General features: G+C 61.5%; 48 protein-coding genes (2 of these 48 only partly in view). 23 read left to right on the forward strand and 25 right to left on the reverse strand.

What is annotated here, in order from left to right; translation table 11 throughout:
- Positions 1–3,473: the 5' portion of an NAD-glutamate dehydrogenase gene (locus PSJE_RS03880; protein ID WP_090455035.1), read on the reverse strand. Its footprint begins 1,426 nt before the window's first position; 3,473 of the gene's 4,899 nt are visible here — the first part of the coding sequence; the start codon lies at positions 3,471–3,473; its stop codon lies off the left edge, out of view.
- A 503-nt stretch (positions 3,474–3,976) separates the two neighbouring features.
- Here PSJE_RS03880 and PSJE_RS03885 point away from each other — a divergent pair.
- From PSJE_RS03885 to PSJE_RS03930, 10 genes are all read left to right on the forward strand, one after another.
- Positions 3,977–4,330 carry a hypothetical protein gene (locus PSJE_RS03885; RefSeq protein ID WP_090455034.1) on the forward strand — a complete coding sequence of 118 codons (354 nt, stop codon included), beginning with the start codon at positions 3,977–3,979 and terminating at the stop codon, positions 4,328–4,330.
- A gap of 286 nt (positions 4,331–4,616) precedes the next feature.
- A complete protein-coding gene (locus PSJE_RS03890) occupies positions 4,617–5,576 on the forward strand; it encodes an AAA family ATPase (RefSeq protein ID WP_057715002.1) in 960 nt (319 codons plus the stop codon).
- Positions 5,577–5,581: 5 nt separating this feature from the next.
- The gene (locus tag PSJE_RS03895; RefSeq protein WP_057715003.1) at positions 5,582–6,526 is read left to right on the forward strand and encodes a DUF58 domain-containing protein; all 945 of its coding nucleotides are present in this window, start codon (positions 5,582–5,584) and stop codon (positions 6,524–6,526) included.
- Entirely contained in the window at positions 6,523–7,017 is a 495-nt protein-coding gene (locus tag PSJE_RS03900) for a DUF4381 domain-containing protein (protein ID WP_057715004.1), read from the forward strand. The genes PSJE_RS03895 and PSJE_RS03900 overlap by 4 nt, the downstream gene beginning before the upstream one ends.
- The gene (locus PSJE_RS03905) at positions 7,010–8,092 is read left to right on the forward strand and encodes a vWA domain-containing protein (protein WP_090455033.1); all 1,083 of its coding nucleotides are present in this window, start codon (positions 7,010–7,012) and stop codon (positions 8,090–8,092) included. Before PSJE_RS03900 ends, PSJE_RS03905 begins: the two co-directional genes overlap by 8 nt.
- Positions 8,089–9,822 (forward strand): VWA domain-containing protein, encoded by a 1,734-nt coding sequence (locus PSJE_RS03910; RefSeq protein ID WP_090455032.1) that lies wholly within the window; start codon positions 8,089–8,091, stop codon positions 9,820–9,822. The genes PSJE_RS03905 and PSJE_RS03910 overlap by 4 nt, the downstream gene beginning before the upstream one ends.
- Positions 9,819–11,468 carry a BatD family protein gene (locus PSJE_RS03915; RefSeq protein WP_090455031.1) on the forward strand — a complete coding sequence of 550 codons (1,650 nt, stop codon included), beginning with the start codon at positions 9,819–9,821 and terminating at the stop codon, positions 11,466–11,468. The genes PSJE_RS03910 and PSJE_RS03915 overlap by 4 nt, the downstream gene beginning before the upstream one ends.
- Positions 11,469–11,738: 270 nt before the next feature.
- Positions 11,739–12,983: an exonuclease SbcCD subunit D C-terminal domain-containing protein gene (locus PSJE_RS03920; protein WP_090455030.1), complete on the forward strand. Its 1,245-nt coding sequence runs from the start codon at positions 11,739–11,741 to the stop codon at positions 12,981–12,983.
- A complete protein-coding gene (locus tag PSJE_RS03925; RefSeq protein WP_090455029.1) occupies positions 12,980–16,621 on the forward strand; it encodes an AAA family ATPase in 3,642 nt (1,213 codons plus the stop codon). The genes PSJE_RS03920 and PSJE_RS03925 overlap by 4 nt, the downstream gene beginning before the upstream one ends.
- Entirely contained in the window at positions 16,618–17,214 is a 597-nt protein-coding gene (locus PSJE_RS03930) for a glutathione S-transferase (RefSeq protein WP_090455028.1), read from the forward strand. Before PSJE_RS03925 ends, PSJE_RS03930 begins: the two co-directional genes overlap by 4 nt.
- A 114-nt stretch (positions 17,215–17,328) precedes the next feature.
- Here PSJE_RS03930 and PSJE_RS03935 read toward each other — a convergent pair whose 3' ends face one another.
- The 9 genes from PSJE_RS03935 to PSJE_RS03970 all read right to left on the reverse strand — a co-directional run bounded on the left by PSJE_RS03935 (position 17,329) and on the right by PSJE_RS03970 (position 24,290).
- Positions 17,329–17,586, reverse strand: coding sequence for a hypothetical protein (locus tag PSJE_RS03935; RefSeq protein ID WP_090455027.1), 258 nt, complete (start codon positions 17,584–17,586; stop codon positions 17,329–17,331).
- On the reverse strand, positions 17,583–17,795 hold the full coding sequence (locus PSJE_RS03940) for a hypothetical protein (RefSeq protein WP_090455026.1): 213 nt from the start codon (positions 17,793–17,795) through the stop codon (positions 17,583–17,585). The genes PSJE_RS03935 and PSJE_RS03940 overlap by 4 nt, the downstream gene beginning before the upstream one ends.
- Positions 17,796–17,910: 115 nt before the next feature.
- Entirely contained in the window at positions 17,911–18,036 is a 126-nt protein-coding gene (locus tag PSJE_RS31900) for a hypothetical protein (protein WP_256353340.1), read from the reverse strand.
- 216 nt (positions 18,037–18,252) lie between these two features.
- Positions 18,253–18,432, reverse strand: coding sequence for a hypothetical protein (locus PSJE_RS03945; protein ID WP_057715012.1), 180 nt, complete (start codon positions 18,430–18,432; stop codon positions 18,253–18,255).
- Between the two features lie 156 nt (positions 18,433–18,588).
- Entirely contained in the window at positions 18,589–19,758 is a 1,170-nt protein-coding gene (locus tag PSJE_RS03950) for a lactonase family protein (RefSeq protein WP_090455025.1), read from the reverse strand.
- Entirely contained in the window at positions 19,751–20,089 is a 339-nt protein-coding gene (locus tag PSJE_RS03955; protein ID WP_057715014.1) for a DUF5629 family protein, read from the reverse strand. Before PSJE_RS03955 ends, PSJE_RS03950 begins: the two co-directional genes overlap by 8 nt.
- A gap of 134 nt (positions 20,090–20,223) precedes the next feature.
- On the reverse strand, positions 20,224–21,804 hold the full coding sequence (locus PSJE_RS03960; RefSeq protein WP_090455024.1) for an aldehyde dehydrogenase (NADP(+)): 1,581 nt from the start codon (positions 21,802–21,804) through the stop codon (positions 20,224–20,226).
- A gap of 10 nt (positions 21,805–21,814) precedes the next feature.
- Positions 21,815–22,807: an AraD1 family protein gene (gene araD1, locus PSJE_RS03965; protein ID WP_090455023.1), complete on the reverse strand. Its 993-nt coding sequence runs from the start codon at positions 22,805–22,807 to the stop codon at positions 21,815–21,817.
- A 160-nt stretch (positions 22,808–22,967) separates the two neighbouring features.
- Positions 22,968–24,290 carry an MFS transporter gene (locus PSJE_RS03970; RefSeq protein WP_090455022.1) on the reverse strand — a complete coding sequence of 441 codons (1,323 nt, stop codon included), beginning with the start codon at positions 24,288–24,290 and terminating at the stop codon, positions 22,968–22,970.
- Between the two features lie 194 nt (positions 24,291–24,484).
- Here PSJE_RS03970 and PSJE_RS03975 point away from each other — a divergent pair, with 194 nt between their 5' ends.
- Both PSJE_RS03975 and PSJE_RS03980 read left to right on the forward strand, forming a co-directional pair.
- Complete coding sequence (locus tag PSJE_RS03975) at positions 24,485–26,221, forward strand: IlvD/Edd family dehydratase (RefSeq protein ID WP_057715018.1); 1,737 nt, start codon at positions 24,485–24,487, stop codon at positions 26,219–26,221.
- Positions 26,222–26,395: 174 nt separating this feature from the next.
- Entirely contained in the window at positions 26,396–27,115 is a 720-nt protein-coding gene (locus tag PSJE_RS03980; RefSeq protein ID WP_032829613.1) for a FadR/GntR family transcriptional regulator, read from the forward strand.
- A 177-nt stretch (positions 27,116–27,292) separates the two neighbouring features.
- Here the strand turns inward: PSJE_RS03980 and PSJE_RS03985 are convergent, their stop codons facing one another.
- The 9 genes from PSJE_RS03985 to PSJE_RS04025 all read right to left on the reverse strand — a co-directional run bounded on the left by PSJE_RS03985 (position 27,293) and on the right by PSJE_RS04025 (position 38,527).
- Complete coding sequence (locus tag PSJE_RS03985; protein WP_090455020.1) at positions 27,293–29,677, reverse strand: efflux RND transporter permease subunit; 2,385 nt, start codon at positions 29,675–29,677, stop codon at positions 27,293–27,295.
- Between the two features lie 28 nt (positions 29,678–29,705).
- Positions 29,706–30,758, reverse strand: coding sequence for a WD40/YVTN/BNR-like repeat-containing protein (locus tag PSJE_RS03990; RefSeq protein WP_057715021.1), 1,053 nt, complete (start codon positions 30,756–30,758; stop codon positions 29,706–29,708).
- 609 nt (positions 30,759–31,367) lie between these two features.
- A complete protein-coding gene (locus PSJE_RS30270) occupies positions 31,368–31,547 on the reverse strand; it encodes a hypothetical protein (protein WP_169721035.1) in 180 nt (59 codons plus the stop codon).
- A 464-nt stretch (positions 31,548–32,011) separates the two neighbouring features.
- The gene (gene pepN, locus PSJE_RS04000; protein WP_090455018.1) at positions 32,012–34,669 is read right to left on the reverse strand and encodes an aminopeptidase N; all 2,658 of its coding nucleotides are present in this window, start codon (positions 34,667–34,669) and stop codon (positions 32,012–32,014) included.
- A 10-nt stretch (positions 34,670–34,679) separates the two neighbouring features.
- Positions 34,680–35,510, reverse strand: coding sequence for a DUF2797 domain-containing protein (locus tag PSJE_RS04005; RefSeq protein WP_090455017.1), 831 nt, complete (start codon positions 35,508–35,510; stop codon positions 34,680–34,682).
- Positions 35,507–35,767: a YeaC family protein gene (locus PSJE_RS04010; RefSeq protein ID WP_053158810.1), complete on the reverse strand. Its 261-nt coding sequence runs from the start codon at positions 35,765–35,767 to the stop codon at positions 35,507–35,509. Before PSJE_RS04010 ends, PSJE_RS04005 begins: the two co-directional genes overlap by 4 nt.
- A 32-nt stretch (positions 35,768–35,799) precedes the next feature.
- A complete protein-coding gene (locus PSJE_RS04015; RefSeq protein ID WP_090455016.1) occupies positions 35,800–36,669 on the reverse strand; it encodes a rhomboid family intramembrane serine protease in 870 nt (289 codons plus the stop codon).
- Complete coding sequence (locus PSJE_RS04020) at positions 36,666–37,640, reverse strand: metallophosphoesterase (protein WP_371318493.1); 975 nt, start codon at positions 37,638–37,640, stop codon at positions 36,666–36,668. Before PSJE_RS04020 ends, PSJE_RS04015 begins: the two co-directional genes overlap by 4 nt.
- The gene (locus tag PSJE_RS04025; protein ID WP_008016128.1) at positions 37,637–38,527 is read right to left on the reverse strand and encodes an NAD(+) kinase; all 891 of its coding nucleotides are present in this window, start codon (positions 38,525–38,527) and stop codon (positions 37,637–37,639) included. Before PSJE_RS04025 ends, PSJE_RS04020 begins: the two co-directional genes overlap by 4 nt.
- Positions 38,528–38,644: 117 nt before the next feature.
- On the opposite strand from PSJE_RS04025, the gene PSJE_RS04030 reads away from it, so the two are divergent.
- The gene (locus PSJE_RS04030; RefSeq protein ID WP_090455014.1) at positions 38,645–39,595 is read left to right on the forward strand and encodes a DUF1853 family protein; all 951 of its coding nucleotides are present in this window, start codon (positions 38,645–38,647) and stop codon (positions 39,593–39,595) included.
- Positions 39,596–39,784: 189 nt separating this feature from the next.
- Here PSJE_RS04030 and PSJE_RS04035 read toward each other — a convergent pair whose 3' ends face one another.
- Positions 39,785–40,345, reverse strand: coding sequence for an NADPH-dependent FMN reductase (locus tag PSJE_RS04035; RefSeq protein WP_057715027.1), 561 nt, complete (start codon positions 40,343–40,345; stop codon positions 39,785–39,787).
- 174 nt (positions 40,346–40,519) lie between these two features.
- Here PSJE_RS04035 and PSJE_RS04040 point away from each other — a divergent pair, with 174 nt between their 5' ends.
- On the forward strand, positions 40,520–40,747 hold the full coding sequence (locus PSJE_RS04040) for a hypothetical protein (RefSeq protein WP_057715028.1): 228 nt from the start codon (positions 40,520–40,522) through the stop codon (positions 40,745–40,747).
- Positions 40,748–40,835: 88 nt separating this feature from the next.
- The gene (locus PSJE_RS04045) at positions 40,836–41,729 is read left to right on the forward strand and encodes a LysR family transcriptional regulator (protein WP_090455013.1); all 894 of its coding nucleotides are present in this window, start codon (positions 40,836–40,838) and stop codon (positions 41,727–41,729) included.
- Here PSJE_RS04045 and PSJE_RS04050 read toward each other — a convergent pair.
- The 5 genes from PSJE_RS04050 to PSJE_RS04070 all read right to left on the reverse strand — a co-directional run bounded on the left by PSJE_RS04050 (position 41,695) and on the right by PSJE_RS04070 (position 46,996).
- Entirely contained in the window at positions 41,695–42,309 is a 615-nt protein-coding gene (locus PSJE_RS04050; protein WP_057715030.1) for a GNAT family N-acetyltransferase, read from the reverse strand. The genes PSJE_RS04045 and PSJE_RS04050 overlap by 35 nt on opposite strands.
- A gap of 14 nt (positions 42,310–42,323) precedes the next feature.
- On the reverse strand, positions 42,324–44,579 hold the full coding sequence (locus PSJE_RS04055) for an Orn/Lys/Arg family decarboxylase (protein WP_090455012.1): 2,256 nt from the start codon (positions 44,577–44,579) through the stop codon (positions 42,324–42,326).
- A gap of 141 nt (positions 44,580–44,720) precedes the next feature.
- Positions 44,721–45,479, reverse strand: a complete 759-nt coding sequence (gene dnaQ / locus PSJE_RS04060) for a DNA polymerase III subunit epsilon (protein WP_046037200.1) — start codon at positions 45,477–45,479, stop codon at positions 44,721–44,723.
- Between the two features lie 213 nt (positions 45,480–45,692).
- Positions 45,693–46,145: a ribonuclease HI gene (gene rnhA, locus PSJE_RS04065; RefSeq protein ID WP_007979123.1), complete on the reverse strand. Its 453-nt coding sequence runs from the start codon at positions 46,143–46,145 to the stop codon at positions 45,693–45,695.
- Between the two features lie 92 nt (positions 46,146–46,237).
- Positions 46,238–46,996, reverse strand: coding sequence for a class I SAM-dependent methyltransferase (locus tag PSJE_RS04070; RefSeq protein WP_007988453.1), 759 nt, complete (start codon positions 46,994–46,996; stop codon positions 46,238–46,240).
- A 65-nt stretch (positions 46,997–47,061) separates the two neighbouring features.
- Between PSJE_RS04070 and gloB the strand changes: the two genes are divergently transcribed.
- From gloB to fabI, 8 genes are all read left to right on the forward strand, one after another.
- Positions 47,062–47,829 carry a hydroxyacylglutathione hydrolase gene (gene gloB / locus PSJE_RS04075; protein WP_090455011.1) on the forward strand — a complete coding sequence of 256 codons (768 nt, stop codon included), beginning with the start codon at positions 47,062–47,064 and terminating at the stop codon, positions 47,827–47,829.
- A gap of 99 nt (positions 47,830–47,928) precedes the next feature.
- The gene (locus PSJE_RS04080) at positions 47,929–49,359 is read left to right on the forward strand and encodes a transglycosylase SLT domain-containing protein (protein WP_057715033.1); all 1,431 of its coding nucleotides are present in this window, start codon (positions 47,929–47,931) and stop codon (positions 49,357–49,359) included.
- A gap of 210 nt (positions 49,360–49,569) precedes the next feature.
- Positions 49,570–51,390: an extracellular solute-binding protein gene (locus PSJE_RS04085; RefSeq protein ID WP_408003804.1), complete on the forward strand. Its 1,821-nt coding sequence runs from the start codon at positions 49,570–49,572 to the stop codon at positions 51,388–51,390.
- On the forward strand, positions 51,387–53,228 hold the full coding sequence (locus tag PSJE_RS04090) for an extracellular solute-binding protein (protein WP_090455009.1): 1,842 nt from the start codon (positions 51,387–51,389) through the stop codon (positions 53,226–53,228). The genes PSJE_RS04085 and PSJE_RS04090 overlap by 4 nt, the downstream gene beginning before the upstream one ends.
- 4 nt (positions 53,229–53,232) lie before the next feature.
- A complete protein-coding gene (locus PSJE_RS04095) occupies positions 53,233–54,306 on the forward strand; it encodes a microcin C ABC transporter permease YejB (protein ID WP_057715036.1) in 1,074 nt (357 codons plus the stop codon).
- Between the two features lies 1 nt (position 54,307).
- The gene (locus tag PSJE_RS04100) at positions 54,308–55,327 is read left to right on the forward strand and encodes an ABC transporter permease (protein ID WP_007999322.1); all 1,020 of its coding nucleotides are present in this window, start codon (positions 54,308–54,310) and stop codon (positions 55,325–55,327) included.
- Position 55,328: 1 nt separating this feature from the next.
- On the forward strand, positions 55,329–56,939 hold the full coding sequence (locus PSJE_RS04105; protein ID WP_090455008.1) for an ABC transporter ATP-binding protein: 1,611 nt from the start codon (positions 55,329–55,331) through the stop codon (positions 56,937–56,939).
- A 19-nt stretch (positions 56,940–56,958) separates the two neighbouring features.
- Positions 56,959–57,671, forward strand: the 5' portion of a protein-coding gene (gene fabI / locus PSJE_RS04110; protein ID WP_057715039.1) for an enoyl-ACP reductase FabI. It continues 82 nt past the right edge of the window; only the first 713 of its 795 coding nucleotides appear in the window; it begins with the start codon at positions 56,959–56,961; its stop codon lies beyond the right edge, outside the window.

Here is a 57,671-nt window from a genome sequence, read left to right on the forward strand (position 1 = left end):
CCATTGAGGCCGAACTCGACGCGACCCAGTTGGGTCATGCCCAGGTTACCGCCCTCGCCCACGACTTTGCAGCGCAGTTCGTTGCCGTTCACCCGCAGTGCATCGTTGGCCTTGTCGCCGACATCGGCGTGGCTTTCGCTGCTGGCCTTGACGTAAGTACCGATACCGCCGTTCCACAACAGATCCACTGGAGCCTTGAGCAAGGCGTTGAGCAGCTCGGTCGGGGTCAGCTTGTCGGCCTGGATATCGAAGCGTTCCTGCATTTGCGGGGAAATCGCAATGCTCTTCGCGCTACGGGAGAAGATGCCGCCGCCTTCGGACATGAGGCTGGTGTCGTAGTCCGACCAAGCCGAACGTGGCAGGTCGAACAGGCGCTGACGCTCGGCGAAACTCGACGCCGGCTCAGGGTTCGGATCGATGAAAATGTGCAGGTGGTTGAACGCTGCGACCAGTTGCAGCTTGTCGGACATCAGCAAGCCGTTACCGAACACGTCACCGGCCATGTCGCCGACACCGACCACGGTGATGCTGTCTTCCTGGACATTGATGCCGCGCTCGCGGAAGTGGCGCTGTACGCCGACCCACGCGCCCTTGGCGGTGATGCCCATTTTCTTGTGGTCGTAACCGGCCGAACCGCCGGACGCAAACGCGTCACCCAACCAGAAACCGTAGTCGATGGCGATGCCGTTGGCGATGTCGGAGAAGGTCGCAGTGCCCTTGTCCGCCGCTACGACCAGGTACGGGTCATCGTCGTCATGACGCACGACGTTGGCCGGCGGCACCAGGGCGCCGTCCTTCAGGTTGTCGGTGATGTCCAACAGACCCGAAATGAAGATGCGGTAGCAGGCGATGCCCTCGGCCGCGATCTCGTCACGGCTGCCGCCCAGTGGCAGGCGACGCGGCAGGAAGCCGCCCTTCGCACCCACCGGCACGATCACCGAGTTCTTCACTTGCTGGGCTTTTACCAGGCCCAGGACTTCAGTACGGAAGTCTTCTTCACGGTCGGACCAGCGCAGGCCACCACGGGCCACGTTGCCGAAGCGCAGGTGCACGCCTTCGACGCGCGGCGAGTAAACGAAGATTTCGAACTTCGGTACAGGCTTGGGCAGCTCGGGAATCAAGTGCGGGTTGAACTTGAAGCTGAAGTACGACTTGTTATGGCCGTTGGCGTCAGTCTGGTAGAAGTTGGTGCGCAGGGTGGCCTTGATCAGGTCCAGGTAGCGACGCAGGATGCGGTCTTCGTTCAGTACCTGGACATCGTCCAGGGCGCTGAGGATCGCGTGTTCCAGGCGTTGCTGCTTGTCTCCCAGATCTTCGCCGGTCAGCTTGCGCGCCAGGTAGAAACGGGTCTTGAACAACCGGGTCAGCTCGTGAGCGATATCGGTGTGGTTGTTCAGGGTGCTGGCGATATAGCCCAGGTCGAAGCCCAGACGGATCTGCTTCATGTAGCGGGCGTAGGCACGCAGCAGCGCCACGTCGCGCCATGGCAGGCCGGCGGTCAGTACCAGACGGTTGAACCCGTCGTTCTCGGCATCGCCACGCACGATGTGGACGAATGCGTCCTGCAGCGTGTCGTTCAACTGCTGGATGTCGAGTTCCAGGCCTTCGGCGGCGGTGAACGCGAAATCGTGAATCCAGAACTCGCGGCCACTGTTGTGGCGCAGGCGATACGGGAACTCACCCAGCACGCGCAGGCCGAGGTTTTCCAGGATCGGCAGCACGTCGGACAGCGCCAGCGGGGTATCGGCGTGGTACAGCTTGCAGTGCAGCATGCGCTGGCCGGAAACCTGACCCAGCGGCTGGTAGAAGCTCATCACCAGCGGATTTTTTTCGTTGAGGCTCAGCAGGTGTTGCATGTCGACCACAGCCGAGTGGGCTGCGAAACGCTCGCGGTAACCGGCCGGGAAGCCTTTCGGGAAGTCGGCCAGCACGTTGGTGCCATGGGCTTCACCGAAGCTTTCAACGGTCAGGGCGGCGTAGTCGTCCTGCCAGCTGCGGCAGGCCTGCACCACTTCTTTTTCGAGCAACAGCGGGTCGATATCGAGGCGGTTCTTCGGGTCGACGCGCAGAATCAACTGCACGCGGGCCAGCACGGACTCGGAGAAGAAGGTCCAGAACTCGCAGTCCGAGGCTTTCAGGCGATCCATCAGCACCTGCTGGATCTTCTGGCGCACTTCGGTGGAATAGATGTCACGCGGCACGTAGGCCAGGCAGTAGCAGAAACGGCCGTACGGGTCTTTGCGCAGGAACACGCGAATCTTGTTGCGTTCCTGGATCTGCACGATCGACATCACGGTGCTGAACAGCTCGTCCACCGGGGTCTGGAACAGATCGTCGCGCGGCAGCACTTCGAGCACCTGCGCCAGTTCCTTGCCCAGGTGAGCCTTGGCCTGGAAGCCGGAACGGCGTTCGATTTCCTCGACCTTGCGGCGGATGTACGGGATCACCCGCACGCTCTCGCCATACACCGACGAGGTGTACAGGCCCATGAAACGGCATTCCTTGATGACCTTGCCGTCGGCGTCGATTTCGCGGATCGACACGTAGTCCGGGTAAGCCGGACGGTGTACACGGCTTGGGTGCGCGGCCTTGGCGAACGACAGCAGGGTCGGTTCGCGCAGGTAGTTCACGGCGTAGTCTTCGATGCGCAGGTCATCGTAGGTCAGGCCGGCACGCAGCAGCTTGGTCAGGCCGAGGAAGGAGTCCTTGTCGTAGACGATATGGCCGCCATCGGCTTCGTCGCTGACCACGAACTCTTCATAACCGAGGAAGGTGAAGTGGTTGCCCACCAGCCATTCCAGGAAGCTCTTGATTTCGTTCTTCTCGTCGCCATCGACGGCGAACTGGCTGTTGTCCAGCTTGGTCAGGATGTCCTGGACCTTGGCCTTCATCGGCTCGAAATCGCCGACGGCCACGCGGACTTCACCGAGCACCTGCTCCAGCTCTTTGCTCAGCACATTGAGCTCGGCGGTGTTGGCGCAGCGGTCGATCTCCAGGTACATCAGCGATTCTTGCTGAATGTCGTCGCCCTGGGTGCCTTTAGGCAGGATTTCCAGCAACTCGCCCTTGCTGCCACGACGCACGCTCAGCACGGTGGTTTGCAGGGTATGGATGCTGTAGCCGCGGCGGTTCAGCTCGGTACGCACCGAGTCCACCAGGAAAGGCAGGTCGTGGTGCAGCACTTCGACCGCGGTATGGGTCGACTGCCAGCCGTGGCGTTCGTAATCAGGGTTGTAAACGCGCACTTGCGGCTGCGCGTGATCAAAGCGCTCAAGCATGCGCCATGCAGAAAGGGTGCAGCCAGCAAGGTCGGACAACCGACGCTGGGTCAGCTCGTCAAGGGAAATGATGCCGAAGAATTGTTCAGAAAACAGCGCCACTTGTGGCAGTGCCTGTTCACTGATGTGCTGCGCCAGTGCCGCTTGCAGTTGGTGCTGGAAGTCGGCTTTGCTGGCTGCGGTGAAGAACGCCATCTGTGGTACTCCGCTTGGGCTTGTTATTGATGAAAGCGTCGCGTGCAAAACCCCTTTCGGGGTGGTCCGTCACCCGGTTCCTGATTCTCGGGCAGAGGAAACAGGGTGACAGGTGGGTGAAGCTGGACGAGACACTCAGGTCACATTCACCTTCCGTGAATGGGCATCTGCAAAAACGACTGGACTGCGTGCAGCGCAATGTCTTTACGGGTGCTCATCCGTTGCGCAGCTTAACGAGTGCGGCAAGGCCCGTGCTTGCGGTGCTGCGACATATTCGGTCAACGGTACGCTGCTCAACGCATGCGCATCGAACAACACTAGCATTCGCACAGGAAAATGACGGTTTTCTGTCCGGTTTTACGGGACATGCGTACCAGAAATGACCAGTAACACTCTGGCCGTCCACGACCCGGTCATTGACACTCGGACAAGCAGAAATGTGCGCGGGCTGGCAGAATCGCCCGTTATTGCGTTTACCACGCTCGTCGAACCAGGAATTTCCCATGAAAATGAAAACTGCCCTCTTGATCGTCAACCCTTGCGACGACGAAGAAGACAACATGGCCATGCTCTGCTGCCACAGCGACCAGGGCGAAATGTTCCTGATGAGCCGCTACCCGGATGAAGACGAGCTGGAAATCACCCTCGACGGCGAGCCTTCGACCCTGGATGGCGTGAAAGTCACCCTAAGCCCTTCCCTGCTGAAGATCGAAATTGCCGCGGCTGATGCCGATGCGCTCAACGGCGACGATGTACTGGAAATCACCTTTGATGCCGACATGGTGGATCTGGCCGAAGTGGAAGAAACCTTGCAGAACATTCTTGAAGGCACTGGCACCTTCATTAGCCAGCTCTGAATATCAGCGCCTGTTCCGACCTCATCGCGAGCAAGCTCGCTCCCACATTTGATTGCATGCCTCAGTGACGGCGTGGTCCCCTGTGGGAGCGAGCTTGCTCGCGATGGCGTCAGTAAGCCCGCCACAATACTGAAATGGAACGAACCTCCAACAATTTCACCCATCTTTTCCCGCACTTTGCGCAAAATGCCGTTAGTCGCCACCCCCCGCGATGGATTAAAGTAACGCCCCCAGCCCTGGCGCATTTCGAACGTCCTCGGCCACCCTTTTGCAGGAACAGTCATCGATGGAACATCGTGAAGCGCTGCTAGCGCTGCGAACCTTTCTTTCAACGCAGATTCTCGGCCAGGAAAAACTCATCGAGCGATTGCTCATCGCCCTGCTCGCCGACGGCCATATGCTGGTCGAGGGTGCTCCTGGCCTGGCCAAGACCAAAGCCATCAAAGAACTTGCCGAAGGCATCGAAGCGCAGTTCCACCGCATCCAGTTCACCCCTGACCTGTTGCCGGCCGACATTACCGGTACGGAAATCTACCGCCCGGAAACCGGCAGCTTCGTGTTCCAGCAAGGCCCGATCTTCCACAACCTGGTATTGGCGGACGAAATCAACCGCGCCCCGGCCAAGGTCCAGTCGGCCTTGCTCGAAGCCATGGGCGAGCGGCAAGTCAGTGTCGGGCGCAGCACCTACGAGCTGTCGCCGCTGTTCCTGGTGATGGCCACGCAGAACCCGATCGAGCAGGAAGGCACCTACCCGTTGCCGGAAGCCCAGCTTGACCGGTTCCTGATGCACGTGAAAATCGGCTTTCCCGATGCCACTGTCGAGCGCCGGATTCTGCAGCAAGCCCGTGGAGAAGCCCTGAACGGCGAAGCGAAGCCTGAGCGTCGGGTTACTCAACAGACGATTTTTGTCGCGCGCAAGGAAATCCTCGGTCTGTACATGGCCGACGCCGTGGAGGAGTACCTGGTACAACTGGTCATGGCCACCCGCACCCCGGCCAAATTCGATCCGGAGATGGCCGAGTGGATCGCCTACGGCGCCAGTCCCCGAGGTTCGATTGCCCTGGACCGCTGCGCCCGCGCCCACGCCTGGCTGGCCGGGCGTGATTTCGTCAGCCCGGAAGACATCCAGGCCGTGCTGTTCGACGTGCTGCGCCATCGCATCATTCTTTCCTTTGAAGCCGAAGCCGCTGGCATCGATCAGGACCGTGTGGTCCAGCGGATTCTCGACGTCGTAGCCGTCGCTTGACCCCGATGAACGCCAGCCTGCCGCCCGAGCCGGGCATCCGTGTCAGCCTCGCCGACCTGATCGAGATGCGCCATCGCGTGCGCGAAGTGCAGCTGTTTTCCACGCCTGGCCAACGCAGCCCGCTGATCGGCCTGCACCATTCCAAATTGCGCGGGCGTGGCGTCGACTTCGATCAGGTGCGGGTCTATCAGGCCGGCGACGATGTGCGCACCATTGACTGGCGTGTGACCGCGCGCACCCAGGAGCCTCACACCAAACTTTTCCACGAAGAACGTGAGCGACCGATTTTCATCATGGTCGAACAAAGCCACCGGCTGTTTTTCGGGTCGGGCCTGATGTTCAAGTCGGTGCTCGCCGCCCAGGCCGCGAGCCTGATCGGTTGGGCAGCCCTGGGCCACAACGACCGGGTCGGCGGGCTGGTGTATGGCGACAATGAGCACTATGAAATCAAGCCTCGGCGCAGCAAGCAAAGCCTGCTGCAGTTGCTCAACCGGCTGGTGCGGGTCAACCGGTCGCTGACCACCGAGGGCGAGCCGGACCGCGACGCCTTTGGCATTGCCTTGCGCCGAGCGCGTGAGGTGTCACGTCCGGGCAGCCTTGTCATTGTGATTTGCGACGAACGCGCGCTATCGGAAAGCGCCGAGCAACAGCTGAGCCTGTTATCGCGTCATTGCGACCTGTTGCTGCTGCCGGTGTCCGATCCGCTGGATCATGCCCTGCCCGCCGCCGGCCTTTTACGTTTCGCCGAGCGCGGAGCGCAATTGGAACTCGATACGCTGAATTTCGACCTGCGCCAGGCTTACCGGGCCCAGGCTGAAGCGCGTATCGCGCGCTGGGAGCTGCTCGCGCAAAAACTGCGGGTGCTGATGATGCCGTTGAGCACTCAGAGCGAGATGGTCGAGCAACTGCGCGAATACCTGAACCCACAGAAACCGGGGAAAGGTCGATGAGCAGCCTTGATCAACTGCAACCACTGATATCCCCGCCACCGGTGGAATTCTGGCCTCCGGCACCAGGTTGGTGGTTGCTGCTTCTGTTGGTGCCGCTGATCGGTTTGGGCCTGTGGAAGCTGCGTCGTTTTATTCCGGACAGGCGCCCCGTGGTGCGTGCAGAACAGCCGCTTGACCCGGTGCGTCTTGCCGCCCTGGCGGAGCTGGCCTTGATGCCCAAACCCTACGACGGTGCGCCGGCCGGTGCCTGGCTGCAGCAACTCAACGGTTTGCTCAAACGCCTGTGCCGCAACCACTACCCCTACAGCCAGAGCCACACCCTCAACGGGCGAAAATGGCTGGCGTTCCTCGACAATCGCTGCCCGGCCGCCGGCCTGACTCGCTGGATGGTGCTGGTCGAAGGCGCCTACAAACCCGAATGCAAACTCGACGACAAGGCCATCGCCGGCCTGACCCAGGCCGTCGACACATGGATTCGCAAGCATGTTTGAGTTCGCCTGGCCGTGGATTTTTGCCCTTCTGCCGCTGCCGTGGCTGATGCGCATCGTATTGCCGGTGGCCGACAGTGGCGAACCGGCGCTCAAGGTCAGCTTCCTCAGCGACCTGGAAGGCCTCGCCGGGCGTCGCGCCCGGGCCAACCTGCCAGCATGGCGCCAGCAGGCACCGTTCATAGTGCTGTGGCTGTTGCTGCTGGTTGCGGCGGCACGCCCGCAATGGCTCGGCGAACCCTTGCCGATTGCCGCCAGTGGCCGTGACTTGCTGGTGGCGGTGGACGTTTCCGGCTCCATGGACTTCCCTGACATGCAGTGGCAGGACGAAGAAGTGAGCCGACTGGCGTTGGTCCAGCACCTGCTCGGCGATTTCCTCGAAAGCCGCGAAGGTGACCGGGTCGGCCTGATCCTGTTCGGTAGCCAGGCCTACCTGCAGGCGCCGCTGACCTTCGACCGCCACACCGTGCGCGTCTGGCTCGATGAAGCGCGTATCGGCATTGCCGGCAAAAACACCGCCATCGGCGATGCTATCGGCCTGGCCCTCAAGCGCCTGCGCTCGCGTCCGGCAACAAGTCGCGTACTGATTCTGGTCACCGACGGCGCCAACAATGGCGGTGAAATCGACCCGCTCACCGCAGCCCGGCTGGCGGCCAAGGAGGGCGTGAAAATCTATCCGATCGGCATTGGCGCCGATCCAGAGCAAAGCGGCTCCGTGGGTTTCCTCGGCGTCAACCCGAGCCTGGACCTCGACGAGCCGTCCCTCAAGGCCATCGCCGAAGTCACCGGCGGCCAGTATTTCCGCGCCCACGATGGCAAGGAACTGCAATCGATCAAGGACACCCTTGACCAACTGGAGCCCGTGGCCCAGCAACCGACCCAGGCCCGCCCGGCCCAAGCGTTGTATCACTGGCCGCTGGCCCTGGCGCTGTGGTTGAGCATGCTGCTGCTGGCCCCCGTACTCTGGCCGGACAACCCCTTGCAACGCCTGTTTACCAGGGATCTGTTTTTGCAAACGCAATTGCTGCCTGACTGGCGCCAGCGTCTCAAACGCCTGCGCCTACGGAGGCGCCGATGAGTGCGCTGTGGCCGTACTGGTTCCGCCCCTGGTGGCTGCTGTTGCTGCCGGTGCTTGGCTGGTTGCTCTGGCAACTCTGGCACCGCAAGAAGCGCGCCGGGCGCTGGCAAATGATCCTGCCTGCAGCCTTTCACACGACATTGCTCAGCGGTGGCAGTGGACGTGACAGTAAATTGCCCTGGATCGCCCTCGGTCTCGCGTGGCTGTTGACCGTGCTCGCCCTGCTGGGTCCGGGCTGGCAGCGTGTCGAGCAGACCAGTCAAAAGCCCGCCGATCCGCTGGTGGTGATTCTCGAACTGACCCCGGAAATGCTCGCCACCGACGTCACACCCAACCGACTCGAACAGGCACGACGCAAGGTGCTTGATCTGCTGCAGATTCGCAGCGACGCGCAAACCGCCATCGTCGTCTACGCCGGCAGTGCCCACACGCTGGTGCCGCTGTCAGATGATCTTTCCACCAGCCGCAATCTGTTGGATGCACTGAAACCGTCGTTGATGCCCGCGGCCGGTCATCGCGCCGATCTGGCGGTGCTCAAGGCCCTGGCGTTGCTCGAACAGGCTGCTTTGGGCGATGGCCGGATCCTGCTGATTGGATCGTCCCTGACCGACCAGGAGCGACTGGGCATCCGTCGCGCGCTGAACGGCAAATCGACTCAATTTTTGATGCTCGGCATCGGCACCGCCGAAGGCTCGCCGATCACCCAGGAAGACGGCAGCTTCCTCAAGGATGAACAAGGCGCCATTCTCGTGCCGCGCCTGGACGAGCCCGGCTTGAAAAATTTTGCCAACGACCTGGATGGGCGCTATCGCCAGGCGCGCCTGGACGATAGCGACCTGCAAGCCCTTGGCCTGCTCGACGGTCCACGCCACTTGCGCAACGACGGTCAGACCTTGCGCCTGGACACATGGGCCGATCAGGGGTACTGGCTGCTGCTGCCACTGCTGCTGCTCGCGGCCTGCGCGGGACGTCGCGGTTGGCTGCTGTGCCTGCCGCTGCTATTGGCGCTGCCTCAACCGAGCTACGCCTTCGACCTAGCGGACCTTTGGCTACGTCCGGATCAACAAGGCTTGCATTTACTCAAGCAAAAGCGCCCTGCGGAGGCCTCCCGACGCTTCGAAAATCATCAGTGGCAAGGCGTGGCGCTCTATGAGGCCGGCGACTACGCAGGCGCCGCCGAGCGGTTTGCCGAAGGCGACGATGCCCACTCCCACTACAATCGAGGCAATGCCCTGGCCAAAAGCGGTGAGCTGGAGGCAGCCCTGGACGCTTACGAACAGGCACTGGAACGTCAACCGGATTTGCGTCCGGCACTGACCAACAAGGCGTTGGTCGAACGCCTGCTCAAGGAGAAAAATACTCCTCCTGAACCAGACACCGCCAGCAACGCCCGGCCCGAAGCCGAATCGCCGGAGCCACCGCCAGGTGCCGCCGCACAACCCTCGAGCAGCGGCGAATCGAAAACCGAGGGGCAACCGAGCCGCCCGGGTGAGGAACAACCACCCACCACACCGCCGAAACCGGGTGGCAACGAGGTTCCGGGCAGCGAACTGGGTGACGAACAACACACCACACCGCCCTTGCGCCCGGCCACCGACAGCATCGAAGGTGAGCAGCGCCAGGCACTGGAGCAATGGCTGCGACAGATCCCGGATGACCCCGGCGAACTGCTCAGGCGCAAATTCTGGTACGAACAGCAACAACATCAGGATCAGGAAGAAACTCGATGACCCGCTTCACCGTTTTATTGCTCGCGCTGCTGCATGGCCTGTTGTTCTGCACCGTACAGGCACAGGCAGCAGAACTGGTCGCCAGTGTTGATCGCAGTCGCCTGAGCTCAGGCGAGACGGTCGAGCTGACCCTGGAATCCAGCGATGTCACTCAGTTCGGCAAACCGGACCTGGCGGCGCTGGAGCCGTTGTTCGAAGTGCGCGGCACACGCCAGGTCAACCAGCTGAACACCCTGAGCGGAGAAAACCAGGCCACCACCCGCTGGATCGTCACCCTCCTGCCCCGGCAAAACGGCAGCGTGGTGATTCCGTCATTGCAACTGGGGGAACTGCAGAGCCAGCCGATCACCCTGCAAGTGGTCGAGAGCGCAACACCGGACAACCCGAACCAGCGGGCCGCGGTGTTCATCGATGCCAGCCTCGATCAAACCAGCGTGTACGTGCAGGCCCAGGCGGTCCTGACCCTGCGCATCTACCATTCGGTGTCGCTGTACGACGACAGCAGCCTGCCACCCTTGCAGATACCTGACGCACGCATCGAACAATTGGGCGACTCACGCACCTACGAAAAGGACATCGACGGCCTGCGCCATGGCGTGATCGAAATGCGCTACGCGATCTACCCGCAACACAGCGGCGAACTGATCATTCCGGCACAGGTCTTCAACGCCGCACTGGTCGACCCACAACCGGTACAGGATGCAGCCCAGGGGCCAAAAGCCGGCAAGCTGATGCGCGTCACCTCGGCCGAACTGCTGTTGACGGTCAAGGCCAAGCCCCTCACCTATCCGGCCGACGCGCCCTGGCTGCCTGCCCGCAGCCTGACCCTGAGCGAAATCTGGAACCCGGAGCCGGATCACACTCAGGTCGGCGATTCGCTGACCCGCAGCCTGACGGTGAAGGCCGAAGGCTTGTCCAGCACCCAACTGCCACCGCTGCCCGGCACCGACGTCGGCGGCCTGCGCCGCTACCCGGATCAACCGGTGCTCGGCAACCAGAACAGCGAACGCGGCCTGGTCGGCAGTCGTGAAGACCGCGAGGCCCTGGTGCCGACAAGGACCGGCGCCATCGAACTGCCCACCGTCGACGTGGTCTGGTGGAACACCTTCGAAGATCATCTGGAACACAGCAGCCTGCCTGCTCGCACGCTGCACGTGGTGGCCAATCCGAGCCTGCTGGCCGACACCCCGGCCGGCGCCTCACCGGTCGATGCCAGCGTCGACAGCGAAGCACTCTGGCGCTGGAAGCTCAGTACCTTGATCCTGGCCTGCACCACCCTGCTCGGCTTTGGCCTCTGGTGGCGTGCCCGCTGGCAACCGGCGGTGGCGCGTGTCGCGCAAACCGGCCCGAGCCCGCGCACCGTGCTCGACGACCTCAAGCGCGCCTGCCAGGCCAACGACTCCCACGCCACCCGCCAGGCCCTCGACGCCTGGGCCCGCCAGCAGCCGGAAACCCTGGCCGACATGGCCGCCCGCTTCGTACCTCTGTCCGACTCCCTCGACGGCCTGAACGGCGCGTTGTACAGCGAAACCGGCCAGTACTGGCAAGGTGACGAACTGTGGCGGGCGATCAAGGCGATCCCGATGGCCGAACGGGTTCAGGACCCTGCCGGTGACAGTGGGTTGCCGCCGCTTTATCCCAAGTAAACACCGACCTGGCGACAAAGATGCATTTGTGGCGAGGGGGCTTGCCCCCGTTCGGGCGCGAAGCGGCCGTAAATCCGGGCGGCTCGGTGTACCAGGAAAAACCTGGGGCCGCTCCGCAGCCCAACGGGGGCAAGCCCCCTCGCCACAGAACTCCCTGCCATAAGAAGTTTGGTGTGCAACCACTCCCGACCGGTTTACCAGTAAACTCTTCCCCCTTTCGCCGCCTTCATTTTTCACGCGGCCATTACCTAATTTGTAGCGGAGTTCGCCTTGCGCTTGTTTCACACCTCCGACTGGCACCTCGGGCAGAACCTGCACGGCCAGGATCGCGATTTCGAACACGGCTGTTTTCTCGAGTGGCTGTTGCGTCAATTGAAGCTCGACCAGCCGGATGTGCTGTTGATCGCCGGCGATATCTTCGACACGGTCAATCCGCCGGTCAAAGCCCAGGAGCGTCTCTACGACTTCATCGTCAGCGCCCACGAACAGCAGCCGTTGCTGACCATCGTGATGATTGCCGGCAACCACGATTCCGGCTCGCGGATCGAACTGCCCGCGCCGTTGATGCGCCGCTTGCGCACTCACGCGCTCGGTCGTGTGTTGTGGCTGGATGACGGGCAACTGGATGCCGAGCGTTTGCTGTTGCCGCTGCCGGATGCCAAAGGCAAAACCGTCGCCTGGTGCCTGGCGCTGCCGTTCCTGCGCCCTGCCGAAGTCACCGGCGCGCATCTGGGCGACAACTACCTGCGTGGCATTGGCCAGGTCCATGAATGGCTGATCGAGGCGGCGAACGCAAAGCGCAAGAAAGGCCAGGCACTGATCGCCATCAGTCACGCGCACATGGCGGGCGGTTCGGTGTCGGAAGACTCGGAGCGCAGCCTGATCATCGGCAATGCCGAAGCCCTGCCCGCCAGCCTGTTCGGACCGAGCATCAGTTACGTTGCCCTCGGCCACTTGCACAAGCCGCAGAAGGTCAACGGCGAGGAGCGCATCCGCTACAGCGGCTCGCCGATTCCGTTGTCGTTCTCCGAGATCAGCTATCAGCACCAGATCCTCGACATCAAACTCGATGGCGAAACCCTGGTCAGCGTCGAGCCGAAACTGATCCCCCGCGCGGTCAACCTGCAACGCATCGGCCCGGCACCATTGAGCGAGATCCTGGTGCAACTGGCAGACCTGCCGAACATCGACCTGTTGGCCGACATCCAGCGCCAGCCATGGCTGGAGGTGCGGGTACGCCTCGATGAACCGCAGCCCGACCTGCGCAATCAAGTGGAAACCGCCCTGCAAGGCAAGGCCGTGCGCCTGGTGCGCATCGCCGCCGAGTACGCCGGCAACGGCGGTCGTGACGGTGCCGACGAAGGCAGCACGCTGATCGAACTGGACCAACTCACGCCTCAGGAACTGTTCAGCCGCGCCTGGCAGGACAACTACGGCAGCGAGGTCGACGAGCAGACCCTCAAGGACTTTGCCGAGCTGTTGCAGGACGTGCAGGTGGAGAGCGAACAACCATGAAAATCCTCGCGATCCGCCTGAAAAACCTCGCCTCCCTGGCCGGGCCATTTGAAATCGACTTCACCGCCGAACCCCTGGCCAGTGCCGGACTGTTCGCCATCACCGGCCCCACCGGCGCTGGTAAAAGCACCTTGCTCGATGCCCTGTGCCTGGCGCTGTTTGGCGCCGTACCGCGCCTGAACAACACCGGCCGCGACGCCAAGGTGCCGGACGCCGACGGCGAAATCGCTACCGGCGACCCGCGCACCCTGCTGCGTCGCGGCACGGGTGAAGGCTATGCGGAAGTGGATTTCGTCGGCGTCGACGGCCGCCGCTACCGCGCCCGCTGGGAGGCCAATCGCGCCCGGGACAAGGCCGCTGGCAAGCTGCAGGCCAGCCGCCAGAGCTTGCGTGACATCGATCAGGATCAATTGCTCGCCAGCCAGAAAGGCGAATACAAGACTCAGCTCGAAGCCGCGCTGGGGCTGAATTTCGAACAATTCACCCGCGCGGTGATGTTGGCGCAAAGCGAGTTCAGCGCGTTCCTCAAGGCCGACGACAACGACCGCAGCGAACTGCTGGAAAAACTCACCGACACCGCGCTCTACACTCGCCTCGGTCGTCGGGCCTTCGACAAGACCAAGGAGGCCCGCGAGGCGCACAAGCTGCTGCAGGATCAGGCCAGCGGGGTAACGCCGCTGTCACCCGAAGCCCGCGCGGAACTGGATGAGCGCTTCAGCCAGGCGCAGCAACAACTCAAGACCCAACAGGCGCAGCTCAAACAGCTTGAACTGCAGGACACCTGGCTCAAGGACCTGCGTCGATTGCAGGACGAGCATCTGGCCGCCAGCGAACAACTGCAATCGGCGCAGACCCACTGGGAGGCCTTGGCCAGCGAGCGGTTGAGGCTCACCCGTCTCGAACAGCTGGCCCCGCAACGGCACCAGTTCGCCCGTAAAGCCGAGGTCGACGCGCTGCTGACACCCTTGGCGGCGCAAATTGCCTTGCAGACGCAGCAACATGGCGAACTCGGTGAGCGCCAGACGCTGCTTGAGCAACAGCTCGGCAGCGCCCGGATCGCCTTGAGCGAAACCCAACAGCGACAAGCCGACAGCGCACCGTTGCTGCGCCAGGCCTTCGAAGCCCAAAGCACCCTCGCCCGCCTGGCCAAGGACACCGCCCTCAGCGCCGAAGCCAGGCAGCAGGCGCAACAAGCCTGCACCCAGGGCCAGGGCACGATTCAGACCTTGCTCGATCAGCAAGCCCGAGGCGCCGGGGACTTGCAGCGCATCGCCACCGGGCTTGAGCAAAGCACGCATCTGGCACCGCTGAGCGATGCCTGGAATGCCTACCGTGATCGCCTGCAACAGTTGATGCTGATCGGCAATCGACTGAATCAGGGCCAGGCCGAACTGGCCAGCCTCGAACAAAACGCCGCGAGCACCGACCAGGCGCTCACCGCACAGAAGCAGCAACTGGAGGTGCTGTTCAAGGAGGCCGGTGCCGAACCGGATGCCGTCGCCGAACAGATCGGCATCCTGGGTAGCCTGTTGCAGGACAACCGCAAGCAACTGCGCGCCGTCGAAGACCTTGCGCGCCTGTGGGCCAGCCAGCAGGACCTGGACAAACGCAGCGCCGAGCTGCAACAGCGCCAGCTCACCGCGCAGCAGGAACGTGAACGCCTGACCCAGGACGGGGTCAAGGCCAAGGCTGATCTGAGCGTTGCCGAACAGACCCTCAACGTCACTCGCGAACTGCTGGAGCGTCAGCGTTTAGCGCGCAGTGCCAGTGTCGAAGAGCTGCGCGCGCAGTTGCAGGACGATCAGCCATGCCCGGTCTGCGGCAGCAACGAGCATCCCTATCATCAGCCCGAAGCCCTGCTGCAAAGCCTCGGTCGTTTTGATGAAAGCGAACAGGCCAACGCGCAAAAGGCCGTCGACCTGCTCAAGGAAAAACTCACTGACCTGCGTGCCGAAGTCGGCGGGCTGATCGCCCAGCAAAAGGAACTGCTGCAACAGCAGGAGCAACTGGCGACCCAGCAGCAAGCCCTCGCACCGAGCCTGGAAGCGCACCCGCTGGCGGCCCAACTGCTGAATCAGGATGCCGCCAAACGCGATGCCTGGCTCGTCCAGCAAAACAGTCAGCTCAACCAAAGCATCAACCAGGACGAGCAACGGCAGAGCGCGCTGCTCACCCTGCAACAGGATGCCGCACGCCTGACCCAGCAACTGCGCCATGCCGAAACCGCGCACCAGCAAGCGGCCCAGCACCTGAGCAATCAACAGCGCGAATTGAACAACGACCGCCAGCGTCTGGACGAAGAACTCAAGGCATTCGCCAACCTGCTGCCGGCCGAGACCCTGCAAGCGCTGCGCGTCGAACCGGCGGCGACCTTCATGCAGCTCGACCGGCAGATCGCCGAGCGCCTGGCGCAACTCGAACAACAAAAGGAAGAATTGGCCGAGCAGCAACAGCGCCAGCAACACCTGGAGAAGGAACAGGATCGCCAGCAAAGCCGCGTGCAGCAATTGCAGGCCGCCGAACAGCAATTCAATGGACTGGCCGAGCAGCAACAGGCGAGCCAGCACACACTCGGGCAATTACTCGGCGAACACAGCAGCGCCGAGCATTGGCAGCAGCAACTGGAACAGACCGTGGAACAGGCGCGCAGCGCCGAAGCCAGCACTGCGCAGACGTTGCAAAGCGTCGTCACGCAGTCAGTGCAAATCGCCGCCGAGCTCAAGGCCCAGCGGGAACGCTTGCATGCACTGGAAGGCGAAGAACTTGAGCTCGCCGGCAAGATCGGCGACTGGCGCGCCCGTCATCCCGAGCTGGATGACGGCGGCCTCGAAAACCTGTTGAGCATCGACGACACCCAGGTCAGCGAACTGCGCCAGCGCTTGCAGCACAGCGAAAAAGCCATCGAACAGGCCAACGTCCTGGTACAGGAGCGCAACAAACACCTGCTCAATCATCAGGCACAACAGAGCGGCAACCTCGATGCCGAGCAATTGGCCAGTGCGCTGATCGACCTGCAAAACCTCGCTGCCGCCAGCGAGCAACACTGCGCCGAACTGCGCGCCGAGCAGGCCGAGGACCAGCGCCGGCAGAACGCCAATCAGGCCCTGGCGCAGCAAATTGCCGACGCCTACAACGAGTATCAACGCTGGGCACGCCTGAATGCGTTGATCGGCTCCGCCACCGGCGACACCTTCCGCAAGATCGCCCAGGCCTACAACCTCGACCTGCTGGTGCATCACGCCAACGTGCAATTGCGCCAACTGGTGCGCCGCTATCGCCTCAAGCGCGGCGGCAGCATGCTCGGGTTGCTGGTGATGGACACGGAAATGGGCGACGAACTGCGCTCGGTGCACTCACTGTCCGGTGGCGAGACCTTCCTGGTGTCGCTGGCGCTGGCCCTCGGTTTGGCGTCGATGGCGTCGAGCACGTTGAAAATCGAGTCGCTGTTCATCGACGAAGGCTTCGGCAGCCTCGATCCCGAATCCCTGCAACTGGCCATGGATGCCCTCGACGGCTTGCAGGCCCAGGGCCGCAAGGTCGCGGTGATTTCCCACGTACAGGAAATGCATGAACGGATTCCGGTGCAGATTCAGGTCCAGCGCCAGGGCAACGGCCTGAGTACCCTGGAGGTGAAATGAACACGCTGTATTCCTTCCGCCGCTGCCCGTATGCCATGCGCGCACGCATGGCCCTGCGTTATTCGGGAGTGGCCGTGGACATCGTCGAAGTCAGCCTGAAGGCCAAGCCCGCCGAGATGCTCGCGCTGTCGGGCAAAGGCACGGTCCCGGTACTGAGCGCCGATGGCCGGGTGATCGACGAAAGCCTCGACATCATGCGCTGGGCCCTGGCACAGAACGATCCGCAGGACTGGTTGCTCAAGGATGATCCTGTCGCAGCGGAGCAAATCGCTCCTTTGATTGAACAGAACGATCAGGTGTTCAAGGTGCACTTGAATCGCTACAAGTACGCGGAACGTTATCCCGAGCAGCCGATGGAGGTTTATCGCACTGAGGGTGAGGTGTTCCTGCGCAGGCTGGATCAGTTGCTGGAAGGGCGCGACTATTTGCTGGCGGACCATCCGAGCCTGGCGGATGTGGCGTTGATGCCCTTCGTGCGCCAGTTCGCCCACGTCGACCGCGTGTGGTTCGGGCAGACGCCTTACCTGCGCTTGCAGGCATGGCTACAGCGGCTTTTGGAGTCTGTCCTGTTCACATCGATCATGAAGAAATAACCGTCCCCTGTAGGAGCCAGCTTGCTGGCGAAGGTGTGTCAGTTGACGCTGTGGTGCCTGATACACCATCGCCAGCAGGCTGGCTCCTACAAAGGTCCGTGGTGCGTCGAAGACTCAGGCCAGAACCTGACACATCCCGATGGCCGAGCAATCGACCTGGAACGGGCCGAAAACCACACCTTCACTCCTGATCGGTGGATTGCCGGCCAGCATGCCCTGGGCATTGGCGTTTTCGATGCTGCGGGCAATGTTGTGATTGGCTTCGATGGCCCGAGCCACCGAACCTGCCGAGCCCTGTCCGATCCCCAACAGAGAGGATCCATTGGTCATGAACGCCAGGAAAGCAATGACCCAGAGTCTGTGTCCTTTCATGCGCCGACGACTCCTGCGAGTTCAGCCTGATCAACGCTGGCGTTTTGCGCACGGTGTTCAAACTGGATGCCGGGATGAGCGACCTGTATCGGTGCTTCGAAAGAGGATTGCGCCTGTGCTGAAAGGCTGACCAGCAGCACCATGGCAAGGTAAAGACCGATTGCCACATAGGCGCCGTGTTTGGCAGAAGTGAGAATTGCGCTGGCCATGATGTTCTCCGCAGGCATGTTTCAATGCCCACAGAATCGATCAAAAAAGCCTGGTTAACCACTCAGGGTTATCCATAGTGACCATCAACTTCATTGATCATTAAGCCAGACTATTTCAGTCTTCAATAAAACTCATCAAGCGCTCGCGCGCAGCATCCGGCTCACTCGGAACAGGGTCGGCTGCCGACAGAATGGGGGTGGAATAGAGAAAAAGTAGAACCAATGCCAGACGCGTCACCATGCTGTCGATCCTTGCCGTGAGGAGGAGTCAAAAAATCAGCGTCAATTTAAACTCATGGCAATGTGATATCAAGCGCGACATTGATGGCAAAGTGATGCTGTCGCAAATGCGTTATGCAGGAGCGACATCACTCCGATCGTTTTCAACACCTGTTTTTCAACATCAGGCTCTTCGATCATCAGTGACTTCGCTCCTGCATAAAGGCAGGGCTGACGTTCAGGCTTGGGTTTTGTGATCCAGCGCGGCGTAGAAGTTGGCGCTCTGTTGCAGGTACTTCGGGGTGTAGCTCTGGGTGTGGGCTTTTTTGTCGCTGATTTCAACGTTGGCACTGGCTGGCAGCGCAACGGTGGCGGAAATGGCGGAAGCGGCGATGACAGAGAAGATGTTGAAGTTCATGGCGGTATTCCTCGGATTCAGTTGGCTTGCTTGCCCGGTGGGGCTGTGAAGCAAACTTAACCCTCGAGGGTTCGTGCCTTGAAATGCTTTGTAGCAGTACCAGATATCAGCGTCATTGATAAAAGCAGGCAGGCCCCATCAACCGGGGCCTGCGGCTTATTGACGCAGTAGAAACCTGAGGTCGCTCGGGGCATCCATCGGCAGTTTTTGCACAGTCTTGCCCAGCAGACCGGTCCTGACGTCGCGTTCGACGACGACAATCTGGTTGCTCTTCTGGTTGGCGATCAACAGGAATTTGCCGCTCGGATCGAGGCTGAATTCCCGCGGATGATCGCCCTCCACCGCCCGCCGTTGCAGCTCACTGAGGTGGCCGGTCGCCGGATCGATGGCAAACACCAGCAGTTGATTGGCCGTGCCACGGTTGCTGACGTAGAGGAACTTGCCATCAGCCGAGGCATGCAACGCCGCCGCAGCCTTGTCCGATACCGGTTGCCCGGCAGCCAGATCTACCATCTGCGTCTGTTCGAGTTGGCCGTCGTGGTAATCGAACACCGCCACTTGCGCGCTCATTTCCATGGTCAGCCAGGCATGTTTGCCATCGGCGCTGAACAGCAGGTGGCGCGGCCCGCTGCCCGGCGGCAGTTGCACGAATGCCGGGGTGGCCGGGGTCAACGGCAGTTCCGGGTTGGCCTTGGGGTCGAAGCGGTAGGCAAACACCTTGTCGGCGCCCAGGTCATTGGCGAACACGTATTTGCCGTCCGGCGACGGGATCGTCGAGTGCACATGGGCCGATGCCTGGCGCTCGGGATTGACCCGGCTCGCCGGGTGGCTGCTCATCTGCACCACCGGTTTGAGCTTGCCATCGGCCGCCACCGGCAATACCGCCAGGGTGCCGCCCGGGTCTTCGGCCACCGAGTAATTGCTGACAAACAAATGGCTGCCATCGATGCTGAGGCTGGAATGGGTCGGCTCGTTGCCCAGGCTTTGCACCTGGCTGACCAGGCTCAGCGCGTGGGTCTTGGGATCAATCGCGAAACTGCTGACGCGCCCTACCGGATCGGTCTGACCCGGGCCGTTTTCGTTGACCACGAACAGCTGTCGCTGATCCTTCGACAGGGTCAGCCACGACGGGTTTTCGCACTTGAGCACTTGCAGGGGGCTGGCATCGATCTGCCCGGTGCGGCTGTCGAACGCCAGGCGGTAGATGCCCTGGCTTTGACCGGCGGTGTAAGAGCCCACCAGCAGTTGATAGTCCTCGGCGGATGCGACCTGGACGCCCATGGCGCCGATGCTGCCGGCCATCAATAGTGGCCAGAGGTTACGCATCGTCTTGGTCGTCTTCTTCGTTGTCACCGCTGACGACATCGCCCAGGCACACCAAACGGTGTTCACCCGAGTCACCGGTGATCAACCAGCTTTGCAGCGTAGAGTCGAAGGTCGCGGCCTGGACCTGCGCCGGAGTGAACTCCCAGTGTTTGGCCGCACGGCCATCCATGCATTCAATGTGCAGGTTATCGAACTCGTCGAGGGCGAATTCGAAGGCATGCAGCCCGTCGATCTCCACCATTCCGCAGTGTTCGAGGGCATTGAGCAAGGTGTCGGTTGGGGAAGTCATGGCAATCAATCTTTGAATGAGAAAGACGCAATGATAGCTCATGCACCCGACCAAAGTTTCACACAAACCTGTGGGAGCGGGCTTGCTCGCGAAAGCGCAGTGTCAGCCAACAGAGATGTTGAACGATAAACTGCATTCGCGAGCAAGCCCGCTCCCACAGGGGTTGTGGTCAGCCGCTAGAGTGCCTCGCGGGACGACTGTCCATCCACCAGTCGCTGGATGCGCAGCGGATTGCCGTTCTTCAGCGCATCCGGCAGCAAGCTGTCCGGGTAGTTCTGGAAGCACACCGGGCGCAGGAAACGATCGATGGCCAGTGTGCCCACCGAGGTACCGCGCGCATCGGACGTTGCCGGGTAAGGCCCGCCGTGGACCATCGAATCGCAGACTTCCACGCCCGTCGGATAGCCATTGAGCAGGATGCGTCCGACCTTCTGCTCCAGCAACGCCGTCAGCCCGGCGAACTGTTCGAAGTCTTCCGGCTCGCCAATGACGGTGGCGGTCAACTGGCCGTGCAGACCATTCAGGGCGGCCATCAGTTGCGCATGATCGGCCACTTCAACCACCACCGTGGTCGGACCGAACACTTCCTCCTGCAGCACTTCGTCGCCATCGAGCAGCAGGCTGACGTCAGCCTTGAACAGCTGCGGCTGTGCCTGATTGCCCTGTTGCGGATTGCCGGCCAGGTGCTCAATCCCCGGATGCGCGAGCAGTTTTTGCAAGCCCTGACCGTAGCTGCTCAGGGTTCCGGCATTGAGCATGGTTTGCGCCGGCTGATCGCCCATCAACCCGGCCACTTGCTGCACAAAGGCACTGAACGGCGCTGAGCGAATGCCGATCACCAGGCCCGGATTGGTGCAGAACTGGCCGCAGCCCTGAACCACCGACGCCGTTAGATCCCGGGCGACCGTGTCGGCCCGCGCCTGCAACGCCTCGGGCAAGACGATCACCGGGTTGATGCTCGACATCTCGGCAAACACCGGAATCGGTTGTGCACGGGCCGCTGCCATGTCACACAAGGCTCGACCGCCCTTGAGCGAACCGGTGAAACCAACGGCCTGAATCGCCGGATGCTTGACCAGCGCCTCGCCGACGCCACCGCCGTAGATCATGTTGAACACGCCGGCCGGCATCCCGGTTTTCTCGGCAGCACGAATGATCGCGTCAGCCACCCATTCAGCCGTGGCCATGTGACCGCTGTGGGCCTTGAACACCACCGGGCACCCGGCGGCCAGCGCCGAGGCGGTATCGCCGCCGGCGGTAGAGAACGCCAGCGGAAAATTACTGGCACCGAACACCGCCACAGGTCCCAGGCCGATGCGGTATTGACGCAGGTCCGGACGCGGCAACGGTTGACGCTCCGGCAATGCCCGGTCGATTCGCGCGCCGTAGAAATCACCGCGCCGCAAGACTTTGGCAAACAGGCGCATCTGCCCGCTGGTGCGTCCACGCTCGCCTTGAATCCGCCCTGCGGGCAACGCCGTTTCGCGGCAGACCACAGCGACAAAATCATCACCGAGGGCATCCAGTTCATCGGCAATGGCCTCGAGAAACTGCGCCCGCCGCTCCGCGCTCAGGCTGCGATAGACCGGATACGCGGCCGCCGCCGCGCCGGCCGCCGCATCGACTTCCTGCACTGTCGCCTGGGAAAAATCGTGGGGCAAGGCCTCCCCCGTCGTCGCATCGACACTCTGCAACTTGATGCTGCCGGCGGCGCTACGCTGACCGCCGATGTAGTTGTGACCAAGAATCCGGATCATGGGTAATTCCTCAAAGTGTACCGACGCTGCCGGGTTCGAAAGACGCTGCGACGGGTGCGATGCCGTTGATCAATGGCGCGCCGAATTCAGCCTGGGTGATCTCGAACACATCACCCGGCTGGGTGCGAATGCCATCGGCAAAGGACAGGGTCGCCGTGCCGAAGAAGTGAATGTGCACGTCCCCCGGGCGCAGGAACTGGCTGTACTTGAAATGATGGAATTCGAGGTTGGCGAGGCTGTGGCACATGTTCGCCTCGCCGCTGAGAAACTCGTTCTGCCACAGCACTTCGCCGTCACGCAGGATGCGGCTGGTCCCCGCCAGATGCTGCGGCAGTTCGCCAACCCGCAGTTCCGGACCATAGCTGCAGCTGCGCAGTTTCGAGTGGGCCAGGTACAGGTAGTTCTTGCGCTCCATGACGTGGTCGGAGAACTCGTTGCCCACGGCAAAACCCAGGCGATACGGCTTGCCGTCGTGACCGATCACGTACAGGCCAGCGATCTCCGGCTCTTCGCCGGCATCTTCGGCAAACGGCGGCAAGGGAAACGGCTGGCCCGGCCTGACGACGATGCCGCCATCGCCTTTGTAGAACCACTCCGGCTGCACACCGGCTTCATCCACCGCCGGCTTACCGCCCTCCACGCCCCATTTGAAGATGCGCATGGTGTCGGTCATCGCGGTTTCATCGCCACTTTGCTGGTGCATCTTGTCCCGGGCCGAGGCGCTGCCCAGATGCGTCAGGCCCGTGCCGCTGATCAGCATGTGCGCCAGGTCCGCATGGTCCAGGGGCGGCAGGATGCGCCGTTGTGTCAGCAACTCGGCATAGTCGTGGCTGATGCCCAGCCCCAGGCTCTGTACCTGTTGCTCAAGGCTTGCGCTCGCCTCGATCGCCGCCAATGCCAGATCGCGAACGGTGCGCGTGTCCTGTACTTCTCGGACCAGGCCCGCCTCGACCACGCCGACACGACGTTCGCCGTTACTCAATTCGAACTGAACCAAACGCATGAATTTTCTCCTGTTAACCCAGAACCTGGGCAAACACGACTCCCTGTGGGAGCGGGCTTGCCCGCGATGACGGCGGCACATTCAACATTGATGTGCCAGACAGATTGCTATCGCGGGCAAGCCCGCTCCCACAGGGTCCGTGATGATTTGTTGTTTCCTGTCAGGTGCGCGAAGCCCCACGTGCACTTGCTGCAAATTGATCGGCTGGCAGGACGTGTTTGCGTTCCAGCAAGCGATACACCACACCGGTCAACACCAGCCCGAACACCATCACCCCCGACAGGAAGTACAGGCCCGAAGCCAGGTTGCCGGTGTATTCCTTGAGTGCGCCGATCACGAACGGACCGAGGTAACCGCCGAGGTTGCCCACCGAATTGATCAACGCAATCCCCGCCGCCGCACTGGCACCGGCGAAGAAGCGGCCCGGCAAGGTCCAGAACACCGCCGTGCAGGAGAACAGTGCGAACGCCACCAGGCACAGCGCCGCCAGTTGCAACACAGGCACCGACAGCCAGGCGCTGAGAAACAGGCCAATCGCACCCAGCACGTAAAGCACGGCGAGGTGGCCGTAGCGGTCGTTCAAGCGGTCGGAACTGCGCGGGATGATCAGCAAACCGACGATGCCAAAGATGTACGGCACCGCCGAGACGAATCCGGTCACCAGGTCGCTGCCGCCGAACTGCTTGATCAGGGTCGGCAGCCACAAACCCAGGCCATAGATGCTCAGGGTCACCGGCAGGTAGAACAGCGCCAGCAGCAGGACGCGCTTGTCCTTGAGGGCGTGCAACGGGTTGCCGTGACGGGTCTGGCCGTAGGCATCCAGATCCTTTTTCAGCTCGCCACTGAGCCAGTCCTTTTCTGCCTGGTCCATCCACTTCACTTGCTGCGGGCCGTCCGGCAGGTAACGCAGCACCGGCCAGGTCAACAGGATCGCGGGGGCGCCAATGACGATGAACAGCCACTGCCAGCCGTGCAGCCCCAACACGCCGTCCATGCCCAGCAAGCCACCGGACACCGGGCCGGTGATCATCATTGCGATGGGTTGCGACAGGATGAACAGCCCGAGGATCTTGCCGCGATGGCGCACCGGGAACCATTGGGTGATGTAGTACAGAACGCCCGGGAAGAACCCGGCTTCGGCAGCGCCGAGCAAAAAGCGCATCACATAGAAGCTGTTCGGCCCCTGGACGAAGGCCATGCCGATGGTGATGGCGCCCCAGGTGACCATGATCCGCGCGAACCAGCGCCGTGCGCCGAAGCGGTCGAGCATCAGGTTGCTGGGGATTTCCAGCAGGAAGTAGCCGATGAAGAACAACCCGGCGCCAAGACCGTAGGCGGCATCGCCCAGGCCGATGTCTGCGCCCATGTGCAATTTGGCGAAGCCCACCGCGGAGCGGTCCACATAGGCGATCAGGTACAGCAGGATGAGGAAGGGAATCAGTTTCAGCGTGATGCGGCGGATAAGCCGCAGTTCCTGGCTCATGAGAACGGTCTCCGATTGTTGTTGTTATAGAACCTCGGGGGACGCCTCTCGCGAAGAATTCGCCAGGGCCATCCCTCCGTTTGAGCGGACTATATAGTAATACTATTTACTCAACAACACTTCCAAAGCGCACAATTTGCGCCTATGTTACGCTTCAGCTCGAACAATATAGTCATACAATAAGAGAATCGATCATGTCTGATAAGAAACCCACCCTGCGCTCCGCCCAATGGTTTGGCACCGCCGACAAGAACGGCTTCATGTACCGCAGCTGGATGAAGAATCAGGGCATCGCCGACCACCAGTTCCATGGCAAGCCGATCATCGGCATCTGCAACACCTGGTCGGAACTGACCCCGTGCAACGCGCATTTCCGCCAGATCGCCGAGCACGTCAAACGCGGCGTGATCGAGGCCGGGGGCTTCCCGGTGGAGTTTCCGGTGTTCTCCAACGGCGAATCGAACCTGCGCCCTACCGCCATGCTCACCCGCAACCTGGCGAGCATGGACGTGGAAGAAGCTATTCGCGGCAACCCGATTGACGGCGTCGTACTGCTGACCGGTTGCGACAAGACCACCCCGGCCCTGCTGATGGGCGCCGCCAGTTGCGACGTGCCGGCCATCGTCGTCACCGGCGGGCCGATGCTCAACGGCAAGCACAAGGGCAAGGACATTGGCTCCGGCACCGTGGTCTGGCAGCTCAGCGAACAGGTCAAGGCAGGCACCATCAGCATCGACGATTTCCTCGCGGCCGAGGGCGGCATGTCCCGCTCGGCCGGTACCTGCAACACCATGGGCACCGCCTCCACCATGGCCTGCATGGCCGAAGCGCTCGGCACCTCCCTGCCCCACAACGCGGCGATTCCGGCCGTGGACGCGCGCCGTTATGTGCTGGCGCACATGTCCGGCATGCGTGCCGTGGAGATGGTGCGCGAAGACTTGAAGCTGTCGAAGATCCTCACCAAGGAAGCCTTCGAAAACGCCATCCGCGTCAATGCCGCCATCGGCGGTTCGACCAACGCAGTGATCCACCTGAAAGCCATCGCCGGGCGCATCGGCGTCGAACTGGACCTGGATGACTGGACCCGTATCGGTCGCGGCATGCCGACCATCGTCGACCTGCAACCGTCCGGGCGCTTCCTGATGGAAGAGTTCTATTACGCCGGTGGCTTGCCGGCGGTGCTGCGTCGCCTCGGCGAAGCCAACCTGATCCCGAACCCGAACGCCTTGACCGTCAACGGCAAGTCCATCGGCGAGAACACCAGGGACGCGCCGATCTATGGCGAGGACGAAGTGATCCGCACCCTCGACAACCCGATCCGCGCCGATGGCGGCATCTGTGTATTGCGCGGCAACCTGGCACCGCTGGGCGCCGTGCTCAAGCCGTCCGCCGCCACGCCCGAACTGATGCAGCATCGCGGCCGTGCGGTGGTGTTCGAGAACTTCGACATGTACAAGGCACGGATCAACGATCCGGAACTGGACGTGGATGCCAACTCGATCCTGGTGATGAAGAACTGCGGGCCGAAGGGTTATCCGGGCATGGCCGAAGTGGGCAACATGGGTCTGCCGGCCAAGCTGCTGGCCCAGGGTGTGACGGACATGGTGCGTATTTCCGATGCGCGCATGAGTGGCACGGCGTACGGCACGGTTGTGCTGCACGTCGCCCCGGAGGCCGCTGCCGGCGGTCCGCTGGCCGCAGTGAAGGAAGGCGACTGGATCGAACTCGATTGCGCCAGCGGCCGCTTGCACCTGGATATTGCGGACACCGAACTGGCCGCGCGCATGGCCGATCTGCAACCGCCACAGAACCTGATCGTCGGTGGGTATCGTCAGTTGTACATCGACCACGTGCTGCAAGCGGACCAGGGTTGCGACTTCGACTTCCTGGTCGGCTGCCGTGGGGCCGAGGTGCCGCGTCACTCCCACTGACACCGCCTCCCCCCCCTGTAGGAGCGAGCTTGCTCGCGATGGACCCGAGACCGCCGCGGGGTGTCAGGTTCCCCACGTTATCGTTGACGTCCATCGCGAGCTCGCTCCTACAGTCGAATCGCCGCGCCTGCTATCATGCGCGACACCTCTCCGCACAGGACCGTGCCGTTTCCCATGGATTACCGCAAACCCTCCGACCGCAAAAGCATGCACTCGCGCATCGTCCAGGAACTGGGCATGCAGATCGTCTCGGGACGTTTCCTGCCCGACGACAAACTGCCCGCCGAAGCGCTGTTGTGCGAAGAATATGCGGTCAGCCGGCCGGTGCTGCGTGAAGCCACCCGGGTACTGGTCGCCAAGGGCCTGGTGTATTCCCGCCCGCGGGTCGGCACCGTGGTCAAGCCGCGCAAGGACTGGCACATGCTCGATCCGGACGTGCTGCACTGGTTGATGCAGAGCAGTCCGCAGAATCAGTTTTTCGACCTGCTGACCAGCGTGCGCAGCATCATCGAACCGGCCGCTGCCGCCCTCGCCGCGCAATTCGCCACGGAAGCGGATATCGCCTCCATCGGTGAGGCCTACCAACGCATGGAAGCCGCACCGACGCCGGAGGCTCTGTTGCAGCCGGACCTGGACTTCCACAGTCGCATCGCCGATGCCACGCACAACGACTTGCTGGCCAACCTGTGCAACATGCTCTCGGTGGCCATCGCCGAAGCCTTGAAGCATTCGAACCAGCGGCCGAACCTGCATGAACTGGCGCTGCCCCGGCACAAGGCGATCCTGACCGCCATCGAAAACCGCGACGCCCTCGGCGCGCGGCATGCGACGTTGGTGCAACTGGACGATGCCCGCAGCGCGCTGAATGTGGTGCTCGGCAGCGATCCCGCCTGATCACCGAAGAACCCTGTGGGAGCGAGCTTGCTCGCGATGGCGGCCGAATGTTCGATATCAATGCGGCTGACACTCCGCTATCGCGAGCAAGCTCGCTCCCACAGGTTCCAGGGCGAAACCATCGGGCATAAAAAAGCCGCAACCCTGAGGTTGCGGCTTTTTTGTTTCAGCTGTCGATCAGTGGGCGAACAACGAATTGCCCTTCTGCCCCGCCAGTTTCTCCGGCTTGATCAGGAACCGCGCCAGTGCCGGCAACAGCCACAGCGCACCGAACATGTTCCACAGCAACATGAAGGTCAGCATCAGGCCCATGTCGGCCTGGAACTTGATGGCCGAGAAGATCCAGGTGCACACGCCGATGGCCAGGCACAGACCGGTGAACAGCACCGCCTTACCGGTGGACTTCAGTGTCTGGTAGTACGCCTCTTGCAGCGGCAGGCCGGCACGCAGGAAGCTTTCCAGGCGGCTGTAGATGTAGATGCCGTAGTCCACGCCAATCCCCACCCCGAGCGCCACGACCGGCAGGGTCGCCACTTTCACGCCGATACCCATGAAGGCCATCAGGGCATTGCCGAGTACCGAGGTCAGCACCAGCGGCAGCACGATGCACAAGGTCGCCGCCCACGAACGGAAGGTGATCATGCACATGACCGCGACGCAGATGTACACCAGGACCAGGATGGTCAGTTCGGACTTCTTGATCACCTCGTTGGTGGCCGCCTCGATCCCGGCGTTACCGGCAGCGAGGATGAACTCCAGGCCTTCCTTGTTGTTTTCCTTGGCGAACTCCTGCACCGCATGTACCGCGCGATCCAGGGTCTCTGCCTTGTGATCGTTGAGGAACACCAGCACCGGCGCCACGGAACAGCTGTTGTTGTACAGGCCGTCAGCGCGGGCAATGGAGTTGTTCAGCACATCAGGGTTACGCGACAGGGTTTCCCATTTCAGGTTGCCCTCGTTCATGCCCTTGATCATTTGCTTGGACACGGTCACCAGGGAAATCGCCGACTGCACGCCCTCGGTGTTCTGCATCTTCCACATCAGCTCGTCGATCGGCGCCATGGCTTCGTAGCGCGAACAGCCTTCGGACTTGGTCTTGACCATCACCACCAACACGTCGGAGCTGGTGGAGTAGTTGTTGATGATGAAGTTGTTGTCCTTGTTGTAGCGCGAGTCCGGACGCAGCTCCGGGGCACCCTGGTCGAGGTCGCCGATTTTCAGGTTCTGGCTGTACCAAAGGCCGCCGCCAAAGGCGATCAGTGCCAGCAGAATGGAAACCGGGGCCACTTTCGCGCTGGCAAAGTTCGACAACAGGCGCCAGAACGGATGCTCGCGAGTCGCGTCCTTTTTGCTGCGGTCGACGGCACGCTTGCTGATGCCGACATAGGAAATCGCCACTGGCAACAGGATCAGGTTGGTGAACACGATCACCGCCACACCGATGGATGCGCCGATGGCCAGCTCACGGATCACACCGATATCGATGATCAGCAGCGTGATGAAACCCACGGCATCGGCGAGGATCGCGATCATCCCCGGCAGGAACAATTGACGGAAGGTGCGACGCGCCGCCGTCAGGGCGTTGTCCGCCTCACTCGATTGCAGGGCGATCCCGTTGATCTTCTGCACGCCGTGGGAAATACCGATGGCGAAGATCAGGAACGGTACCAACATCGAATAGGGGTCGAGCCCGAAGCCGAAGAAGTGCATCAAGCCCAGTTGCCAGATCACTGCCACCAGCGTCGTGCTCAACACGGCGACGGTACTGCGCAGGCAGTTGGTGAACCACAGCAAGAGGATCAGGGTGATGACGAAGGCAACGCCGAAGAACATCACCACCATCACCAGGCCATCGATGAGGTCACCGACTTTCTTGGCGAAACCGACGATGTGGATCTTCACGTTCGGGTTCTGTGCTTCGAACTTGGTGCGGATCTTGTCCTCAAGCTCGTGGGAGAACTGGCGATAGTCCAGCGCCAGCAGCTTGCCCTGGTCCTGCGGGTCCGGATAGGACTCCAGCAACGGAATGTCGACGATGCTCGATTTGAAATCGTTGGACACCAACCGCCCGACCTGACCCGACTTGAGCACGTTGTTGCGCAACAGATCGAGGCTGGCCTGGGAGCCGTTGTAGCTTTGCGGAATCACTTCACCGCCGGCGAAGCCCTCTTCAGTCACTTCGGTCCAGCGAACGCTGGGGCTCCACAGCGACTTGAGGCCGGAACGGTCGACGCCGGAGATGTAGAACACCTCGTCGTTGATCTGACGCAGGGTCTCCATGTACTCCTTGGAGAAGATGTCGCCATCGGTGGCTTCCACCGAGATCCGCACGGTGTTGCCCAGGTTCGCCAGATCGTTGCGGTGCTCCATCATCTTCTGGATGAAGGGGTGCTCCAGCGGGATCATTTTTTCGAAGCTGGTGGACGGACGGATCAGCGTCGCCTGCCAGAACAGAAAAATACTGACCAGCAGGCAGATCGTGATCACTGCCGGGCGGTTGTTGAAGATCAGGCGCTCGAGGAACGTCGCCTTGTCCTGGTGATGAGTACTCAAGGAAGTCATAGCTCCGCCTTCTTATTATTAACCCGGCTCATTTGCCCGACTCGGTGCCGCTTGGCGAAGTGACGCGAACGCCGCCCTGCCCGGCCAGAACCAGATTGCCATTGCCTGCCGCAGTCACTGCCGAGACGGAAATACGGTCCGGACGGTTGACCACCTTGAAGGTTTCGCCATTGTCACTGCTGCGAATGACCGAACCGCCGTTGCCGACAATCACGATGGAACCATCGTCGAGCAGCGTACCGCCGGACAGCCCGAACTCCAGGTCGCCACGTTCAGCCTTGAGCTCGACCTGGTCCCAGGTGGTGCCGAAATCCGTGGAACGGTAAAGATTGCCGCGCAGGCCGTAGGCCAGCAACGTATTGGACTGCGCCGTACCGATCACGCCGAACAGCGAGCCTTCGTACGGGCCTTCGAGTTTCTCCCAGGTCTGGCCCCAGTCCGCGGAGCGGAACATGCTGCCCTGCTCACCGACGATGAACAGCCCGGCGTCCTTGACCGCGGCGATCGCGTTCAGGTGGTACTGGTCTTCGTTGTCCAGGCGGTCGCTGGCGTCTTCCCAATGCTTGCCACCGTCGGTGGTTTCCATCAGCGAGCCGTAGGCGCCCACGGCAAATCCGCTGTCGACGTCCTTGAACCAGACATCGAGCAGCGGCGATTCGCGTTTCAGATCTTCGAATTGCTTGGTCCAGGTCGCGCCGCCGTCCTCGCTGGCGAGGATCTGCGCGTCATGGCCGACGGCCCAGCCGTGCATGTCATCGACGAAGAACACCGACGTCAGCAGGGCCCGGGTCGGGACCTTGGCCTGGGTCCAGGTAGCGCCCTGGTCATCGGAATACAGGATGTGCCCACGATCCCCGACCGCCACCAGGCGCTTGCCGGCGTGGACGACATCGAGCATCAGGCTTTTGGCGGCCTTGGCCGATTCAATGGAATAGACAACATCGGATGCTGGCGCCGCCGCGGCCAGCGCAGGCGCCGACAGCATGGCAGAGCCCAACAGCGAGAGCGCTGTGGCCAGCAACGCGAATTTGCGTAATGCCGGCGGGCGGCAGATACCCACACCCATGACAGGCTCACTCATAGACCTTCTCCCATTATTATTGTTAGGTCGTTCAACCTTACTGGGCGCCGCAAGGGTGCGTGTCCGGACCGGCTGTTTCAGAGCATAGTCCTGAAACCCGCAATCCAGAGCCCCTTCGGAAGCTGGCCTATCCTATCGGTGTTTTTTAATGTCTGACAATCGACGCCACGTTATCTTTTGTTAACCGGGGGGATGGGGGTGGGGTTCTGAATGGTTGGGTATCAGGTGGGGTGATTGCGGTTTTGGTGTTTGGTGTTTGGTGTTTGGTGTTTGGTGTACATATCCGTTGCTGCGGTAACGGCTGCTTTTCCAATCGGCGTACATATCCATTTCTGCGGTAACGGCTGCTGGCGGTTTCGCTCTTACAGCGAGTCCCTTTTTCAAACGCCAAAAAGGAACCAAAAGGCTTCGCCCCGGCGTACGGCACCTCGCCAAGGCTCGGTGTTCCCTCGCTACGGTGTCCATCAGGGGGCATCGCCTACGGTCTGCTTCGCGACGACCTCCTCTCGATGTGTTCGACTTCGTCGAACGGCGCTACGCGCCTAACCCCCTGATGAACACCTACGCTCGGCCTGCCGAAGGGGCGAAAGATCAAAAGCCAGATCAAGATCAAAAGCCAAAGCCAAAGCCAAAGCCAAAGCCAAAGCCAAAGCCAAAGCCAAAGCCAAAGCCAAAGCCAAAGCCAAAGCCAAAGCCAAAGCCAAAGCCAAAGCCAAAGCCAAAGCCAAAGCCAAAGCCAAAGCCGTAGATGGGGGTTCTGAAAATGTTGTGCAACCAGATAGGATTCAAGCGACTGGCAGGCCGCCATCGCGAGCAAGCTCGCTCCCACAGAAGAGCAAAAAGCAGAGCATCCCGCACCACCGCGTCGCTTCTCACCACTCATCAGGCCGAGCGTTAGCTCGCCTGCAGCTCTTGATCTTGATCCACCCGCCCCCTCGGCAGGCTGAGCGGAGGTGTTCATCCGGGGATTGGCGCGCAGCGCCGTTCGACGCAGTCGAACACATCGCATGTAGGTGCCAGCGAAGCCAACCGGAGGGCGATGCCCCCGGATGAATGCCGCAGCGAAGGAACCCCGAGCCTAAGCGAGGGGCCGTACGTAAGGGGCGAGACCTTTTGGTTCCTTTTGGGGCGTTTGCCAAAAGGGACTCGCCGTAAGGGCGAAACCGCCAGCCGCCGTTACCGAAGAAACGGATATGTACTCAATCAACCATGAACCTGGTCGGCCCAAAGGCCGCCAAGTTCAAAAGCCAAGATCAAGCCAAACTCTTGCTGACCACTTCAAACACATCACTGGACAACTGCCCCGAAGCCCGAATCCGCTCCAGCTCCGCCTTCATCAAAGCCTGACGAGCACTGTCGTACTTGCGCCAGCGAGTCAAAGGCGCCAACTGCCGAGAAGCAATCTGCGGATTGAAGCCATTCAACTCGATCACCAAATCCGCCAGGAAGCGATACCCGGAACCGTCAGCGGCATGGAAGTTGACCAGGTTCTGCCCGGCAAACGCACCGACCAATGCCCGCACCTTGTTCGGATTCTTGATGTTGAACGCAGGATGCTGCATCAACTGACGAACCCGCTCCAGACCACCAGGCAACACGCTGCCGGCCTGGACGCTGAACCACTGGTCCATGACCAGCGGGTTGTCCTTGAAGTGCTCGGCGAAGCTGGCCAGTGCCTTGGCCTTCTCGGCTTCGAACGGTGAATTGACCAACACGGCAAGTGCGGTCAGGCGCTCGGTCATGTTGTCGCACGAATCGAACTGCTCCAGAGTCGCAGCCACAACTTCCGGCTTGCCGCTGAGCATCAGGTACGACAGCGCAATGTTCTGCAACGCGCGGCGAGCGAAGTGCTCGGCTTCGGCCACGTACGGCGTCTGCTTCGACAACTCGCGATTGGCCTGATAACGCAGCCACAAACCTTCGAACAACGCGTCAGCCAGTTGCTTACGGGCAAATTCACGCGCCGTGTGAATCGCTTCGACATCCGCCACTTCGCTGATCTCGGTCAGGTACGCCTCGCTTGGCAGAGAGAGCATTTCCGCGACCATCGCCTGATCCAGCGACTCATCCGAAAGCACCGTGCGCAACGCTGACACCAGACGCTGATCGAGTACCAGCGCTTCGCCCTTCTGCTGCTGGGCGATCAGCTCTTGCAGCACCTGCACCGACAGCTGCTGGCCGGCATCCCAGCGGTTGAAGCCGTCGCTGTCATGCTGCATCAGGAACATCAGCTGATCACGGTTGTACGGGAAGCTCAATTTCACCGGCGCCGAGAAGCCGCGCAGCAACGACGGCAACGGTTGTTCGGCGATGTCGACGAAGGTGAAAGTCTGCTCGGCTTCGGTCACCGAAATGACCCGCGAGGTGCCTTGCGCGGTGGCTTCACCGGACAGACGCAGGGCAATCGCTGCCCCTTTGGAATCCAGCAGCCCCAGTTCGACCGGGATCACGAACGGCAGTTTTTGCACCTTGTCCGGGGTTTCCGGGCAGCTCTGACGGAAGGTCAGGCTGTAGGTTTTCGCCGCCGCGTCATAAGACTCGCTCACCGCCAGGCGCGGTGTACCGGCCTGGCTGTACCAGCGCTTGAACTGGGTCAGGTCAACGCCATTGGCATCTTCCATGGCCTTGATGAAGTCATCGCAGGTCACGGCCTGGCCGTCGTGGCGTTCGAAGTACAGGTCGCTGCCTTTGCGGAAGCCTTCGGCGCCGAGCAAGGTGTGGATCATGCCGACCACTTCCGAGCCCTTTTCGTACACGGTCAGGGTGTAGAAGTTGGAAATCTCGATGAAGCTGTCCGGGCGCACGGCGTGGGCCATGGGGCCGGCGTCTTCGGCGAACTGGTGGGTGCGCAGGTACGCCACATCCTGGATGCGCTTGACCGTGGCCGAGTTCATGTCCGAGGAGAAACCGGCATCGCGGAACACGGTGAAGCCTTCCTTGAGCGACAGCTGGAACCAGTCGCGGCAGGTCACGCGGTTACCCGACCAGTTGTGGAAGTACTCGTGGGCGACGATCGCCTCGACCCGCTGGTGCGCGGCATCGGTGGCGGTTTCGGCCTTGGCCAGCACGGCGCTGGAGTTGAAAATGTTGAGGCCCTTGTTTTCCATGGCGCCCATGTTGAAGTCATTCACGGCGACGATCATGAAGATGTCCAGGTCGTACTCGCGACCGTAGACCTCTTCGTCCCAGCGCATGGATTTCTTCAGGCTGTTCATCGCGTGCTGGCACTTGTCGATGTTTTCCGGCTCGACGTAAATGCGCAGCGCCACGTTGCGCTCGCTCATGGTGGTGAAGCTGTCTTCGACGCACCACAGATCGCCGGCCACCAGCGCAAACAGGTACGCCGGTTTCTTGAACGGGTCTTCCCAGGTCGCCCAGTGCCGGCCCTCTTCACCGAGACCGGAAGCGATCGGGTTGCCGTTGGACAGCAGCACCGGATAACTGTGTTGTTCGGCGACGACCGTGGTGGTGAAGGTGCTCATCACGTCCGGGCGGTCGAGGTAATAGGTGATCTTGCGAAAACCTTCGGCCTCGCACTGGGTGCAGAACATCGTGCCGGACTTGTACAAGCCTTCCAGCGCGGTATTGGTTTCCGGGTGGATCCGGACGCTGGTATCGACCGTGAAGGTGGTGCTGGTCGGGTGCAGGGTCAGGTGATTCTCGGTCAGCTGATACTGCGCCTCGGAAAGCTCCTGGTCGGCAAGAGTGACCGACAGCAGTTCCAGCTGCTGGCCGTCCAGCACCAGCGGCGGCAGGCCCGGGCCACGCTCGGGGTTGCGGCGCATCACCAGTTGCGCATGGACCAGGCTGTGGTCCTCGTACAACTCGAAGGTCAGGTGCGTTTCGTCGATCAGGTACTCGGGCGCCTGATAGTCCTTGAGGTAGATCATCTTCGGTTGTTCGGTGCGCATGCTGGAGTCCTTACTGATGCACGGCGAGCTGGTAAGCCGTGTATTTACGAATGTTGATCACGCCGGTGTCGAAGATCAGGTATTGACCCTTGATCCCCATCAGCGTGCCTTCGGCAATCGGGTTCTTGTCCAGGTTGAAGCTGACGATCTTCGCCGGGTACTGCTCGACCGGGTAGCGGATTTCCAGCGGTTCGACGTCGGTCACCGGCTGGATCGCCTGCAAGCCAAATCGCTGCTGCAACCCGAGCAAGCCTTCGGCACAGCTGTCGAACAGTTGGTCGCGGACCTCGGCCAGGTTCACCGCCGCCGCATCGCCCTTGAGCAAAGCGCGCCAGTTGGTCTTGTCGGCCACCTGGCTGCGCAACAGATCCTCGACGAAACCGGACTGCTGGCGAGTCGATACGCGCATGATCGGCAAGGCCTGGCTCGCCCCCTGGTCGAGCCAGCGGGTCGGCAACTGGGTGGCGCGGGTAATCCCGACTTTGACCCCCGACGAATTGGCCAGGTACACCACGTGATCGGTCATGCAGAACTTCTCGCCCCACTCAGGCTCCCGGCAGGTGCCGGCCTCGAAGTGGCAGCGTTCCGGGCTCATGATGCACACGTCGCACTGGGCCAGTTTGGTCATGCACGGGTAGCAGTAACCTTGGCTGAAACTGGTCTTGGTCTTGCGTCCGCAATGGGTGCAGTGGATCGCGCCCAGGTATTCCAGGCGCACCGTGGTACCGATCAACGGATTGACCGGGACCTCGGTTTCGCCCAGACGAAATGCGTATTGCACGTTCGGCCCGTCCAGGCGCGCCGACATTTTGCTGATTGCACCGCGGCCAATCTCGATCAATGGATGGCATCCGACTTGAACAGAATATTCGGCACTTGAATCGACTTGGAGCTGCATTCCTGCGGGCCCATGTAGCCGGTGCGCTGGTCCTCTGGCAGGTTCTGGATTTCCCAGGCGATCATCGCCTGCAGCGACAGCTCGCGTTGTTCGGCGGTGAGCTTGCCACCGTCCGACCATTTGCCGATTTCCACGGCCAGTTTCAGGCTCTCGTAGATATCGGGGGTGATGTTCTTGATCATTTCGTTAAAAGAGGACATTGGGTCTCCGTCTCTTTATTGCATGTTCTGAATTAGGCGGCCAGTTTACGGCGGTTATACAAACCGCCCAACAAACCGGTGAAGCATCCGATGAGTAACCCGCTGACGTGGGCCGCGTTGGCGATCTCACCGAAGCCGATCATCGAGACCAGCCCGGACAGGCACAGCAGCAACCACACCAGCATCATCACCAACACGCCTCGCGGCAGGCGATAGGCCGGGTTCGGCGCCAGCAACTGGAAGATCCAGCAATGCCCGAGCAGGCCGTACAGAACGCCGGACAAACCGCCGAACAAGGTCGGGCCGCTGAAGAAATACTGGGCAAAGTTCGACACCAGGCTGAACAGCAAGGTCAGGCCGATCAGGTTGATACTGCCCTGGCGCGACTCGATGCGCCGCCCCAGCTCCCAGTACCACATGCCGTTCATCGCCAGGTGCAGGATGCCGAAGTGGATCAGCATCGGCGTGACCAGGCGCCACCACTGCCCCGCCGCCAGGCTGTCGGCCAGTGGCGTGAAGTGGATGTATTCACCGACCACGCGGAACTCGAGGAAGGTCAGCCAGCGCATCGTTTCAAGGTTGTCGCCCAGCATGGTCACCGCGCCGACAACCAGGCTCAGCAGCAGCACCAGCGCGGTGGCCCTGGCGTATTTCAACTGCTCGACGAACCCCGGGCGCTTGACGGTCTGCGCCACCGGAATGTCCAGTTGCTGGTCGGGATCGCCCGCGGGAAATCGCTCGTACAGCGCACGCACGTCTTCACTGATGTTGTCCGGCACCCACAGCACCTGCTCGCCAGCTTCCTCGCTGACCCGATGGGGCACTTGCATGCGCTTGAGCAGGGTGACGAACCCGCTCAAGTCCACCGCCAGGGGCAGACGCAATACCGCTACAGCACTCATTGCAGCACCTCCGGCCGCTCGACATCGACCCAGACGAATTTTTGCGGATCCAGGCGGGTTTCCTGATCCAGTCGGTAGGCAACCAGTTTGCCGTACAGCACCGCGCTGTAATCCAGACAGGCCAGGTTCGGCCGGATCGGTGCCGGCTTGCCGCTGCGCCAGTAATGGCCGACGAACAACAGCGGCTCATCGATGCCATAGCGCAGCAAACTGTTCTTTTCGGTGGACGACAGCGGCGTCCGGGCCACGGGTTCCGGCAGTGCATCCGGTTGGAACACGATGTCGCCGTAGGTTTTCGGATCGTCTTCCCAGAACTTGGTGCGGAAGAACGAACGCACCAGGCCGTCGCCGCTGGTCATGGTCAGGCCATGGGGCAAACGCATGTCCGTGCCGCGCAGCAGCCGGTCGAATACGGTGCAGGCAAAAGAGCCCGACTCCGCCGACGCCTGGAGAAAATGCTCGTCGACGCAGCCGTTGGGGAACAACGCCCGCAGCGGCTCGATCAGCCCGGCGTCCCAGCAGGCGTGGACCACGCGAAAACGCCCGGCATCGACGAACAATGGCAACTGGTAGAACCATTGCTGGAAGTCGTGCCAGTCACCCGGATGGTGTTCGAACTGGGTCAGGGTTTCGTGCAGCAGGCGGGCATGGCGCGGCGTATGCTCACGCACGAACTGCTTGCCGCTGCCGGGCAGTGCCGGCGTGCTCCAGCCCAGCGCATTGAACTCGTGGTTGCCCATGATGCACAGCGCCTGACCGGCCTCGACCATGTCGTGGACGATATGCAGTGCCTCGCGAATCCGCGGGCCGCGGTCGATGATATCGCCGACGAACACCGCCATGCGCGAATCGTGTCGCCAGACGCCGCCCTGTTTGTGATAACCGAGTCGGTCGAGCAAGTGCTCCAGGGTCAGAGCGCAACCGTGCACGTCACCGATCAGGTCGTAGCTACGCGCGGGATCGAGCATCAGTCGCCTCCACCCCCCAACTTGCTGCCCCAGCCAAGCTTGGTCCGGCAGACTTCATAGTAATTGTGGTCCAACGGATGGATCAGCCGCAGTTTCTGGGCTTTCTTGCTGACGGTAATGGTGTCGCCCGGCGCACAGGTGAAGTGGTTCTGCCCGTCGCACGAGACTTGCGGGTAAATCTGCATATCCTTGGACACGACGATTTTCAGCTCACTGTTGCCATCGACCACAATCGGTCTACCCGACAAGGTATGGGGGTACATCGGCACAATCACAATGGCGTCGAGCTTGGGATGCATGATCGGCCCGCCGGCGGACAACGCATAGGCGGTGGAACCGGTCGGCGTCGCGACGATCAGGCCGTCGGCCTTCTGGCTGCAGACGAACTGGCCGTCGATGTACAGCTCGAACTCGATCATTCGCGTGGATTTGCCGGGGTGCAGCACGACGTCGTTCAGTGCATCGCCCTGGCCGATGGCCTCGCCGTGGCGGCGGACTTCGGCCTGCAACAAAAAGCGGTTTTCCACCAGATAGTGGCCATCCAGCACTTCGGCGACCTTGGTTTCCAGCTCGTCGGGACGGATGTCGGTGAGGAAACCCAGGCTGCCCCGGTTGATGCCGAGCACCGGAATATTGTGTTTGGCCAGCGCCCGGGCGGCACCGAGCAGGCTGCCGTCACCACCGACCACTATGACCATGTCGCAGACTTCGCCGAGCATCTTGCGCGACGAGGTTTGCAAGCCGTGCCCTGGCAGCACTTCGGCGATGGTGTCTTCGAGGATCACGTGCAGGTGACGATCGAGCAGAAACCGTTTCAGTCGGCGGACGGTATCCAGCACCTGGGAACTGCCCAGGCGACCGATGATGCCGATATTGCGAAATTGCTCCATGGGGCTCCTGCGGGGATCTGCGTGGCGGCGAAAACCACGATTATGGGCGAAAGCCGCCCGTAGACAAAATCCTTTCAGTTTCAGGGGTGTGCCCGGGTTTCGGGCTATGCTCGCAAGATGATGCTATTTCCGGATTTGCTCCACCTGCCCCATCAGTTACGCCATCCCGAAGTGCGTGACCTGGCGTGGGTCATCCTCGCGCCGCCCATGCTGGACAATACCCCGTGGCCGCAGCGTCACCCGCTGGCCGGCAGCGACTGGGTGCAGGCACCGGATCGGCTGGAGCATTGGCTGCGGCAGCTGGATCGGGACAGTTATGGCCTGCTGCACTGGCTGGCGCAGGCCCGGACCCGGCGCCTGGGTTTGTACTACGAACGCCTCTGGCAATTCGCCGTGCAGCATGCACCGGGCATTGAACTGATTGCCGCCAACATGCCGATTCGCCGCGAAGGGCACACCCTCGGTGAACTGGACATGCTGCTGCGCGACCGCGACGGCGTGCATCACCTGGAACTGGCGATCAAGCTCTACCTCGGCCCGCAATCCGGCGACGGACACGACACCGCCCAGTGGCTGGGCCCGGGCTGCCACGACCGGCTCGACCGCAAACTGGCGCACCTGAGCCAGCATCAATTGCCGATTTCCACACGCCCCGAGAGCCGTGAAGTGCTGGCGGCGCTGGATATCCAGGCGTTCAGCGCACATTTATGGCTGGGGGGTTACTTGCTGTACCCGTGGCCCGGACAAGCCGCCCCGCCATTGGGTGCCCATCCGCAGCATTTGCGGGGTCGCTGGTTGCATCAAAAGGATTGGCCGGCGTTGTTGGCCCAAAGCCCACCCGGTCGCTGGCAACCCCTGCCCCGTCACGCCTGGCTGGCGCCGGCGCATTATTCGGCGGAGCACACCTGGAACCCCGGACAGATGCAGGCGTGGCTGGATGACCTGGACCCGCTGGCGCCAGCACAACTGCTGGTGCGCCTGGCGGAAAATGCCAGCGGCGACTGGGAAGAGGCCGAGCGATTGTTTCTGGTGGCGGATCTTTGGCCGAATGTGCCGGGTAATGCCTGAGCTTTGCTGCGTCCGGGCCGGCCCCATCGCGAGCAGGCTCGCTCCCACCCTGGGTCTGAGTCGTTTTTGAATCCACTGAAGAACCCTGTGGGAGCGAGCTTGCTCGCGATGGGGCCAACCGGGTCTAAGGAAATAACCGCGCCGCCGGTAATCCAGCGCTTCGCAGGACAAAGCGCCGGCCAATGACCATCAGTCTTTCTTGTGCTGCTCGACCCATTGCCCATAGGCATTGATGAAACTTTGCAGGAACGGCTTTACCGACTCGGACAACTTGCCCGATTCGTCGAACGCCGAACCGGCGTTCCCCAGATAGGCCTCCGGTTGCTGCATCATCGGCACATTGAGAAACACCATGGATTGACGCAGGTTGTGATTGGCACCAAACCCGCCGACGGCCCCCGGCGACGCACTGATAACGGCTCCCGGCTTACCGCTCCAGGCGCTTTTGCCATATGGACGCGAGCCCACGTCAATCGCGTTTTTCAACGGTGCCGGCACCGACCGGTTGTATTCCGGGGTCACGAACAACACCGCGTCGGATGAGCTCACCTGTTGTCGGAAAGTGCTGTAGGCTGCCGGCGGTGAAGCGCCATCGATATCTTCGTTATAGAGCGGCAGATCGCCAATTTCGACGATGTTGAGCTTGAGATTGGCCGGCGCCAGTTCTATCAGGGCCCGTGCGACCTTGCGGTTGATCGATTCCTTTCTCAAGCTGCCGACCACGACGGCGATCGTATAGACGTTGCTCATAAGATTTCTCGACTGTCCGATAGGAAGAGCTTGTAGTTATAGATGACGATTCAAACAGCGGGCGACCGAAAACCCCGTCCCTGACTATTTTTTTCCCGTAGGAAAACTTACCTCGCCCAAGCACGGTCTACAGTGCCGCAAATTGAGTGATTTATCTCCAGAGGTTCTAAGCAGATGGCAGCAGTACTCGTCGGTCAGTTCCATGCAAGAGACGCGCAAGGCCGCATTTATTCGGTGCACGAGTTTCAGGACTCCACCCCGGCGGCAGAAGGTTCAGGGCCTGTCACCACCTACAAACTGGCCATTGGCGACCGCGTCAACAAGGTCGACGACAATGAATTCATGCTGGTGCAAACCGGCGTGACCATTACCCGCGAACCGCAAATCGCCAGCGCTTCATAACCCGTCGTTATGAGCAGAAGTCATATGCACGGACTTGGGGTAGGATTCAGCCACTGACTCCTCCACCTGCTGAACATGGACTTCACGCATGCGCTTACGCCATATCGAAGTGATCCAGGCACTCTTGCAGACCGGTCACCTGGGCACCGCCGCCGAATGGCTGCAGTTGCCGGTGGCCGAAGTCGAGCGCTTGCTGCGCGACGCCGAGGATCAGTTGGGTTTCATGCTGTTCGCCAGCGTACGCGGACGATTGCAGGCCACCCGCGAAGCGCGGGAATTGCAGGTGGAAATTGCCCGGGTCTACGATGCGCTCGAACCGGTGCAGCGCTTGGCCAACAGCCTCAGGCAATACCTGGCGCCGCCGCTGCGCATCATCTGCACCCCTCCCCTGGCCAACCAATTGTTGCCACACAGTATCGCGGCCCTGCGCCGACGCCTGCCCGATGCGCCTTGCACGCTGCTGAGCCAGCCCACCCGCGACATCGTCAGAAACCTGCTGCTGCGTGAAAGCGATCTGGGCCTGAGCCTGCATGACCCCGATCACGCCGACCTCGACTGCCATGTGATCGCCCAGGGCAAACTTCAGTTGCTCGCCCCCCATGGCTGGCTGCAACCGAAACAGAAATACATTTCACTGCAGGATCTGGCCGGCCAATCGATGATCGGCCTGGAGGGGCAGGACCCGTTGAGCCCGGCGCTGGAAAACAAACTGCACGGTTTGCGCCCTGCCCCGGTGATTCAGACCCGGGTCCAGACGCATCAGATGATGCGCAGCATGGTCGAGGCCGGCGAAGGCCTGGCCATCGTCGACCCCTTCACCGCCCTCGGCGCCAAAGCCTCGGGGCTGGACACCTGCCCGCTGGCGCCAGCGGTCCCGATCAGCCTCTACGCCCTGACCCTGAAAAACGCCGAACCCTCACCGGCGGTTCAGACACTGTTAACCATCGTCACGGAACAAGCCGCGGCGATGCTGACGAACTGAACGGATTTTCCAGCGGGTTTTCGAACAATCGATACCAGAACAGCGCCACTTCGGCGGTGTTCGGATCGATGCCGCGATAGCGCAGGTGGTCGATCCCACCAATCACGTAACCGCAGCGTTCGTAGAGCCTGCAGGCCCCCAGGTTGTTGTTCTGGGTTTCGAGCATGATGCCTGGCAGCTTTTTCTTGCGGCTCCAGAACTGCGCCACATCCAGCAGGGCCTTGGCCACGCCATGCCGCCGGGCCGGTGCGTGCACCGCCAGCTCGTCGATATGGGCAAAGCCGTTCCAGTTGGTGCTGACCACCAGGTGCCCCACGGGCTGGTCATCCAGATAAGCCATGAAAATCGCGCTGTCGGCGGAATCGCGAAAACTGCTGAATTCCTCGGGATCGATGCCGTAGCACTTGCGATAAGGCGTGATCGGGGTGACAGGCCACTGTGCCACCGGCGCTCCTATTTGTGCCGCACCGTAGGCCGCGACTTCAAAACTGAAATCACTGCCCCAGATATAGGCGGCAAAACCCTCGTCGGCAACCCGTACCGACAACCCTGGATAATTCGGATTTATAACCGGCTGCATACTGGGAAATGTCCTCATTCCTTGATGCAATCGACGGTGTAGCACCGTCCACTGCCCTGATCTTCATGTTGCAATCCGTGCACATCAGCAACGAACCCCGGAAAACTGCTATCGAACGTGCGGGCAAACGCCAGGTAATCGATGATCGAGCGGGTCGACTCGGTAAAGCGCTCACCCGGCATGATCAGCGGAATGCCGGGTGGGTACGGCACCAGCATCACCGCAGCGATCCGCCCGTCCAGCGCATCGATCGACACGGCTTCGACTTCACCCCGCACCAATTGATCATAGGCGTCCGCCGGCTTCATCGCGACTTCCGGCAGAACGGTGTACATGCGCTTGAGGTGCCTGGCGGTGGCATTGCTGCGATAACAGGCATGCAACTGATCGCACAGATCACGCAACCCCATGCCCTGATAGCGTGCGACATTCTCTTGCGCCACACAGGGCAGGCAACTGGCCAGACTGACGTTGGCGTCGTAGCTGCGCTTGAACTCCAGCAGTTCGGTGAGCAGCGTGCTCCACTTGCCCTTGGTGATACCCATGGAGAACAACACCAGGAACGAGTACAGCCCAGTCTTCTCGACCACCAGGCCGCGCTCCCACAGGAACTTGCTGACCACCGCCGCCGGAATCCCGCGCTCGCTGAGGGCGCCACCGGCGGTCAATCCCGGCATCACCAGCGTGACCTTGATCGGGTCGAGCAGCACATAGTCGTCGGTCACGCCGCCAAAGCCGTGCCAGTCGGCATCGGGTTGCAGCAACCAGTCCTCGGTGACGACCCGCTCGATGCCTTCCGCCGACGGCGGTTGCCAGATCGAGAACCACCAGTCATCGGCGGCAATGTGCTGGCGCAAATTGGCCAGCGCACGGCGAAAACTCAGGGCTTCGTCGAACATTTCCTGCAGCAGCGAACGCCCGGCCGGCCCTTCCATCATCGCCGAAGCCACATCCAGCGAGGCGATGATGCCGTACTGCGGCGAGGTCGAGATGTGCATCATGAATGCTTCGTTGAAGCGATCCCGATCCAGTTGCCGCGCACCGCCATCGCGCACATGAATCATCGATGCCTGACTGAAGGCCGCCAGCAACTTGTGGGTCGAATGGGTGGTGAACACCAACGGGCTGTCTTCATCACGGGAGGTGCCCATGCCGTAGCGCCCGGCAAAAAACTCATGAAACGCTGCATAGGCGTACCAGGCCTCGTCGAAGTGCAACACCTCAACGCTATTGCCCAACTGCTGTCTGATCAGTTCGGCGTTGTAGCAGAGGCCGTCATAGGTTGAATTGGTCACCACGGCAAGCTTGACCTTCGGTGAACGCCCCTTGGTCAGCGGACTGGCGTCGATCTTGGCCTGGATCGATTCTCGACTGAACTCACTCAGGGGAATCGGGCCGATGATCCCCAGTTCATTACGCTCCGGACACAAGTACAGAGGGATGGCGCCAGTCATGATGATCGAATGCAGCACCGACTTGTGGCAATTGCGGTCCACCAGCACCAGGTCATCGCGGGCGACCACCGAGTGCCAGACAATCTTGTTGGCCGTGGACGTGCCATTGATCACGAAAAAGGTGTGATCGGCGCCGAAATTGCGTGCTGCACGGGCCTCGGCTTCAGCCAGGGGGCCGGTATGATCGAGCAAGGAGCCGAGCTCCGGCACCGACACTGAAAGATCCGAGCGCAGGGTGTTTTCCCCGAAAAACTGGTGAAACGCCTGCCCGACCGGGCTCTTGTGGTACGCCACGCCACCGCCGTGACCGGGGGTGTGCCAAGAGTAGTTGGAATCCGCCGTGTGCTGCACCAACGCCTTGAAAAACGGCGGCAGCAGGCCATCGAGGTACTTGCGCGCGGCGCGGGCCACCTGCCGGGCGAGAAAGGGCACGGTGTCCTCAAACAGATAAAGAATGCCGCGCAACTGATTGAGCTCGGCCATGGCGTCGGCGGGTGCGTTTTCCAGGGTCACTTTTTCGCCCAGGGCGAAGATCGGCAGATCCGGTGCACGCACCCGCGCCAGACCGATCAGTTCGGCCATGTTTTGCAACAAATGAGAATGGGTGCTGGCGTCTTCAGAGGCAATCAACATGCAGGACAGGCCGTGGTAAGTCGACGCCACCAGTCGTCCTTCGGTGTAGTCCACCGCCGAAACGACGCTGAACCCTTCCTGCTCCAGCTCCCGGGCAATCCCCCGCACGCGGTCACCGGCAACGCTGTCGGCCTTGATGTCGCGATGAACGATCAGGACCGGGAATTTCAAGTCTTTGTACATGAGGCTCAGCGTCCTGAGGCGGCAGACCAGAGCCTGCCAATCACCTCAGGGTAGAGTGTTGCAGCGGATGTGGCGAGCGGGATGCACCAACTTGTGGCGACGAGGGAGTTTCCCTGTGGCGAGCATCTGCCAAACAGGGTGTTATGCCTGCGCTTCAGCCTCGGCCAACTGCACCCACAACGCCGGGGCACCAGCGGATTTGCCGATGATTTCCAGGCGCGCCGCGTGGCGGGCCAGGTCGTCTTCACTGGCGCGGATGATGCGCGTCGGCTGACGGTCCGCCGGCAAACGGCGAATCTCGGTGGCCGAATTGTCCGCACCTTCACCCGAGCCATTGCCATCGGAGGCATTGCCGGCCAGGGACAGACTGGTCTGCCCCCCGGTCATGGTCAGGTAGACGTCGGCAAGAATCTCGGAGTCGAGCAAGGCGCCGTGCAGTTCACGGCCGGAGTTGTCGACGCCATAGCGTTTGCACAGGGCGTCGAGGCTGTTGCGCTGCCCCGGGTGACGCTCCCGGGCCATCATCAGGGTGTCGAGGATCGAGCAGTGCTGCGTGATGTCCGCGCGGTCCTGTTGGCCCATCAGGGCGAATTCGTTGTTGATGAAGCCAACGTCGAACGCCGCGTTATGGATGATCAGCTGCGCGCCCTTGATGAACTCGAAGAACTCTTCGGCCACCTCGGCAAAACGCGGCTTGCCCACGAGGAATTCGTTGGTGATGCCGTGGACGCCGATCGCGCCCTCGTCACTTTCGCGATCGGGTTGCAGGTACACATGGAAGTGCCGGCCCGTCAGGCGTCGGCCGATCAACTCGACACAACCGATTTCGATAATCCGGTGGCCGTCGGTCACCGGCATGCCGGTGGTTTCGGTGTCGAGTACAACGGATCTGGTGGCCATCAGTGCTCAGCTCTCAATCGGTCAATCGTGCAAAAGCGGCGATGTTAACACGCTCGCCGGGGTCTTTCAGGTACACCGAGTCGCCGCCTTCGCGAGCAAGCCCGCTCCCACATTGAATTGGCGCCGGCTCACAACTTTGTGGACGACACGAATCCAGTGTGGGAGCGAGCTTGCTCGCGAAGGCCACGGCGCGATGCATCGGCAGTACCGAAATCAGCCCTGCTTGTACCCACGCACTTCATCCACACCACGGTTGGCCAACTGGTCGGCCCGTTCGTTGCCGTGATGGCCAATGTGTCCGCGCACCCATTTCCAGGTGACCTTGTGACGGTTGACCTGCTCGTCGAGCAACTTCCACAGGTCAGCGTTTTTCACCGGTTCCTTCGCCGCGGTTTTCCAGCCGCGCTTCTTCCAGTTGTCCATCCACTCGTTGATGCCTTTCATCACATACTGCGAGTCGGTCACCAACAACACCTCGCAGGGACGCTTGAGCTCTTCCAGGCCACGAATCGCGCCCATCAGCTCCATGCGGTTGTTGGTGGTATTGGCTTCGCCGCCCCAGAGTTCCTTTTCGACGCCCTTGCACACCAGCAGTGCGCCCCAGCCGCCAGGACCAGGGTTGCCTTTGCAGGCGCCGTCGGTGAACAGTTCTACGCTATCGCTCATGCCAATCTATCCAGAAAATGCGCTGGCCCGCCGATCGCTGATCGACGACGCCCGAAGCCGGGACATGCCCGGCCACAAATGAAAAGTGTGTATTACGGTTCGATGTTGCGTCGGTTGACCTTGGCCATCGGCAACGGGATCAGCTTGCCCATCGGTTCGCGCCGCTCCTGACGGACCGGTCGCAAGCCCACCACGATCTTGCGCGCCACCAATAAATAGAAGCCGCCGCCCGACAGTTGCCAGTCACCGGCCTTGCGCTCCCAACCGGCCAGGCGGGTCTGCCACGCCGGTGACGCAAGCGGCGGACGATAGCACCCGAAGCGGCGTTTCTCCAGCGCGAAACCCAGCAGGTTCAGCCAGTCGGCGACCCGTGACGGCGAAATGCAGCGCGCCTTGCGCAGCGCATCCTGGGCAAACACATGCCGCAGGCCCCAACTGCTCCAGGGGTTGATGCCAATGATCAGCAAATGCCCGCCGGGACGTACGCTGCTTGCCGCCTCGCGAAGCAGACCGTGGGGCGACAGGCAGAAATCCAGGCCATGCTGCAGCACCACCACATCGGCAGCATGCTCGCTCAGCGGCCAGGCCTGCTCCTCACAAACGATCTCGACCCCCGGCAACGGCGCACCAAGGCGTACATTGCGCTGTACCTGAGGGGCAGACGGCGGAGTCTGGGCCGAGGGACCGTAATGCACCAGATAGCCACCAAAGAACCGCCCGAGCTCGTCTTCGAGCATGCGCCGCTCTTCGTCCAGCAGAAATTGCCCGAGGGGACCGGCAAGCCACTCGCGGGCGGCGCTGATCAACGCCAGCCAGTCAGGATCGGCTTGTGCGAACGCTTTATCAGTCATTGCATTCTCCAACGCGCCAGGAAGTTCTAAGATGCGCCAATGTTTTCCGCTTGGCGAATCCGACGATGATACAGATCACTGCCCTGCCCGCCTTCACCGACAACTACATCTGGTTGTTACAAGACCACGGCAGCAAGCGCTGCGCGGTCGTCGACCCGGGTGATGCCGGCCCCGTACAAGCCTGGCTTGCGGCCAATCCGGGCTGGGTACTGAGTGATATTTTGATCACTCATCACCATCATGACCACGTCGGCGGCGTCGAACAGCTGAAAAAAGCGACGGACGCGAAAGTCTATGGTCCGGCCAGCGAAACGATCCCGGCGCGGGACGTTGCGCTAAAGGACAACGACAAGGTCTGCGTGCTCGGCTGGGACTTCGACGTCCTCGCGGTCCCCGGCCACACCCTGGGGCACATCGCCTATTACCATCACGGCTTGCTGTTCTGCGGCGACACACTGTTTGCCGCCGGCTGCGGACGCTTGTTCGAAGGCACGCCACAGCAAATGTACAGTTCGCTGACACGCCTGGGCGGGTTGCCGGAAGACACGCTGGTGTACTGCACCCACGAATACACCCTCGGCAACCTGAAGTTTGCCGCGGCCGTCGAACCGAACAACCCGCACACTGCCGAGCGCCTGGCCAAAGTCACCCGCCAACGGGAATCCGGGATCATGACGCTGCCGTCGACACTGGCGCTGGAAAAGCTCACAAACCCGTTTTTGCGCTCCGGCGAAACATCCGTTAAAGAAAAAGCGGACGAACGGACCGGCACCGATAACTCGGCGCCCGATATGGTTTTTGCGGCGCTTCGAGCGTGGAAAGACAGGTTCTAAAGAGGCCTATCAAGATTGCAACAATTCTGAAAGGTTGACCGCGCAGGGTGCGCTTCCTAGAATCGCCCGACATTTTTGCCCGGAACTTACTTCCAGCCAATGTCGTCACCTATTCGCAAAGCCATCAGTTCAGACGCATTGACCCGCTTGGCTCAAGCCATTGCGGTGGCTGTGTCCGCCACCCTGGCGGGCTGTTCCAGCCATGCGCCGCAGACCGATGCGGCGCACACGCAGAACATCGCCGCGCGCGCCAAGCAGAAGCCGATCTGGCTCAGCGAAAAACCCAGCCCGCAAATTCCCCAGGACGTCTGGGAGCGCATGCGCCAGGGCTTCCAGCTGCAAGACGGGCTGGGCGTCAACCCGCGCATCGAGCAACAGCGCCTGTGGTTCGCCAGCAATCCATCTTTCCTCGAAAACGCCGGCGAACGTGGCAGCCTCTACATTCACTACATCGTCGAACGCCTTGAAGAACGCAACATGCCGCTGGAACTGGCCCTGCTGCCAGTGATCGAAAGCGCCTACAACCCGATGGCCTATTCCCGGGCCAACGCGGTGGGTCTTTGGCAGTTCATCCCGTCCACCGGGCGTTACTTCAACCTGCGTCAAACCCGCTTCTATGATGGCCGTCGCGACATCACCGCGTCGACCACCGCCGCCCTGGATTACCTGACCCGCCTGCACGACATGTTCAACGGCGACTGGATGCTGGCCCTGGCGGCCTACAACGCCGGCGAAGGCACCGTCAGCCGGGCCATTGAGCGCAATGAACGCCTCGGCCTGCCGACCGACTACTGGAACCTGCCGCTGCCCTCTGAAACCCAGGCCTATGTGCCAAAGTTGCTGGCACTGTCACAGGTGGTGATGGCGCCGGAAGCCTACGGCGTGAACCTCAATCCGATCGCCAACGAGCCCTACTTCCAGGTCGTCGAAATCAACCAGCGCATGGACCTGTCCAAGGTTGCTGAAGTTGCCAATATCGACGAAGACGAACTGTTCCAGCTCAACCCGGCCTTCAAGCAGCGCACCACCCTGGATGGCCCGCAACATCTGCTGGTGCCGACCTCCAAGGCGCAATTGCTGACCAGCAGCCTGCAGACCATGCGTCCTGAAGAACTGATCAGCAAGAAATCGCTCAAGCCGGTCTTCGAAGGTGCCGACGACAGCCAGGTCGCCAGCGTCAAGCGTTCCTATCGGGTCAAGCGGGGTGACAACCTCGGTTCCATCGCCAAGGCCAACAACGTTGACGTGAAGGACCTGCAACGCTGGAACAAACTGAGCGGCAAGAACCTCAAGCCGGGCCAGACCCTGGTCATGCAGGACAACAGCAAACGCAACTCCGGGCGCGTCAACACCGTGATTGCGGCCAATACCAAGAAGCAGCAGGCCAAGTACAAGGTCCAGCAAGGCGACTCGCTGTACATCGTGGCCAAGCGCTTCAACGTAGAGATGCAGCACCTCAAGCGCTGGAATCCGCGTGTCGGCCAGGCGCTCAAGCCTGGTCAGATGTTGACGGTGGCTAATCCGCACTAACTGTAGGAGCGAGCCTGCTCGCGAAAAACCCAAGGGCACCGAGTTGATTCAGGTGCCCCGCGTCATCATTGACCACCATCGCGAGCAAGCTCGCTCCTACAGGAATGCGATCGCCCGGATCCCCCGTCTTTTTCCTGTCCATACAAGCTGTTACTGTACGGTCCACAAAGCCCAAGCCGCCTGGATCGGATCCCCTATTTGAAGCGTCCCCTGCCCCTGCTCCTGATCAGCCTGGCCTTGAGCTCCACCGCAAGCGCGACGATCAGCGAAAGCCATGGTTATGCGCAGTTCGGCACGCTCAAGTACCCGGCCCGATTTACCCACTTCGACTGGGTCAACCCGCAAGCGCCCAAGGGCGGTACTTTGCGGGTGATGGCGTTTGGCACCTTCGACACGCTCAACCCCTACACCTTCAAGGGCACCAGCCCGGTCACCACGCCGAGTTTCCTGCAATACGGCATCAACGAGCTAAACGAACCGCTGATGGTCGGCACGGGGCAGTACGCACCTTCAGGTGACGAGCCCGCGTCCAGCTACGGCCTGATTGCCCAGTCGGTGGAGTACAACGAGAACCGCAGCTGGGTGGTGTTCAACCTGCGTCCCGAAGCACGCTTCCATGACGGCACGCCGATCACCGCCTACGACGTCGCGTTCTCCTATCGCGTGCTGCTCAAGGAAGGCCATCCGTTGTACCGCACCAGTCTTCAGGAAGTGTCGCGGGTCGACATCCTCAACCCGCAGCGCATCCGTTTCGTGTTCAAGCGTGCCGGCAATCCGCTGCTGATTCTGCGCCTGGGTGAAATGCCGGTGCTGGCGCAGCACTACTGGAAAGGCCGCGACTTCAAGGCCACCACTTTCGAGCCGCCGCTGGGCAGCGGGCCGTATCGCATCACCTCGGTCACGCCAGGACGACAGATCGTCTTCGAACGGGTCAAGGATTACTGGGGCAAGGACCTGCCGGTCAATCGCGGCAAGTACAACTTCGACCGCATGGAAGTCGAGTTCTACCGCGACAGCGTCGTGGCGTTCGAGGCGTTCAAGGCCGGTGAATTCGACATCTATATCGAGCACCAGGCGAAGAACTGGGACACCGGCTACAACTTCCCCGCCGTACGCCGCGGCGAGGTGATCAAGACGCAGATTCCCCATCAGATCCCGACCCAGACCCAGGGCCTGTTCATGAACAGCCGCCGTCCGGCTTTCTCGGACACCAAGGTCCGTGAAGCGCTGGGGCTGATGTTCAACTTTGAATGGACCAACCGCTCGCTGTTCGGCGGCGCCTACCAACGCGCCATGAGCTATTACCCCAACAGCGAGTTCTCGGCCAGCGGTTTGCCGGTCGGACATGAATGGCTGCTGCTCAAGCCCTATCGCGAGCAACTGCCGGCCAGGCTCTTTACCGAGCCGTTCAGCCTGCCGCAGACCGATGGCCGTGGCATCCCCCGGGAGACCCTGCGCAAAGCCCTCGGCCTGCTCGCCGAAGCCGGCTGGAAGCTCAATGGCCAGCGCCTGCAAAACACCGCCGGGCAGCCGCTGCGCCTGGAACTGCTACTGGTCAACCCGAACCTGGAACGCATCCTCCAACCTTACGTCGAGAACCTGGCCAGCATCGGCATCGACGCGCGGCTGCGCACGGTCGATCGCGCGCAATACAAGCAGCGCCTCGACCAGTTCGATTTCGACATGATTCTGATGACCCTCAACCAGACGCTCAGCCCGGGTCTGGAACAATGGCAGTACTTTCACTCCAGCCAGGCCGGGGTCAAGGGCAGCAAGAACTACGCCGGCATTGCCAACCCGGTGGTCGACCATTTGCTCGAACAGTTGCTGGCCGCCCGGACCCGCGATGAACAGGTCGCCGCCGGCAAGGCCCTCGACCGCGTGCTGCTGTGGCAGCACTACATCGTTCCCAACTGGTACCTCAATTATCACCGCCTGGGGTACCGCAACCGGCTCGCCTTCGTCACCACGCCGCCCTACACCCTGGGCCTGAACGCGTGGTGGCTGAAATCTTCGGAGAAAGATCAATGAAACCCATCCGTGCCCTGCTCCTGCAGGCCAGCGGTCTGCTGTTCGCCGGGCTGGCCTGCGCCGCCCCGCAACATGCCGTGACCTTGTATAACGAACCGCCGAAATACCCGGCCGATTTCAAACACTTCGACTACGTCAACCCGGACGCGCCCAAGGGCGGGATTTTCCGCCAGGCCGGTTTCGGCGGCTTCGACAGCCTTAACCCCTTCATCAGCAAAGGCGTGCCGGCGGACGATATCGGCATGATCTACGACACCCTGGCCAAGCAAGGCCTGGACGAGCCGTTCACCGAGTACGGCTTGATCGCCCGCCTGATCGAGAAAGCCCCGGACAACGCCTGGGTGCGCTTCTACCTGCGCCCGGAGGCACGCTTCCATGACGGCCATCCGATTCGCGCCGAGGACGTGGTGTTCAGCTTCCAGATGCTGACCAAGGACGGCGCGCCGATGTACCGCGGCTACTACAGCGATGTGGCCGAAGTGATCGCCGAAGACCCGCTCACCGTACTGTTCAAGTTCAAGCACACCAACAACCGCGAGTTGCCGCTGATCCTCGGCCAGTTGCCGGTGCTGCCCAAGCACTGGTGGGCCGACCGCGACTTCAACAAGGGCAACCTGGAAATCCCGCTGGGCAGTGGCCCGTACAAGGTCAGCGAAGTGAAAGCCGGACGCTCGGTGCGATACGAGCGGGTCAAGGACTACTGGGGCAAGGACCTGCCGGTCAATCGCGGTTTCTACAACTTCGACGTGATGACCACCGACTACTACCGCGACAACACCGTGGCCCTGGAAGCGCTCAAGGCCGGGCAGTTCGACTACTGGCTGGAAATGACCGCGAAGAACTGGGCCAACGCCTACAACATTGCGGCGGTCACCGAAGGTCGACTGGTCAAGGAACAGATTCCCAACGGCAATCCCACCGGCATGCAAGGGTTCGTATTCAATATGCGCCGCCCGGTGTTCCAGGATGTGCGGGTGCGCCAGGCCCTGTCGCTGTTGCTGGATTTCGAATGGACCAACAAGCAACTGTTCAACGGTGCCTACGCGCGTACCCGCAGTTATTTCGAGAACTCGGAAATGGCCGCCACCGGCCTGCCTGACACCGATCAGGTGGCGATCCTCGAACCGTTCCGTAGCAAGCTGGCGCCGCAGGTGTTCAACGAAGCCTTCCAGAACCCGACCACCGACGGCAGCGGCATGATCCGCGCCCAGCAACGGCAAGCCTATCAATTGCTGCAGGAGGCCGGCTGGCGCATCGTCGATGACAAGATGGTCGACGCCACCGGCAAGCCGGTGGTCATCGAGTTCCTGTTGGCCCAGACCGAATTCGAACGGGTGCTGCTGCCGTTCAAACGCAACCTGAGCGACCTGGGCATCGACCTGGTGATCCGCCGGGTCGACGTCTCGCAGTACATCAACCGCGTGCGTTCCCGGGACTTCGACATGATCGTCGGCAGCTTCCCGCAGTCCAACTCGCCGGGCAACGAACAACGGGAATTCTGGATGTCGGACGCCGCCGACAAGCCCGGCAGCCGCAACTCCATGGGCCTGAAGGATCCGGTGGTCGATCAACTGGTCGAGCAACTGATCAACGCCGATTCGCGCAACAGCCTGGTGGCCCACGCCCGCGCGCTGGACCGAGTTCTGCAATGGGGCTATTACGTAATACCCAACTGGCACATCAAGACCTGGCGCGTGGCGTACTGGAACCACATCGGCCATCCCAAGGTCTCGCCTAAATACGATATCGGCACGGCCACCTGGTGGGTCAAGCCGGACATCAAGCCGGCAATAGAAGTCGAAACCACACTGCAGGCCGATCCTGCGGGCACGGAGTAATCAGATGCTGGCGTACATTTTTCGGCGACTGTTGCTCATCATTCCGACCCTGTTCGGCATTCTGCTGATCAACTTCGTGATCATCCAGGCGGCTCCCGGTGGGCCGGTGGAGCAGATGATCGCCAAGCTCGAAGGCTTCGAGGGCGCCACCAGCCGCATCGCCGGCGGTGGTGCCGAAGTCTCGGTGGCAGGCTCGGCCTATCGCGGCGCCCAGGGCCTGGACCCGGCGCTGATCAAGGAAATCGAGCACATGTACGGCTTCGACAAATCGGCGCCGGAACGCTTGTGGATCATGGTCAAGAACTATGCATCCCTGGATTTCGGCGACAGCTTCTTCCGCGACGCCAAGGTCATCGACCTGATCAAGGAAAAGATGCCGGTGTCGATCTCCCTCGGGCTGTGGAGCACGCTGATCATGTACCTGGTGTCGATCCCGCTGGGGATCGCCAAGGCCAAGCGGCACGGCAGCCACTTCGACGTCTGGACCAGTTCGGCGATCATTGTCGGCTACGCGATCCCGGCGTTCCTGTTCGCCATCCTGTTGATCGTGGTGTTCGCCGGCGGCAGTTACCTTGACTGGTTCCCCTTGCGCGGGCTGACCTCGAACAACTTCGATGAACTGAGCATGGGCGGCAAGATCCTCGACTACTTCTGGCACCTGGCGCTGCCGGTGACCGCGCTGGTCATCGGCAACTTCGCAACCATGACCCTGCTGACCAAAAACAGCTTCCTCGACGAGATCAACAAGCAATACGTGATCACCGCCAGGGCCAAGGGCCTGACCAACCACCGCGTGCTGTACGGCCACGTGTTCCGCAACGCCATGCTGCTGGTGATCGCCGGGTTTCCTTCGGCCTTCATCGGCATCTTCTTCACCGGCTCGTTGCTGGTGGAGGTGATCTTCTCCCTCGACGGCCTCGGCCTGATGAGTTTCGAGGCGGCGATCAACCGCGATTACCCGGTGGTGTTCGGCACGCTGTTCATCTTCACCCTGCTCGGGCTGGTGGTGAAACTGATCGGCGACCTCACCTACACCTTTGTCGATCCACGCATCGACTTCGAAAGCCGGGAGCATTGAGATGAACCTGTCCCCTCTCAATCGCCGCCGCTTCGAACTGTTCAAGGCCAACAAGCGTGGCTGGTGGTCGCTGTGGCTGTTCCTGATCCTGTTCGGCGCAAGCCTGGGTGCCGAGTTGATCGCCAACGACAAGCCGCTGGTGGTGCACTACGACAACAACTGGTACTTCCCGGCGCTCAAACGCTACCCGGAAACCACCTTCGGCGGCGAATTTCCGCTGGAAGCCAACTACAAGAGTCCGTACATCCGTGAACTGCTCAAGGCCAAAGACGCCTGGGTGCTGTGGGCGCCGATTCCCTACAGCTACCAGAGCATCAACTACGACCTGAAAGTCCCGGCCCCGGCCCCGCCCTCGACGGACAACCTGCTGGGCACCGACGATCAGGGCCGCGACGTGCTGGCCCGGGTGATCTACGGTTTCCGCATTTCCGTGCTGTTCGCCCTGACCCTGACCGTGCTCAGCTCGATCATCGGCGTGATCGCCGGGGCCTTGCAGGGTTTCTACGGCGGCTGGGTGGATCTGGCCGGGCAGCGGTTCCTGGAAATCTGGTCCGGATTGCCGGTGCTGTACCTGCTGATCATCCTTGCCAGTTTCGTGCAGCCCAACTTCTGGTGGTTGCTGGGGATCATGCTGCTGTTCTCCTGGATGAGCCTGGTCGACGTGGTGCGCGCTGAGTTCCTGCGCGGGCGCAATCTGGAATACGTACGCGCCGCCCGCGCCCTGGGCATGCAGAACGGCGCGATCATGTTCCGTCACATCCTGCCCAACGCGATGGTCTCGACCATGACCTTCATGCCGTTCATCCTCACCGGCGCCATCGGTACGCTGACCGCCCTGGACTTCCTCGGCTTCGGCTTGCCGGCGGGCAGCCCGTCCCTGGGTGAACTGGTGGCCCAGGGCAAATCCAACCTGCAGGCGCCGTGGCTGGGCATCAGCGCCTTTGCGGTGCTGGCCTTGATGTTGAGTCTGCTGGTGTTCATCGGCGAGTCCGCTCGCGATGCCTTCGACCCGAGGAAGTGAAATGAATCAGCACAATCTGATCGAAGTGCGCGACCTGTCCGTCAATTTTGTCGTCGGCAATCGCTGCCAGCGAGCGGTCGAAGGCGTCAGCTTCGACATCAAGCGCGGTGAAACCCTGGCGTTGGTCGGCGAGAGCGGTTCCGGCAAGTCGGTCACCGCACACTCGATCCTGCGCCTGCTGCCCTACCCGCTCGCCCGGCATCCGTCCGGCACCATCTTGTATTCCGGGCAGAACCTGCTGGACCTGAAAGAAAAAACCATCCGCCACATTCGCGGCAACCGGATTGCGATGATCTTCCAGGAGCCGATGACCTCGCTCAATCCCCTGCACTCGATCGAGAAGCAGATCAACGAAGTGCTGGGCATCCACAAGGGCCTGACCGGCAAGGTCGCGACCAAACGCACCCTGGAGCTGCTGGAGATGGTCGGCATCCCCGAGCCGCACAAGCGACTCAAGGCCCTGCCCCACGAATTGTCCGGCGGCCAGCGTCAGCGGGTGATGATCGCCATGGCCCTGGCCAACGAGCCGGAACTGCTGATCGCCGACGAGCCGACCACCGCGCTGGACGTGACCGTTCAGCTGAAAATCCTCGAATTGCTCAAGGAATTGCAGGCCCGATTGGGCATGGCCCTGCTGCTGATCAGCCATGATTTGAACCTTGTGCGAAGAATTGCGCATCGCGTATGTGTCATGCAGCAAGGTTGCATCGTCGAACAGGCATCGTGCGAAGAACTGTTCCGCGCGCCGCAGCATCCGTACACTCGGGAACTGCTGGCAGCGGAGCCCGGCGGCAAGCCTGCAAGCAACGTGATCGGCCCGCCGTTGCTGGCGGTCGAGGACCTCAAAGTCTGGTTTCCGATCAAGAAAGGCCTGCTCAAGCGCACGGTGGATTACGTCAAGGCGGTCGACGGCATCAATTTCAGCCTGCCCCAGGGCCAGACCCTGGGGATAGTGGGAGAAAGCGGTTCCGGCAAATCGACCCTGGGCCTGGCAATTTTGCGGTTGATCGCCAGCAAGGGCGCCATCCGCTTTGAAGGCCAGCAGCTAGACTGCCTGACGCAGCAACAGGTCAGGCCGCTGCGACGGGAGATGCAAGTGGTGTTTCAGGACCCGTTCGGCAGCCTGAGCCCGCGGATGTGCGTGAGCCAGATCGTTGGCGAAGGCCTGCGGATCCACAAGATGGGCACTGAGGCGGAACAGGAACAAGCGATCATTGCAGCACTCAAGGAGGTAGGTCTGGATCCGGAAACCCGGCACCGCTACCCCCACGAATTTTCCGGCGGGCAACGGCAGAGAATCGCCATTGCCCGGGCATTGGTGTTAAAACCGGCGTTGATTTTGCTGGACGAGCCGACTTCGGCCCTCGACCGCACGGTACAACGCCAGGTAGTGGAGCTTTTGCGTTCACTGCAAACCAAGTACAACCTGACGTATCTGTTTATCAGCCATGACCTGGCTGTGGTGAAAGCGCTGAGCCACCAGTTGATGGTGGTCAAGCATGGCCAAGTGGTCGAACAGGGAGACGCGCAAAGCATTTTTGCCGCCCCCCAACATCCGTATACACAGCAGTTGCTGGAAGCCGCTTTTTTGGCTCCGGCCACTGCGCAATAACCTGAAAGAGGAGCAACACATGGGTTTTCTCGCCGGTAAGCGCGTACTGATCGTCGGTGTCGCCAGCAAGCTGTCCATCGCATCCGGCATCGCTGCCGCCATGCATCGCGAGGGCGCTGAGCTTGCCTTCACTTATCAGAACGACAAACTCAAGGGTCGTGTCGAAGAGTTCGCACAAGGCTGGGGTTCGAGCCCTGAGCTGTGCTTCCCGTGCGATGTGGCCAGCGATGAAGAAATCGCCAAGGTCTTCGAAGAGCTGAGCAAGAAGTGGGACGGCCTGGACTGCATCGTGCACTCCGTCGGCTTCGCCCCGGGCGACCAACTGGACGGCGACTTCACCGAAGCCACCACCCGCGAAGGTTTCCGCATCTCCCACGACATCAGCGCCTACAGCTTCGTGGCCCTGGCCAAGGCTGGCCGCGAAATGATGAAAGGCCGCAACGGCAGCCTGCTGACCCTGTCGTACCTGGGCGCCGAGCGCACCATGCCGAACTACAACGTCATGGGCATGGCCAAGGCTTCCCTGGAAGCTGGCGTACGTTACCTGGCCGGCTCCCTGGGCCCGGACGGTACTCGCGTCAACTGTGTATCGGCAGGTCCGATCCGCACCCTCGCCGCTTCCGGCATCAAGAACTTCCGCAAGATGCTGGCCGCCAACGAAGCGCAAACCCCGCTGCGCCGCAACGTCACCATCGAAGAAGTCGGCAACGCCGGCGCCTTCCTGTGCTCGGA

Origin of the sequence: Pseudomonas jessenii, from assembly GCF_002236115.1 — a bacterium.
Lineage (GTDB): Bacteria > Pseudomonadota > Gammaproteobacteria > Pseudomonadales > Pseudomonadaceae > Aquipseudomonas > Aquipseudomonas jessenii.

Bases quoted from the DNA above. Each gene is read 5' to 3' on its own strand.
- PSJE_RS03885 (WP_090455034.1), top strand. From the start codon at position 3,977: ATGAAAATGAAAACTGCCCTCTTGATCGTCAACCCTTGCGACGACGAA.
- PSJE_RS03890 (WP_057715002.1), top strand. From the start codon at position 4,617: ATGGAACATCGTGAAGCGCTGCTAGCGCTGCGAACCTTTCTTTCAACG.
- PSJE_RS03895 (WP_057715003.1), top strand. From the start codon at position 5,582: ATGAACGCCAGCCTGCCGCCCGAGCCGGGCATCCGTGTCAGCCTCGCC.
- PSJE_RS03900 (WP_057715004.1), top strand. From the start codon at position 6,523: ATGAGCAGCCTTGATCAACTGCAACCACTGATATCCCCGCCACCGGTG.
- PSJE_RS03905 (WP_090455033.1), top strand. From the start codon at position 7,010: ATGTTTGAGTTCGCCTGGCCGTGGATTTTTGCCCTTCTGCCGCTGCCG.
- PSJE_RS03910 (WP_090455032.1), top strand. From the start codon at position 8,089: ATGAGTGCGCTGTGGCCGTACTGGTTCCGCCCCTGGTGGCTGCTGTTG.
- PSJE_RS03915 (WP_090455031.1), top strand. From the start codon at position 9,819: ATGACCCGCTTCACCGTTTTATTGCTCGCGCTGCTGCATGGCCTGTTG.
- PSJE_RS03925 (WP_090455029.1), top strand. From the start codon at position 12,980: ATGAAAATCCTCGCGATCCGCCTGAAAAACCTCGCCTCCCTGGCCGGG.
- PSJE_RS03930 (WP_090455028.1), top strand. From the start codon at position 16,618: ATGAACACGCTGTATTCCTTCCGCCGCTGCCCGTATGCCATGCGCGCA.
- PSJE_RS03935 (WP_090455027.1), bottom strand. From the start codon at position 17,586: ATGAAAGGACACAGACTCTGGGTCATTGCTTTCCTGGCGTTCATGACC.
- PSJE_RS03940 (WP_090455026.1), bottom strand. From the start codon at position 17,795: ATGGCCAGCGCAATTCTCACTTCTGCCAAACACGGCGCCTATGTGGCA.
- PSJE_RS31900 (WP_256353340.1), bottom strand. From the start codon at position 18,036: ATGGTGACGCGTCTGGCATTGGTTCTACTTTTTCTCTATTCCACCCCC.
- PSJE_RS03945 (WP_057715012.1), bottom strand. From the start codon at position 18,432: ATGAACTTCAACATCTTCTCTGTCATCGCCGCTTCCGCCATTTCCGCC.
- PSJE_RS03950 (WP_090455025.1), bottom strand. From the start codon at position 19,758: ATGCGTAACCTCTGGCCACTATTGATGGCCGGCAGCATCGGCGCCATG.
- PSJE_RS03955 (WP_057715014.1), bottom strand. From the start codon at position 20,089: ATGAGCTATCATTGCGTCTTTCTCATTCAAAGATTGATTGCCATGACT.
- PSJE_RS03960 (WP_090455024.1), bottom strand. From the start codon at position 21,804: ATGATCCGGATTCTTGGTCACAACTACATCGGCGGTCAGCGTAGCGCC.
- araD1 (WP_090455023.1), bottom strand. From the start codon at position 22,807: ATGCGTTTGGTTCAGTTCGAATTGAGTAACGGCGAACGTCGTGTCGGC.
- PSJE_RS03970 (WP_090455022.1), bottom strand. From the start codon at position 24,290: ATGAGCCAGGAACTGCGGCTTATCCGCCGCATCACGCTGAAACTGATT.
- PSJE_RS03975 (WP_057715018.1), top strand. From the start codon at position 24,485: ATGTCTGATAAGAAACCCACCCTGCGCTCCGCCCAATGGTTTGGCACC.
- PSJE_RS03980 (WP_032829613.1), top strand. From the start codon at position 26,396: ATGGATTACCGCAAACCCTCCGACCGCAAAAGCATGCACTCGCGCATC.
- PSJE_RS03985 (WP_090455020.1), bottom strand. From the start codon at position 29,677: ATGACTTCCTTGAGTACTCATCACCAGGACAAGGCGACGTTCCTCGAG.
- PSJE_RS03990 (WP_057715021.1), bottom strand. From the start codon at position 30,758: ATGAGTGAGCCTGTCATGGGTGTGGGTATCTGCCGCCCGCCGGCATTA.
- pepN (WP_090455018.1), bottom strand. From the start codon at position 34,669: ATGCGCACCGAACAACCGAAGATGATCTACCTCAAGGACTATCAGGCG.
- PSJE_RS04010 (WP_053158810.1), bottom strand. From the start codon at position 35,767: ATGTCCTCTTTTAACGAAATGATCAAGAACATCACCCCCGATATCTAC.
- PSJE_RS04015 (WP_090455016.1), bottom strand. From the start codon at position 36,669: ATGAGTGCTGTAGCGGTATTGCGTCTGCCCCTGGCGGTGGACTTGAGC.
- PSJE_RS04025 (WP_008016128.1), bottom strand. From the start codon at position 38,527: ATGGAGCAATTTCGCAATATCGGCATCATCGGTCGCCTGGGCAGTTCC.
- PSJE_RS04030 (WP_090455014.1), top strand. From the start codon at position 38,645: ATGATGCTATTTCCGGATTTGCTCCACCTGCCCCATCAGTTACGCCAT.
- PSJE_RS04035 (WP_057715027.1), bottom strand. From the start codon at position 40,345: ATGAGCAACGTCTATACGATCGCCGTCGTGGTCGGCAGCTTGAGAAAG.
- PSJE_RS04040 (WP_057715028.1), top strand. From the start codon at position 40,520: ATGGCAGCAGTACTCGTCGGTCAGTTCCATGCAAGAGACGCGCAAGGC.
- PSJE_RS04045 (WP_090455013.1), top strand. From the start codon at position 40,836: ATGCGCTTACGCCATATCGAAGTGATCCAGGCACTCTTGCAGACCGGT.
- PSJE_RS04050 (WP_057715030.1), bottom strand. From the start codon at position 42,309: ATGCAGCCGGTTATAAATCCGAATTATCCAGGGTTGTCGGTACGGGTT.
- PSJE_RS04055 (WP_090455012.1), bottom strand. From the start codon at position 44,579: ATGTACAAAGACTTGAAATTCCCGGTCCTGATCGTTCATCGCGACATC.
- dnaQ (WP_046037200.1), bottom strand. From the start codon at position 45,479: ATGGCCACCAGATCCGTTGTACTCGACACCGAAACCACCGGCATGCCG.
- rnhA (WP_007979123.1), bottom strand. From the start codon at position 46,145: ATGAGCGATAGCGTAGAACTGTTCACCGACGGCGCCTGCAAAGGCAAC.
- PSJE_RS04070 (WP_007988453.1), bottom strand. From the start codon at position 46,996: ATGACTGATAAAGCGTTCGCACAAGCCGATCCTGACTGGCTGGCGTTG.
- gloB (WP_090455011.1), top strand. From the start codon at position 47,062: ATGATACAGATCACTGCCCTGCCCGCCTTCACCGACAACTACATCTGG.
- PSJE_RS04080 (WP_057715033.1), top strand. From the start codon at position 47,929: ATGTCGTCACCTATTCGCAAAGCCATCAGTTCAGACGCATTGACCCGC.
- PSJE_RS04090 (WP_090455009.1), top strand. From the start codon at position 51,387: ATGAAACCCATCCGTGCCCTGCTCCTGCAGGCCAGCGGTCTGCTGTTC.
- PSJE_RS04095 (WP_057715036.1), top strand. From the start codon at position 53,233: ATGCTGGCGTACATTTTTCGGCGACTGTTGCTCATCATTCCGACCCTG.
- PSJE_RS04100 (WP_007999322.1), top strand. From the start codon at position 54,308: ATGAACCTGTCCCCTCTCAATCGCCGCCGCTTCGAACTGTTCAAGGCC.
- PSJE_RS04105 (WP_090455008.1), top strand. From the start codon at position 55,329: ATGAATCAGCACAATCTGATCGAAGTGCGCGACCTGTCCGTCAATTTT.